Source organism: Nocardia sp. NPDC058640 (assembly GCF_042716995.1).
Classification (GTDB): Bacteria; Actinomycetota; Actinomycetes; order Mycobacteriales; family Mycobacteriaceae; genus Nocardia.
Genome location: NZ_JBHXRG010000002.1, coordinates 1 through 56810 on the forward strand (window position 1 = coordinate 1; position 56810 = coordinate 56810).

Genomic DNA, 56810 nt, shown 5'->3' on the forward strand with positions numbered 1-56810 from the left:
CGACAAGCCCACTCCGCCCGACGACAAGCCCACTCCGCCCGACGACAAGCCCACTCCGCCCGACGACAAGCCCACTCCGCCCGACGGCAAGCTGGCTCCGCCCGACGGCAAGCCGGCTCCGCCCGACGGCAAGCCGGCTCCGCCCGACGACAAGCCCGCTCCACCCGATCGGCCTACGGTCCAGAGCTCTGATGCCGCAGCCGACCGCAATCCACGCGGCCGGTCGTACTCAACAGGTCGGTCTCCGGTCGCTGGATCAGTGCTCGCGGGTGGTGGGTCCGATGCCGATGTCGCTGCCTTGTTGATCGCGTTGGCGCAGCCGGAGCGGTTGGCTCGGCGGCGGGGGAGTGGGTCGTCGACCTATCTCATGGCGGGTGGGACGGCGGTGACCTTGCCACCGGGGTCGGGGTTGGCTGCCGCGGAATGGCTCGCGGTGGCGATCGCCGATCGCGAACCCGGACGGGCCGAAGGGCGAATTCGGTTGGCGGCCATCGCCGATGAAGAACTGGCGCGGGAGGCCGCGCCGGGGTTGGTGGTGGTGGCCGACGAGGTGCGATGGGATGGCGGGGACGTGGTCGCGCGTCGCGTGGAGCGGCTGGGCGCGATCCTGCTGTCGGAGCAGGCGATCCGCAAGCCAGATCCGCAGCTGGTGGAAAAGGCTGTGCGGCAAGGACTTCAGTCGGAAGGCCTGGACCTGATGCGATGGAGCGACGATGCCCGCAGCCTGCGCCAACGCCTGGACTTCCTGCACCGCACCCTCGGTGCCCCATGGCCCGCCGTCGACGACGAGGCACTGCTGTCCGACCTCGAATCCTGGCTCACTCCAGAACTTTCCACCGCCCGCCGCCGCGCCGACCTGGCTCGCATCGACGCAGGACCCGCCCTGCGCCGCCTACTCCCGTGGCCCGCCGCCGCCCGCCTGGACGACCTGGCCCCCGAACGCCTCGAGGTTCCGTCCGGAAGCCGCGTCCGCGTCGACTATTCCGCCGACCAACCCGTCCTCGCGGTCAAAGTCCAGGAGATCTTCGGCTGGACCGACCCACCCACCCTCGCCGACGGCCGCGCCACCCTCCTGCTGCACCTGCTCTCCCCAGCCCAGCGCCCCGTAGCCGTCACCGCCGACCTGCCCTCCTTCTGGAAAACCGGCTGGCCCCAGGTCCGCGCCGACCTCCGCGGCCGCTACCCCAAACACGCCTGGCCCGAAGACCCCACCACCATCCCCGCCCACCGAGGTACCGCCCGCCGAGCCCCCCACCGCCCGACCTGAGCGCGGGTCGCACGCAGCTATCGCCCGCCGCGCCACCGCTCGGACCGGATCGACTGCCCTGGACAGTTGATCACCAGGCGATCGCGTAAACATCGCCCGAGAAGGAAAATCCCTGAGAGCCTGTTGATCTTGGTCTTCAGGTGAGCGGCGTGAGGCGGGCGGCGATCAGGGCCTCGGAGGCGACAGTCGTGCACGCGTAGCCGGCGGCGGCGAAGCGTTCGGTGAGTTGGTCGGTGCTCGGGGCGGGGCCCGGTGTGCCATAGCCGTAGCAGAGCCAGAATCGGCCGGTGGGGGCGAGGCATTCGCGCACTGTGGACCAGGCGGTGGTCGCGGGGCCGGTCCAGAACAGGTTGACGTTGACCGCGAAGATCAGGTCGAAGCGCGCACCGGAGTCGAGTTCGTCGAGCAACCGGGTGGCCCCGATATTGCCGATTTCGCCCTCGACCAGGCGAACCCGGCCATCAGCGATCTCGGTGGCACAGCGTTTGGCTGCCCGCGCGACCGCGGTGGCCGAGCGGTCGATCCCGACGATCCGCCCATCACCCAGCCTGGCCGCGATCCGTTGCAGCGAGGCACCGGAACCGGGACCCAGTTCGAGCACCCGCTCGCCCGCCCGCACCCCCGTGGTGTCGGCGAACCAGTCGAACCGCGCGTCGTCAGCCATCGGCCCGCGGATACCTGCGCATGGATCGATGATGGCATCGATCGGATCACACCGGCGTAATCGTACAAACGGGCGTCGAAAAATCAGTTTTCTGACTGAAAACGCGCGAAGTGGGCGATTACGCCGGTGTCGGCCACCCGTCGACGACTCCGGCGGGGTCGGTCGGCAGCCGAGCCGCGACCCATTCGTCGACGCGGGCGCCGCGCTGGATCCCACCCGAGCGGGCCACGCCCTCGAAGTGAAAGCCGTTGCGGCGCACGGCGGCAGCCGAAGGGACGTTGCCGACGATCGCCCGCCACATGATCCGATCCAGCGCGAGACCATCGGGGTCGAATCCGAAGTCGCAGACCAGGGCGATCGCACGCGACATCAGACCGCGGCCGCGCTGGGCGGGCGCGAGCCAGAATCCGATCTCGCAGGCGCCCGGCCCGCGCGCGTGCAGGCCGACCATCCCCTCGACCTGACCGTTCTCGGCGGTGCGGATCGCCCAGACCGGGGTGTTGTCCGCCCAGCCGGGCGCGACCACACGGTCAAGGAATTCCTCGGCATCGGACCGGTGATAGGGGACGGGGATCGTGGTCCAGCGCTGCACGTCGGGGTCCTGAACGCACTCGACGATCCGGTCGATATCGGCCCCGGTCGGGCGGGTGAGCCAGACCGTGCCGTCGGTGAGCGTGTGCTCGTACATCCGGCCATCCTGACAGGTCAGGGCCGAAATCTCGCTGGATTTTTCCCGGTGCCGGACACCTCGGTGTCGCTGTCGGCCACGAGACTTTCGAGGAACGGGCTGCAGCACTGCTGGCCAGCCGTGAACAGGCGGCAACCGCAGCCGCGGCAGGGAATGGTGCATTCGGATGCTTCGCGAATGCTCGGGCCAGTGACAGGGCCCGCCCCGGTGGCTCCGTAGGATCTGCACCGATGGTTTCCCCGTTTCTCGCCGACTTGTTCGAATCGCATCGAACGCACCTGCTTTCGGTCGCCTACCGGCTCACCGGAAGCGTCGGCGACGCCGAGGAGGCCGTGCAGGAGAGTTGGCTGCGGATGGCGGGCGTGCACCAGTCCGAGATCGACGATCTGCGCGCCTGGTTGTTGACCGAAGTCAGCCGAATTTGCCTGGACCACTTGCGAAGTGCGGCGGTGCGCCGACAGACGTATGTGGGGCAGTGGCTGCCGGAACCGATCGTCTCGGTGGGCAATTCCACGCGAGAGTTGGATGCGGTCGTGCGGGATCGGGACTGCGCGATGGCGGCGATGGTGGCGTTGGACGCGCTGACTGCGCAGCAGCGGGTCGCGCTGGTTCTGCATCGGGGGCAGTACATGTCGTTCGACGAGATCGCCGCGATTCTCGAGATTTCCGCCAGTGCCGCAAAGGAATTGGCGGTGCGGGTGCATCACACGCCGGATGTCGCCGCCGACGATGTACACGATCTGGCGGTGCGTAGGTTCCTTGCGGCGCTGGCCACCGACGATGTCGCCGCGGTGATCGCGACGCTGCACCCGGAGGCTACGTTCACCGCCGATGCGGGCGGCAAGACCGAAACAGCACTGAATATCGTTGCAGGACAAGAGAAGATCGCACGGTTGGCGCTGTTCCTATGGCGTGCGCACCAGTCCGAACAGGGCCTGGAAATGCGCGATGCCACGGTGAACGGGCAATCGGGGCTGATCATCACCGACCCGAACTCGCCGTTCGGGCGCCCCGTGCGCGTTCTGGGCTTCGCTGTGAAAGACGAAAAGATCTGGGCAGCATACGATTTCGCGAACCCAGCGAAGCTGTCCGGCGCGCGCCTGCCCTAGTCCTCTTCGCTGAACTTCTCAGCGAAGAGGACCTGCCCAGGGGTTAGGGGTAGGTGGAGCCCCAGTTGTGGTCGCCGGTCGACGAGCCGAGATTGTGGTCGCCGGTCGAGGAACCCATGTTGTTGTCCGGTGTGGCCGAGCCCGTGAACAAGTCCACGATCGGGCTGGCGGACAACTGGTCAGCGATGAACCGCAGGGCCGAACCGGCTACCTCCGACGCAGCCGGTTGCACGATGAAGTCGAGCAGAGGTGAGGCCATGACGCGCCCCTTTCGATATACCACTTCGATGTGGTGTGAGGTAGAACACGGCGAGGCTAGCTGAGGTTGGGCCATCGCACAATAGCGCAGGTCAAACCGGGAAAACGTTTGTGAAACATGCGTGTTCGCTATCGTTCGGCAACGTCGACGTGCGGTGGGCTACGCTGCGAAGATGTCGCCTGTGCCGCCCACCGTCGCCCGTTTGCGCCCGTTCGGATCGACCATCTTCGCCGAGATGACCGAGTTGGCCGTGCGGCACGACGCGGTGAATCTCGGGCAGGGTTTCCCCGATACCGACGGGCCCGCGCGCATGCTCGAGGTCGCCCGTGCGGCGATCGCCGACGGCCTGAATCAATACCCGCCCGGCCGTGGCATGCCGGTGCTGCGCCAGGCGATCGCCGATGATCGCGCCCGCCGGTACGGCACCGACTACGACCCGGCCACCGAGGTGTTGGTCACCGTCGGCGCGACCGAGGCGATCAGTGCCGCGGTGCTCGGACTGGTCGAGCCCGGTCAGGAGGTGGTGCTGATCGAACCGTTCTACGACTCCTACTCCGCGGCAACAGCTCTCGCTGGTGCGCAACGTCGAACTGCACGCCTGGTGTCCGACGGTGACCGATTCGTGCTCGACCTGGACAGCTTGCGCGCCGCGATCACCCCGAAAACCCGCATGGTGGTGGTGAATTCACCGCACAATCCCACCGGTGCAGTCCTCGACCGAGCCGACCTCACCGCCATCGCGGAGTTGGCCATCGAGCACGATCTGTTGGTGTTGGCCGACGAGGTCTACGAGCACTTGGTCTACGACGGTACCGAGCACATCAGCATCTCCACGCTGCCCGGTATGCGGGAGCGCACCATCGTGGTGTCCAGTGCGGCAAAGACTTTCAACGTCACCGGCTGGAAGATCGGCTGGGCGTGCGCGCCCGCACCCCTGCTGGATGCGGTGCTCACGGCCAAGCAGTTCCTCACCTTCGTCGGTGGGGGACCGTTCCAACCCGCTGTGGCGTATGCGATCAATGAGGAACTGGATTGGGTGCACGCGCAGCGTGACGGGCTCGCGGACAAGCGCACTCGACTGGCGGAAGCGTTGCGCGACACGGGGTTCGAAGTATCGGCCAGTAACGGCGGCTACTTCGTGTGCGCAGACACCCGGCCGCTGGGCACCGACGACGGGCTGTCGTTCTGCCGCGAACTTCCCGCGCGACTCGGTGTTGCGGCCGTGCCGGTCAGTGCCTTCGCCGATCACACCGATGACTGGAAACATCTGGTGCGCTTCACTTTCAGCAAGCGGGACGAGACCATCGATGAAGGGGTGCGCCGACTTCGGGCCGGCATCGCGGTGCGCTGAAGGTCAGTCGCGGGCGTGTCGGGCCAGCGGTGCGTGCCACTGGTAGTGGCGGGCCAGCAGGCGGAAACCCACCGCGCCGGCGGCGGCGAGCAGTCCGGTCCAGGACGCGTACAGGTCGAACGACAGCAACGCAGCCGTCGCGGCCGCGCCGAACAGAGCGGGGACCGCGTACAGGTCTTGGTCGGGTCGCAGCACGCTGGGCACTTCGCCGCTGAGAACGTCGCGGATGACACCGCCGCCGATGGCAGTGGTCATGCCGAGCAAGGCGGCGGTCGGTGCGCCGAGGCCCGCCGAATCGGCGATCACGGTGCCGGTCACGCAGAACAGTCCGAGGCCGATCGCGTCGGCGATCTCGAGTGGGCCCTTGGTCAGGCGGCGCGACGGGGCGATGAAATACAGCAGCAGGGCGGTCAGCATCGACGCGGACAGGTAGGTCAGGTCCGTGAAGGCGGCGGGGGGAGTTCGTCCGATCAGTAGATCGCGCACGATGCCGCCGCCCAGGGCTGTCGCGCAGGCGAGCACGATCATGCCGAACAGGTCGAGGCGTTTGCGGACGGCGACCAGGGCGCCTGATGCGGCGAAGGAGATTACGCCGAGTAGTTCGCCACCGTGATGGACCGCGTTCACTGCCGAATCCAGCTCGCTCACCGATGGGCCGGCTAACGCCGACACCAGTAACCCAACACTCACCACTACTCCTTCGGCCCCGACGTCCACAGCAGCGTGCATGGGTAGAGACGGTGACGCAAACTCCCACGCTGTGTTTTTGGAGCGCTGGCGCGCTCGAGCGGGCCCCAGGGGGCCCTGATCTTCCCTCCCTGCGGGTACTCCTTCGTCGCACCCTCCGGTCAGTCCAGATCAGGGCGGGGCCCTTTGGTAGAGACTTCCTGGTGATTTCCCGGACCGAAAGGGCGCTGTGTTTTTGGAGCGCTGGCGCGCTCGAGCGGGCCCCAAGGGGCCCTGATCTTCCCTCCCTCCGGGTGCTCCTTCGTCGCACCCTCCGGTCAGTCCAGATCAGGGCGGGCCCCTTTGGGTAGGGACTTCCTGGTGACTTCCCGGACCGAAAAGGCGCTGTGTTTTTGGGTGGGGCCTTGTGGGGGGGTACCCGGATCGAAAAGGTGGGGCGCTTTGGGTGGGGACTGCCTGGTGACTACCCGGACTGGAAAGGTGGGGTGGACTGGGACGTACGGGGATCGGTCAGGTCGGGGTGGGGCGGGCTTTGTCGGTGGCCAGGGTGAGGGCTATGGCGCCTAGGGCGGTGCCCATGAGGTAGCGCTGGGTGCGTAGCCAGAGGGGGTGGGTGGTGAGGAAGGTGGACAGGGTGGCGGCGGCTAGGACGATCAGGGCGTTGACGGTTAGGGCGATCGTGATCTGGATTGCGCCCAGGGACAGGCTTTGCAACCACAGGGCGCCGCGTGCGGGGTCGACGAACTGGGGGATCAGGGCCATGTACATGATCGCGATCTTCGGGTTCAGGAGGTTGGTGGTCAGGCCCATGGTGAACAGGCGGCGGGCGGGGTCGTGCGGTAGGTCGGTGGGGGTGAACACCGAGACGCCGCCGGGGCGGATCGCCTGCCAGGCCAGCCACAGCAGGTACGCGGCTCCGGCCAGCTTCACGGCCATGTATAGGCCGGGCACGACGGCGAACACCGCCGTGATCCCGGCCGTGGCCCCCGCCAGGTAGACCGCGAATCCCGCCGCGACCCCGGTGAGCGAGATCATCCCCGCCCGACGGCCCTGCGCGACCGTCCTCGACACCAGGTACATCATGTTCGGGCCGGGCGTCAGCACCATGCCGAGGGCTGCCGCGGCGACCCCGAGAACCGCCGTCGTCTGAAGCATGTGTTGAGTTTCGCCCGGTCAGGGGTCGTTGTCGCGGTCCAGTCAGCAATCGCTGGACCCCGAACGTTCGTAATCACCGGCGTCGTCTGTGCCGCTGCATCCAGGACGTCAGCCGGTAGACCTAGGTCTCCCCGCATCGTCGGCCCGGCCATTCTTCGCCCAGGTCGTGTCGGTCCCAGTCCGTACAATCGGCAAAGTCGCTGAACCGAAACGAGCAACGGCCGCGCACCGCGGATCCACGACAGCGCCCGCGAGCTTTCCGTCCTGGCCCTGTCGTACCTGGTCCGTACAATCGACAAAGCCCACCGAACGCCGCCCATCGGTTCAACCACCCCGCGCAACCCCCACGTTTGAGACCGCCCCGGTTCGAGGGGCGAGACGGACCGCCGAACGCGCAGTATCGCCCCTCGGATTCGGGGGTTACGAGGCCGAAAACCCTGCGGCACCAGCCGCCGAAAACCCCGCGGCACCAGCCGCCGAAAACCCCGCGGCACCAGCCGCCGAGAACACAGCGGCACCAGCCGCCGAGAACCCAGGAGCAACGTGTGACCGATGGTCCGCTGATCGTGCAAAGCGACAAGACCCTGCTGCTCGAGGTCGATCACGAGCTGGCGGGCAACGCGCGGCAGGCCATTGCCCCGTTCGCGGAGTTGGAGCGCGCGCCCGAACACATCCACACCTACCGGATCACCCCGCTCGCGCTGTGGAACGCCCGCGCGGCCGGTCACGATGCCGAGCAGGTCGTGGACGCGCTGGTGAACTTCTCCCGGTACGCCGTGCCGCAGCCGCTGCTGGTCGACATCGTCGACACGATGGGCCGTTACGGTCGACTGCAGCTGGTCAAGCACCCCGCGCACGGGTTGAGCCTGGTGAGCCTGGATCGTGCCGTGCTCGAAGAAGTGTTGCGGCACAAGAAGATCGCGCCGATGCTGGGCGCGCGCGTCGACGACGACACGGTGATCGTGCACCCGTCCGAGCGCGGTCACATCAAGCAGATGCTGTTGAAGATCGGTTGGCCCGCCGAGGATCTGGCGGGTTATGTCGACGGTGAGGCGCACGACATCGGCCTCGATTACAGCGAGGGCAAATGGCACCTGCGCGACTACCAGGAGATGGCCGCCGACTCGTTCTGGGCGGGCGGTTCCGGGGTGGTCGTGCTGCCGTGTGGCGCGGGTAAGACGATGGTCGGCGCGGCCGCGATGGCCAAGGCGAAGGCCACCACGCTGATCTTGGTCACCAACACCGTGGCGGGCAGGCAGTGGCGGCGCGAACTGCTGGCGCGCACCACGCTCACCGAGGACGAGATCGGCGAGTACTCCGGCGAACGCAAGGAGATCCGCCCGGTCACCATCGCCACCTACCAGGTCATCACCCGCAAATCCAAGGGTGAGTACAAGCACCTGGAACTGTTCGACAGCCGCGACTGGGGCCTGGTGATCTACGACGAGGTGCACCTGCTGCCCGCGCCGGTCTTCCGGATGACCGCCGACCTGCAGTCCCGCCGCAGGCTCGGCCTGACCGCGACACTGGTGCGCGAAGACGGCCGCGAGGGTGACGTGTTCTCGCTGATCGGCCCGAAACGCTACGACGCGCCGTGGAAGGACATCGAGGCGCAGGGCTGGATCGCGCCCGCGGACTGTGTCGAGGTGCGGGTCACGCTCACCGACGCCGAACGCATGGCCTACGCCACCGCCGAGCCGGAGGAGCGCTACAAGCTGTGTTCCACCGCGCGCACCAAGATCCCGGTGGTCGAGTCCATCCTGGCCCGGCACGAGGGCGCGCCGACGCTGGTGATCGGCGCGTATCTGGATCAGCTCGAAGAACTCGGCGTGGCACTGAATGCCCCTGTGATCACCGGCGCGACCAAGAACAAGGAGCGCGAGATCCTGTTCGACGCGTTCCGTTCCGGCGAGGTCCCGGTGCTGGTGGTGAGCAAGGTCGCCAACTTCTCCATCGACCTGCCCGAAGCGTCTGTGGCCGTGCAGGTTTCGGGCACATTCGGTTCCCGGCAGGAAGAAGCCCAGCGCCTCGGTCGATTGCTGCGACCGAAACAGGATGGGGGACAGGCGCATTTCTACTCGGTGGTCGCGCGCGACACCCTCGACGCCGAGTACGCCGCGCATCGTCAGCGTTTTCTCGCCGAGCAGGGGTACGCCTACCGCATCGTCGACGCCGACGACCTGCTCGGGCCGCCCATCGGGGACGGCGTGTAGCGCGGTTGACCAGGTCGTCGGGGGGTAGCGTGCGAAGTGCGAACCCCTCGGCAGATAAGTGGAGGCGATTGCTCCGCAACTTGTGCTAGGAAGGAAGGCGTGCGCCGCTTCGAATTCGTGGTCGACCGTGAACACGCTCACGCGGTCAACGAGACCTTCACCGGGTTGCGCAGGTTGCGCCTGATCGCCCTGCTGGCCGCTGGGTTGGCCGTCGCGGCCACCGCCGCCCTGTTGTGGACCGGGCAGGCGTGGGGATTCCTGCTCGCGGTGGTGTGCGTGCTCGCCGCGTGCATCGCCCTGTGGGTGGCGCTGTGGACACCGCACCGCTCCAGCATCGAAAAGCTGTACCACGACGGTGTTTTGGTGCCCGCCGTGGTCTGTGATGCCGAGCCGGGCGGGATCGTGCTGCTCGCGCTGGTCGACATCGCCGAACCTACTGCGCCGGTACGCAGTTGGGCGCTGATCACCCGCAAGGTGCGCGCGCTACCCGGCCACGCACCGCAGCCGGGCGAACGCGTGCCCGCCGTCGCGGTGCGCACCGATCGCGCGCCCCGGCAGGTCGGCGAACGCTGGCAGTTGGTCACCGCGATGCCGATCGCCTGGGGCACTCGCGACGACGCGGTGATCGAGCGGGCACGCGATGCCATCGGCGAGGTCGAATGGCGGCTGCTCGCGGACAATCTGCCGTTGGCCGAGCGGGTGAAACGCACGGCGACCAAACGCCTGCTGCTGGACCCGCAGCATCTGCCTCCCGATTTGGGCTAGGCGTACCGCCGTAGGCCTGTACGCACCGCGCCTGGCTTCGGCCTGTGCAGTTGAGGGGTGCCGGGCCCCGACCGGATTTACGGTGTTGGTCGACGTTCGCACGGAACGCCTGCGACGATGGTCGGGTTCGCGCGATCCGGTCGACGAAAGGTGTCTTCGGCATGCGATGGTCGGCTGGCTCTGTTGTGGGGGTGGCCCTGATGACTCTGGGAGTTGTTCCGGCAGCGGCGGATTCGACGTTGATCGGCGCCGCCGGCCTGGGCGATCCGTACTACCCGCTCGACGGAAACGGTGGCTACGACGTCACCCACTACGACGTATCGATCGACTACGAACCGGTAGCCCACCACCTGCGCGGCACCGCCCGCATCGACGGCCGCGTGACCCAGCCGCTGGCACAGTTCAACCTCGACTACAGCGGGCCGCCGGTGCTGATGGTGACCGTGAACGGTCAGCCCGCGGGTTTCGCGCGCGATGACGCCCACGAACTGGTGATCACGCCCCTGCTACCCCTGCCACCCGGCCTACCGATGCGAATCATCGTCGACTACGCGGGCACTGCCCCCGACACCGAAGGCAAAGGCTGGACCCACGCCCCCAGCGGTGGCGCGTTCGCCGTCGGCGAGCCGCACGGTGCGTCCACCTGGTATCCGCTCAACGACACCCCCACGGACAAAGCAACTTTCACGCTGCACGCGAATGTGCCCGCCGAGTGGGAAGTCATGTCGACCGGCGATCGCACCGAACACGTGGTGCGCGACGGGCGGCTGCACACCACCTGGGAAACCCGCCAGCCCACCATCGGCTACCTGACCACGGTAGCGGTGGATCACTTCACCTTCCTCGAGCAGCGGCGCGCGAACGGGACCGCGGTGCTGAGCGGGTTCGCACCGGAATCCGGCGAGAACCGCGCGGACGAACAACGCCTGCCCGAAATCCTCGACTTCCTCGAAAACCTGTACGGCCCCTACCCGTTCGACGTGGCAGGCGGCATCTACGTGGACACGAAACTGCCGTTCTCCCTCGAAACCCAGACCCGGCCGACCTACGCGCCATGGGCCGACCTGAACACCGTGGTGCACGAGCTGGCCCACCAGTGGTGGGGCGACACCATGTCGGTGCGCCAGTGGTCCGACATCTGCCTCAACGAATGCTTCGCCAGCTACACCGCCGACTACCTGTGGGCGGAGCGCATCGACCACGCCGACGTGGACACCGAATACCGTGAAACAGTCGCGACATTCCTGTGGGTGCCCACGTTCTGGGACGTCGCACTGGCTGCCCCCGGCGTCGGCGACGAGTTCACCTCCGTCTACTACCGTGGTCCACTGTTCCTGCACGCGTTGCGAAAACTGATCGGCGAGGACGTGTTCTTCACGGCCATAAAAGATTTCGTGAACGCCCACCGAGACGGCCACGCTTCGATGCCGGAGTTCCGCGCGTTCCTGCAGAGCCGAACCTCGATGCCACTGGGTGAGTTCCTGGCCGAATGGCTCGACGGGACGAGTCCGCCGCGCGACGCGTTTCTCTACCCCGGCACGTTGCGTCGGTGAATCCGCACGGAGGTCAGTCGTCGAGACGAGCGCGGGCGCGTTCGACCCAGCGCTGCATCCGATCGAATTGACTTCGCGCGGCGGTGAATTCGCTACGCGCGCGATGTTCGGCGGTCTGGGCGAAGTGACGCTGGTGTTCGGCGTGTTCGAGTTCGCTACGCAATTCGGCGATTCGGGTCTCGATCGCATCGAACTCTGACTTGGCTTGTGCGGCAGCAGCTTCGGCTGCGTCACGATCGGCACGGGCTGCCGCGAGTCCGGACTCCGCGTCGTCGAGTTCCTGCCGGGCCGCGACTTCACGCGAGGTGTCCTTCGAGCGTGGTTTCGCCTTTGCGGGCGTGGCCTTGCCGCCGGTGATCGCGACCAGCCCCGCCGGGCCGAACCCGTCATATGTGACAGTGGCCGGCAGCACCCCCGCCCGAACCAGATCGGCCACATCAGGATCGGCCAACGCGGCCGTCAATGTCTGCCCGACCTCCCGCAACACCTGCTCACCCGCGGGCCGATCGTGCTCGGCGGCCAACTCCGCAGCCCGCTTGGTCATCGCGTTCACCACCTGCTGCCGCTGCGCCCCCAACGCGCGCAGCTTCTCACCCGACAACTGTCGCTGCGCCGACCGCAGCGCGTCACCGAGATCCAGCAGCGCCGCGACCTCGTCCGGCGCGTGCCGGGCCAGCAGATTCACCGTCCACGCCGCCACCGTCGGCTTGCGCAACCCCGTGATGGCCTTGGCCAGATCCCGGTCGCCGTCGGCGCGGGCCTGCGCGGCCCGCTCGGTGCGCGTGGACACGAAGTCGCCGGGGTCGAGGGTGTAGAGCTCGCCGGCGACATCGTCGAGGGTCATGGGTTCGATGGTAGCCAGCGAGGGGGAGCGCGGACGGGGTGTCCTTGGGTATCGTCACCGGCGGTCCTTAACCGTTCGGTGAGTGAGGTTTTCAGTGAATTTCTCGACAAAGCGACTGTTGGCACGGGTTGTGCTCGCACCGATGGCGGCAGTTGCGCTGGTCGGCGCGGTGGTCTCGTGCTCGTCGGAGAAACCGGCGGCAGCTACGGCAGTGGCGGCGGGTTCGTGCGTCGAGGTCACCGACAACACCGCCGACGCGATGAAGGCGACCGTGGGCGACTGCTCCTCGGCCACGTCCAGCTACCGCATCGTGAAGGTCGGCGCGGACTGCGCGGCCGACAACGCCGTGTTCACCGGCACCGTCGGCGACGCGAAGAGCGCGCTGTGCCTGGCCCCCAACTTCGCCCAGGGCGCCTGCTACGCGGAGGCGGGCAAGCGTCCCGCCGAGGCCGTGGCGTGTACCGCGCCGGAGGTGTCGTTCAAGGTCATCCAGCGGATCGACGGCGAGACCGACGAAATGCTGTGCGGAACGGACGCGTCGCTGTACCGGACGGTTCCCGACCCGAAGACGACTTTCTGCATGGCCAAGCCTTAATCGAGCAGAGCCACCGACGCGATTCGGTGCAGGGTGAAGTGGCGGGTGGCGCCGCTGACCGGGTCGACGGCCTCCAACTGCCCGTTGCCTACGCGTAGCGGCTCCACCACCCGCTTGCTGGCCACACCCTGCGCGTCGACATAACCGATGTTCACCGGCCGGCCCACTCGCGCGGCCAACTGCAGCAGTGCGAGGGTGGCCGCGGTGCCGGTGCGGGAGCCGTCGGAGCGCACGGACTGGCCGGTGCGTGCGCCCGCGGCTCGTTCGCCTGCCCGCAGTTCGGTGACCAGCTGGGTGAGCTGGTCGTCGTTGGGCGGGGTGGGGCGGTAGGGCTTGCGGGCCAGCGGCCGCACGGAGATCCTGGCGCCGCGCGGACGCAGGTCCACGATCGTGCCGCCGGAATCCTCGCCCGCGGGGGCGAAGCCTGCCTTGCGAAGCTGGTCGAGCATTTCGGACAGCGGAGCCAGCGCGATCGCGACGGTGGGGGCGATCGCGCGCAACGCCAGGTCTTCGGCCACGGGGGCGGCCAGGACCTGTGCGAGCAGGGCGGGGTCGTCGCTGCGCAGGAACGACTGGGCCATGCCGACGCGGAGTTGGCCGTGCCTGCGGGCCACGTCGTCGATGAGGTAGGTCAGCGACTGCGGGACGGGGGTGCGGGAGTGGGTGGCGAACAGGGCGTGCAGTTCGGCCGCGGTGTTGCCCGCGTCCAGGGCGCGTCGCACGGTGGCATCGCTGACCCGGTAAACCGTTGCGGCACCGGCTGATTCGACATTGGCGACCATGGCGATCTTGCTCTGCAGTTCCGGCACGAGCGGACCGGGTGCGATCACCGTCAGATCCGCTTGCACCAGCACGTGATCGACCGGCTTCGGCAGTGCCGCAGCCATTTCCGATTCCGCGTCGGCGACCGAACCGTGCAGGAGAGCGCGGGCGGCGGAGTCGAGCGCGCCGCGACCGAGCAGGCCGACGACGGCAGCTTCGGACAAAGTCGCGGTGACGGCATCGAGTCGAAAGTGCCTGCGGCGACGCGGCATTCGCCACGCCAGAAGTTTGCCGATATCGCTGGGAGTCAACGCCGTGCCGGTCGGATACTCCGCGAGCAGACCGAGAATCGCCTGCCGGTCGCGCACCGCGTGTGGCACCCGCAACTCCGCCGACAGTGCCGCGATGGGCTTGTCGGCGGTGTCGCGCAGCCCGATCATCCACGGCATCCGGTCCAGTTCCAGCCAGGCCTGCGCCAGCGTCACCCACCGGGTGGCGGGCGAGGCGTCCAGCCAGGCGTCGGCGGCGGGCGTCGGTGCCCAGAAGTCGTCGGTGGAGTCCAGGTCGGGAGTTGGTTCGGGCAGGCCCTTTTCGACCAGTTTCGCCGCGGCGAGCAGTTCCAGCAGCAGGCCGGTGCGCTGTTCGTCGATGCTGGTCTGTTTGGCGAGCCTGCGCAGTTCACGCACGCCGAGTCCGCCCGCGCGCAGGGCCGGGGCAGGCGCCTTGCCGAGGGCTTCGATCAGGTCGGTGGCGTCGCGCAGCAGTTCGCCCACTTCGCCCGCGCCGACCGCATTCACTTCCGCGGCAGCGTTTTTGGTGAGAACCGGCTTGGGCGGGGCCAGCGCGTGCGGGTCGGTGACGGGTTCGCCGCGCAACATCTGACCGACCGTGACCGGCAACTCCACGGTCTCGTCGTCGATCCAGTGCAGCAGCCGGGCGGCCAGCAGACGCGGCACCGGGCGCTGCGGGTCGGTGCCGGGCGCGGCATCGCGGGTGCGACCTCGGGGACCGGTGGCGGCGAGTTTGTCCAGCAGCGCGCGTTCGGGCGGGCTCGCCTTGGCCAGCGCGGAGGCCACCTCCGGCTCGGTGAGCGCGTCGGGCAGCGCTGTCGTCGCGCCCAGCGGCCAGGGAAGGGCCTCTGCGGCACTGGGTGTCAGGTCCAGGGCGTCGCCGACCGGCCAGACCAGCGCGCGGTCGAGCAGGCGGGTCAGCGCGGCGTTGAACGCGGTCTTGGTGACCCGATCCTTGAGCTGTGCGTGCAGGGTGACGCGGGTGAGCTGGTCGACTTCGGTGCCCAATGTGCGAGCGTCCTCATTGGCGGTGAGCGCCTCGATGATCGCGAACTCGAGCGTGTCCAGATCGTCGGCCGCGCGCAACACCGACGCGCGCTGCTGAGCCCGCACCGCGAGCACCGACATCGACGCGGGCAGCGGCACCGCCAGGTCGGGCCGCAACTGCAGCAATTTCACCAGCTGGGCATCGGTGCGCGCACCGAGCCAATCGGCGAGAGAGTCTGTCGCGATCACCGATCGAGCCTACAGTTCTCGGGGCTAGCGGCAGCCACGCACGTATATGCCAGAATGATCGCGTGGTGAACAAATCGAAGAAACCCTACGTCGACAACGGCTGGCCCGCGGTGGCCGACGGCGAACATGCCGTGACCGAATTGTCGTCGACCCGCGCCGGTAATCTCTCGCCGTTCGGTGAGGACACCGAGTTTCCCGTCCCGGCAGCCTCGCTGCCGTATGTGCACCCCCAGACGACCATCAACCGGGTGTAATTCCGACGAGAAAGCAAAGAGCCCGCATCCTCGAAAGGATGCGGGCTCTTTTATGTCCGGAAGCGATCAGGAGGGCAGCAGACCCTTGTTCGCCTGGAAGAAGTCGATCACGGCCGGGTCCAGCGGAGCACCCTTGGCCGAGTTGACGAAGTCGAGAGCCTGCTGCGGCACGGCGATGCCCTGCTGCTGCACGACGGTGAGGGCGCGGTCCACGGCCGAGAACACTTCGGCACTCGGATCGGCCTGAACCTGCGGGATGTGGACCTCGGGGACCCAGCTGGGGGTCGAAGGGGCGACGCGATCGGTGGGTCCGCTGCTCAGTCCCAACTTGGACGAGCAAGACGGCCATGCGCCCCAACCCTGGGAAGCGAGAACCTTTTCGGCGACCACGATCTGCTGTTCGCGGCTGGCCTGGTTGGCGGAGGCGGCGTATTCGCCACCGCCGTGCGCGGCCCAGGTGGAGGGCGAGAACTGCAGCCCACCCTGGTAACCGTTGCCGGTGTTGATGCCCCAGTTGCCGCCGGCTTCACACTGTGCGAGGCGATCCCAGTCGGAGTCGGGGGCAGCGCTTGCGTTTCCTGCGAGGGCTGCGGCTGCGGTGCCGAAGATCGCGCCGGTGACGGCGACCTTGGCCGCGGTGCGCCCGGTGGAAGTCGGCTTGCGGTGGCGTCCACTCATATCGGGTTTCTTCCTCTCGTTCGCACCTGCATGTGGCCCGGACTGAGAGGCATCCCGGTCCGCCCTCACCCCTTGTTTCCAATCGGGGTCCGGTACCCGCGGGGTGAGGTTCGGTGCGGCGGGCCGGTGGTTCGGGGGTTACCCCGACTGAGTGAAACGGTACGACTGTCGGCGGCGAATGTCACTATTTGGTAACCGGCGGGTCGCAGCGGGTCTCGGGGTCGTCTCAGGGTGATCCCTGATGTGTCAGCGCAGGTAGTTGCCGTGGCGAATGTGCGCAACGGCTGTGCGCACACTTCGTGACCGCTCCGTTATGTGACCAGGATCACATGTTTAGCGGGATGACGTTGCGCGCGATATTCGGTTGATGCGTCAACGTGCCCGGCGGCCCGACCACAGCGCGAAAATCAGCGACAGCAGGAACCCGACCGGCGCCAGCATCGCCAGCCCGTACAGCCACAGTCCCGGCTTGCCGTCGGACACGATCGGCGTCACGAAGATCGCGATCACCGCCACCAGGCCGATCCCGAACAGGGCCAGGGCCACGTGCAGCAGGCGATCGCCGGAGCGGCGTGGTCCGGGTGCGGCCGGTTCCTCAGAGTTCGTCACCGGTGCACCGTAAAACTGGTGTGCTCGGGTAATAGGCACCGGGGTAGACTCTGAGCACATCGCGTCCCGCCTTGTTGGGGGGCGCGTTCTTTCGCGATTGAGCAAAATTGTGTAACCCGGGCCACAAGGGCGCGGGTGCCGAATGATGAACGGGTGAGCGCAGTGCCGACCGGCCGGGTGAAGTGGTACGACGTCGAGAAGGGCTTCGGCTTCCTGTCTCAGGACGAGGGCGAGGACGTCTATGTCCGTTCGTCCGCGCTACCCGAGGGTGTCGAGGGACTCAAGCCCGGACAGCGTGTCGAATTCGGCATGGCCGCGGGTCGCCGTGGTCCGCAGGCGCTGAGCGTGACGGTGCTCGAGGCGCCGCCGACCGTGGTTCGCGACCGCGACCGTGGCACCCCGCCCGCCCGCAAGGACGCCGGACCGCGCAAGACCCCCGACGAACTGCACGGGCTGGTCGAAGACATGATCACGCTGCTCGAGAGCACGGTCCAGCCGGATCTGCGACGGGGCAAGTACCCGGACCGCAAGATGTCGCAGCGGATCTCCGAGGTCGTGCGGGCCGTGGCTCGCGAACTCGATCACTGAGCAACTAAAGAAAATCGGCCCCGAACGAATTCGCTTCGTTCGGGGCCGATTTCGTGTCTAGGGAGCCTGTTCGAGTTCCGGCGTCACGATCGACCAGGCCGCATGCGGGATATAGGACTCGCGCCCGGTGGCGATATCGCGGGCCAGGATCGGCAGCTGGACCTCGATGCCGATCAGGCGCAGTTCCGGTTCCGGCTTCGATTCGATGGTCAACGCCCGGGAATTCGCGGGGTAGTCGGCGAAGCTGAGCACCTTGTCCAACTGTTCGCCGTCGGGACGCTGGTAGATCAACTGGATCAGCCACGGCGACTCGGCGACCTCCGACGGCAGCGACAGTTGCACCGGATAGCCCGAGACGACCTCGAGCGGCACGGTCTCGCCGTACTGGCAGTCCTCCATGCGCACCGAGCAGTACATGAACGGGTCGACCGTGACGGTCTTGCCGTTCGCGTACGCGGTGAGCTGCGGGCTGTGTGCGGGCGCCTTGGCCACCGCGATGGCGACCCACCCCGCGGTCACCACGACCACAGCCAACAACGCGGCCGCCACCAGCGCGACGATTGTTCGGGTGTCGATCTTGCTCACCACGTGGGGTCTCCTGTCCCTCTCGGATGGGTGTTGGGCACTTCCTGCTCCACGTGCTGGGGGCGATTGCCGCCCAGACCCGGCAGCAGCGAGTGCCCGGTATAGCTGACGAACGTTTGCAGCAGCCCGACGAGCAGGATCACGCTGATCAACGCGAAACCCTTCCAGTAGTCGGTGGGCATCAACACACCGGCCGCCCCGCCCACGACCCAGCTCAGTTGCAGCACGGTCTCCGAGCGGCCGAACCCGGATGCGATCGACTCCGGGGGCAGGTCGTCCTGGATGGCGGCGTCCAACGACACCTTCGCCAGCGCACTGGCCGCCGAGGCCACCAGCGCCGCCACCACCGCACCGAACAGGTTTCCGGTGAACGCGGCGAACAGCGCGACCGCCGCGCACGCACCGGTACAGCCCAGCACCACCGGCGACGGTCTGCCCAGTTGCAGTCGGGCGCCGGTGGCGTTGCCGCCGAAATTGCCCAGCGCCGCCGCCGCGCCGACCACGCCCAGCATCGCCGCCTGTTCGGTGGGACTGCCGCCGGAACCCTTGGCCACGAAGGCGATATAGAAGGTGAGAAAACCGGTGAGCACGCGGATGGAACTGTTGCCCCACAGCCCGGTGACCACGGCCCGGCCCAGCGGCTGCCGCCGTTTCCGGGCGGGGATCGACGATTGCATGCCGCGTTCGATGATCTCGGTGTTGGCGTCGGGGCCGTGATAGGTCAGCGTCGCGGGGACCTCGCCCTCGGTCACCTCGACCCAGCGCGGAATGCGCAGGCTCAGATACGCGCCCGCGATCGCGATGCCGGTGGCGAAGATCAGCGCACCGGTGGAATCGGCGATCAGGGCCGCCAACGCCGCCAACGCACCCGCGCCGATCGTGCCGCCGACCAGGCCGAACACGGTCAACCGGGAGTTGGTGCGAACCAGGTCGATATCGGGTGGCAGCACGCGCGGGGTCACCGCGCTCTTGAGGACGGCGAAGGATTTCGAGCCGACCATCATGCACAACGCCAGCGGGTACAGACCCCAGGTGTCGATGTTGAAGATCAACAGGACAGCGAAGCCCGCGCGCAGGGCGAAAGTGGTGGCCAGCGCGAGCCTGCGACCGCGTTGCAGACGGTCCAGCAGCGGACCGATCAGCGGGGCGATCAGCGCGAACGGGGCGATGGTGATCAGCAGATACAGGGCCACCTTGGTTTTGGACTCGGCGGTGGCGCTGGCGAAGAACAGGGTGTTGGCCAGCGACACCGCGATCGCGGCATCCAGCGCGAAGTTCGCCATGGTGGCGTAGGTCAGCGCGGTCAGGCCGGACTGGTCGGCGCCGTCGGCCTTGGCGGCACGCTGGAAGGTGGCGATGCCGCGCTCGGTGAGTTCGCGGCTGCGCATGGCGGCCACTCGGGTGACGGTGAGTTTGCGGGGGACACGCTGGTTGGCCGGGTCGTCGGCGGCTTCGTCGCGAGGAAACGCGCGGGTGCCGTCGGGGCCGTCGCCGACCGTAGGTTCCTCGCGAGGAGGGCTGCCCGGATGTTCCCCGCGAGGAGGGCCGGCCCGATGTTCCTCGCGAGCAGGTTCGGGCCGTGATTGCTCCTGCGCGCGCGGGAACTGCTGTTGACCCGCGTGCGGGACGGGAGTGGTCGGGGCGTCGACGGGATCGTGGCGGCGGAACATGCTTTTCGACCGGACCGTCGGCGGCTCGGTGGGCAGCGGCCGTTCGGGCCGGGGGAAGACCTTGCGCGGTGCGCGCGGCGGGTACTGCCCGTAACCGGGGTGCGGGTCGGCGGCGGTACCGTCCCGGCGACCACGGTCGGGACCGGATGGTTCGCGGGGCGTAGTCACAGGTCCAATTCTGTCGCACTCGCGCTGTGGATGTTCACTCGCGGCGCGGCAATGTCGGACACACCGGGTCAATCACCCACGAACCGGACTTCGAACATGCGCGGCCAGTACTTTCCGGTGAGCAGGAACCGGTCGGTGCCGGGCAGGTGCGCGATGCCGTTGAGTACGTCGGTGCCCTTCCGCTCGTCGGGGGTGAGCAGACCGCTCGCGTCGATCACGGCCAACACCGCGCCGGTCTGTGGATCGATGTGCAGTATTTCGTCGGTCGGGAAATTGTTGGCGTAGACCGTCCCGTCCTCGGCACAGTCCAACTCGTTCGGCTTCGCACCCTTGAAGCCCGACAGTTCCACCGAACCGATCTGCGCGAAGGTGACCGGATCGCGGAAGGTGAGCGTGCCGGTGCCGTCGCTCATCACCAAACGGTGTGGTTGTGCGCACAGTCCCCACCCCTCGCCCGCGTAGTCGGCGCGACCGGTTTCGGCCAGGGTGATCGGGTCGCGGGCGATCGCGAAACCGTCCTGCCAGGTCAACTGCCACACGATCGAACCCGCCCTGGTCATGCCCTCACCGAACAGTCGACCCGGCAGCGCGACCCGTGCGGTCTCGGCGCCCGTGCGCTGGTCGAAGGCCCGCGCGGTCGACACGCCCCACATCCCGGTGCTCTCGTAGCGCACCCCGTCGACCACTTCCAGACCCTGGGTGAAGGCCCGCGGATCGTGCGGTGACGAGCCGATCACCTCCACCCGCAAGCGCGGCGGACCGGCGTCTTCGGGTCCGCTACAAGCCCCCGCGCCGAGCACACCGACCAGCACTGCGACGGCCAACGAACTGCGATTGCACTTCATACGGCAAAATGTATGCCGTGAGCGCAGTATCTGTTTCGGAGTCCGGCATGCGTGGAGTTCTGGCCGACGCGGCCGAGGTCGCACGTCGTGCGCTCGTCGCGCTCGAACCCGACGGGGTAGGCGTCCATCTGGGGGTGACCGTCGAGGACGACACCGCGGCCACCCACCGGTTCGAGGCGACCCTGCCCGGCTACCGCGGCTGGCAGTGGGCCGTGGTCGTGGCCGCGCCCCCCGGCGCCGACTACGCCACCGTCAGCGAGTCGGCGCTGCTGCCTGCCATCGGCGCCCTGATCGCCCCCGACTTCATCCCGTGGGACCAGCGCGTGCGCCCCGGCGACCTCGGCCCCGGCGACCTGCTCGCCACCCCCGCCGACGACCCGCGCCTTGTCCCCGGCTACATCGCCACCGGCGACCCCGTCATCGACGACGTAGCCCGCGAGGTCGGCCTCGGCCGCGTCCAGGTACTCAGCGTCGAAGGCCGCGCCGACGCCGCCCAACGCTGGTTCGCCGAATTCGGCCCCGACACCGAAATGGCCAAGGCCGCACCGTCCACCTGCGGCATGTGCGGTTTCTACCTGCCACTGGCAGGCGCTCTACGCGAATCCTTCGGCGTGTGCGGCAACGCGATGGGTGCCGACGGGCACGTGGTCAACATCGCCTACGGGTGCGGTGCGCACTCCGACGTGATCGCGCCCAGTGGGAACGGTTCGCCGTTGTACGAGGCGTTCGATGACCATGCGGTGGATTTCGTCGAGATCGTGCGGCCGGTGGTCGAGGATGCGACATCGGTCGTGGAGACTGCCGACTCTGCAGTCGAGGTCGCGGAGGTCGCGACCGCTGACGTCGCGGCTGAGCAAGGTGCCGACCCTGTAGGCGAGGTCGTGGAGGTCGCGGCCGCTGACGTCGCGGCTGAGCAAGGTGCCGATTCTGTAGGCGAGGTCGTGGAGGTCGCGGCCGCTGACGTCGCGGCTGAGCAAGGTGCCGATTCTGTAGGCGAGGTCGTGGAGGTCGCGACCACTGACGTTGCGGCTGAGCAAGGTGCCGATGCGTTGACCGAGGTCGGCGAGGCTGCGGCCGAGCGGGCCGGCGACCGGCAGGAGACCGCGGAGGCCGAAGCCGTCGCCGCGGTGGAGGCTGAGCGTGCCGCGCTTGCGGAAGGCGCGAAGCCGGAGTCGGCCGACGAGGTCGTGACGGCGGAAGTCGCTGCTGATGCCGCAAGCGTGTCGGTCTCCGACGGTTCGGAGGCGAACGGCACCGAGGCAGCGCAGCTGCGTGTCGACGCGCCCTTGAACAGCGAGGGCATCGCAGCGGCCTCGGAAGACGAAGGCGCACAGGCTGATTCGATGGAGCACGGATCGTCGGTGTCGCGCTGAACGGTGCGGGGGATCCGTTCGGCACGGCGGATCTGCGGGCCGGAGTTCTTGCCGCGTGGCGGGATTCGCCCACGCGGCTGCGCGAGGACAGTGCCAGTGAGGCCGATCTGGTGGCCGCGGGCTACCGGGATCGGCTGCTCACCGAGCTCGCGCAGAATGCCGCCGACGCTGCCGCGAAGGCCGGTGTCGCGGGTGAGCTGACCGTGCGGGTGGTCGACGGACGCCTGCATGTCGCCAATACCGGTGCGCCACTGACTGTTTCCGGCGTGCACGCGCTCACCGCCCTGCGCGCGTCCGGAAAAACCGACACCGCCCAGGTCGGCCGCTTCGGCGTCGGCTTCACCGCGGTGCGATCGGTCGGCGACGAGATCGAAGTCCGCTCCACCACCGGATCCCTGCGCTTCTCCCGCGCGGCAACCCTGCAGGCCCTGCACGAAACCGGCATCGTCATCCCCGACGACCTGTCCGAGATCGCACCCCCCGTCCTACGCCTGGCCTGGCCCGTCCCCACCACCCCGCCGGCAGGCACCGACACCGAAATCGTCATCCACCTCCGCGCCGACATCGACCCCGAGCCCCTCCTCGACGCCATGCGCGCCGAAGCCCCGGACCTCCTGCTGGAACTGCCTGCCCTACAGCGCATCCGAATCGGCGACGACGAATTCGCCAGCGCGGTAACCGTTCTAGCTACAGCTACTCCGCTCAACGCGAACTCCGCCAACCTTGGCACCGAGGCTGGTGTTGGTGCTGACTCCGCCATCCTTGGCGCCGATGCCGATGCCGATGCCGATGCCGATGCCGATGCCGATGCCGATGCCGATGCCGCCGGGCGCGGTGGTGTCGCCGCTGCCGAGGTAGGGGCCCTCAGCCAGCTGACCATCACCCTCCCGTCCGGCGCACGTCGAACCTGGTGGCAGTACCGGACTACCAAGGCCCGCTGGCTGCTCCCACTGCGACAGGGCCGACCCACCGCCGCCGCCCCGGACGTCCTACGCGCCCCCACTCGCTCCGACGAGGAACTGTCCCTGCCCGCGATCCTGATCGCCGACATCCCCATGCAACCCGACCGCCGCCGCCTCCTGCCCGGCGCCCGCGTCAACGAATTGGCAACGGGATACGCGGATTTCGCCCGCGCCCTCCCGCCCCGCGACCGCCTGGTCATGGTCCCCACCCCCGGCTTCGCCCGCAGCGAGGCCGACGCCCTCCTCCGCGAAGCCGTCATCACCGAACTCCGCGCCAACCCCTGGCTCCCGATCTGCGCCACACGCACCACTGAACCCGCAGCTCACTGGGACCCGATGGAGCCTGCACCGCACGCCGGCGAGGTTTCCAGCTCGACCGCCGAATCAGCAGCGTCCGACAGCGCCGCCGCGGATCCCTTCGGCGCCGGTGAATCCGCACCGGCCGGCAAGATCCCAGACCTCATGGACTTGTTCGCCGCCGCTGACGAATCCGAATCGGCCGGAAGTGCCGGTTCGCGCTCCACGCTCGGACCGAGCGAACCGTCCTCGAGCAGCGACCCGTTCGCCTCGGGCAGCGACCCCTTTGCTTCGGACAGCGACTCCTTCGCGTCGGAGGGTGGCAGCGTCGCATTCGACGGCGATCCCTTCACATCGGATGCCGCACTCTCCTACGACCCATCCGACGCCAACGCGCCGTGCACTACCCCGCCCCGCGCGAGCGTATTCCCCGACCTCACACCAGAATTGGCCGAAATCCTGGCCGACATCACCGGCCCCCTGGTGATCCCAGAGCTATCCGGCCGCGCCGCCCAGGACAAACTCTCAGTCCTCGACGTCCACCGCCTCGGCCCGGCCGCTGTAGCCGACCTCTCGAGTGGCCTGAACCGCGAACCCCGCTGGTGGCGAAGGTTTTACACCGCCCTCGAACCCTTCGTCGTCGACAACAGAACAGCCGAGGAGTTCGGCGCACTGGCAGTCCCACTGGCAGACGGCCGCCTGGTCAGCGGCCCACGCACAGTGGTCCTCGACGACCAACTCACCGTCGCAGTCTCCGTTCACTGGGCCCGCCTGGCCCACCCGGACGCCACCCACCCCCTCCTGGCCCGCCTGGGTGCCCGCAGCGCCAGCGCCGACGACCTACTCACCGACCCCGCCCTCCGCGACCTGCTCGAGCAAGATCCGGCAGACGCCGACACCGTCGCCGCGGTACTGCAGCTGACCCCCTTCGCCTCCGTCGATTCGCTACCGGATTGGCTGGGCCTGCTCGAATTACCCGACAGCACAGGCGAACTACGCCCAGCCGACGAGCTACTCCTGCCCGGCGCCCCCCTCGCCGCCATCCTGGCCGACGACGCACCCTTCACCACCATCGCCGACACCACCGTCGCCGAGTTCGGCGAACAAGCCCTGCGCGCGATCGGCGTCGGCTGGGGTTTCGCCGTAGTCCACGACCCGGAACCCATCGGCCCCGACCACGACCTCGACGACGAACAGTCCTGGTGGAACACCCTGTCCGAGGACCCCCGCGAACTCACCGCGGTACGCGACCTCGACCTGGTCGACGAAGACCGCTGGCCGGAAGCCCTGCGCCACTTGCTGTCCGAGCCGCGCACCCGCGCCCTGCTCGCCGACCGCAACAGCTACACCACCTGGTGGCTGCACCACCACGCCCACATCGACGGCATCCAACTGGGCAGACTCCGCCACCCCGACGACACCGAATTCGCAGGCCTACTCACAGCTTTCGCGGTACCGGGCATCGACGGAAAAGACCTCGACGCCCTGCGCCCCGCCCTGGTCCGCGCAGAGGTGATGTCAGCCGGTCTGGCCGAAGAACTCCTCGACGCACTGGCCGACCCCTCGAAAACCCCTGCGCCGGAAGTCATTGCCCGCACCAACGCCCGCCTGGCCGCCGCGGTGGCGACCGGCGCTTTGGACCCCCGCGAACTGGACCTGCCGGATCAGGTCCGCGCCCTGTCCGGCGCCGTCGTGGACGCGAGCGCCGCGATGGTCCTCGACCAGCCCTGCTTCGGCCTGGTCGTCCCGTCGGAAAGACTGATAGTCGGCGATATCGACAACGCCGAAGCCCTGGCCGCCCTGCTCGACCTTCCGCTGGTCTCGGAGCAGGTCAGCGCCGAGGTGCTGGGAACCGGCCGCCGAAGCACCTGGGCCGCAGAACCTTTGGGTGTCGTCCTACGTCAACTGTGGTCGCCCCCGGACACCACCGGCGACCTCGTCCTGCACGAAACCCTCGAAGTGCACCTGCGCGGCGCGATCACCGGCACCGTGCACGTCCCCTGGTGGCGCGAAGGCGACGACACCCACATCCAGGTCCCGCGAACCTAACTCGCGTGCGCGGTGATCATCTCGGCGAGCAGATCGAGCTGCACCTGCACCGACTCGCTGTCGTCATCGACCAACCAGCGCAGCACGATCCCGTCGATCACATTGAGAATGAACCGGCTCAACGCCGTCACCGGGGTGTTCCACTGGGTCTGCGTCGCCTCACGGCAATGGTCGATGACATCGGCGACGGTGTTGTCGTTGAATCCGTACTGTTCGCGCGCGATCGCCAGCTTGGCCGGGGTCGATTCCCCTTCGCGCAGTGCGTAGGTGGTGGTCTCGTAGGTGAGCAGCTGACGTTCGGGGGTGGCTTCGATGTTGCGCCACATCAGTTCCAGGCCGCGCCGCACCAATTTCCGCAGCGCTTCTTTTCCTGTTCCCGCGTCGTCCCATACTGTTTCGTCGGCATCGACGGAATCTCGCAGTTCCATCGACAGCGCTTTGACCAGCTCGGTCATCAGCGCGTCCTTGTTTTCGAAACAGTAATGCACCACACCTAGCGACACGCCTGCCGCTTGGGCGACGTCGCGCGTGGTCACGCCCGCCACGCCCTTTTTCTCGGCAAGACCGATGGCTGCCTCGATCAGGTGGGCCCGGCGCTCTTCGACACTCAATCGGGTGGACACTGTGCGAGTTAAGCGCTCGCGCCACGAACAGTCAATTCGCCGTTCCGCCGAAAATCTCTGGACATTCGACCAGTTGGCGACGAATTCGATGTGACCTAAACCCTATTCAGTATCCAGACCCACCTGAGCGCCCTTGTCTCCGCGTCGCGCGGACCGCCGCTGCGCGAGGAAGATCGACGACCCGAGCACTCCGACGACCAACCCCATCAGGCACACCGGGCGAGCATCGGCCCAGCTCACGTTCACCCACACGGCGATCGTCGCGATGGCCCACAAGGCGAAACCGCCGAGCACGACCGGACGTGGGTCGACCAGGATTCGAGGCAGTTGCGGTATCTCGGGACTGACGTGTCCGGCATCCATACCCAAACAGTAGCGGCGTGAAACCCGTCAGCACAGCCGGACTTACCGTAGAGTTCTGCACTGTGACAACGCCATCGGACGTCCGCGCCCTGGCCGGTGACCTTTCACTGGCCGTCGTGCGGCTCACGAGACACCTGCGCGGACGCCGTTCCGATGCGCAGATCTCGCTTACTCAGCTGTCGGCTCTGGCGACGCTGGCTCGTGATGGCGCGATGACGCCCGGCGCGCTGGCAGGCAAAGAGCGCGTGCAACCACCGTCGATGACCAGGGTCATCGCCTCGCTGTCGGATCTGGATCTGGTGCAACGCCGCCCGCACCCGACCGACGGCCGCCAGATCATCGTCTCGCTGTCGCCTGCCGGTCGCGCGCTGATCGCCGACGAGACCAACGCTCGCGAAGTGTGGATGACCGGACGCCTGGCCGAACTGCGCCCCGAACAGATCGCGGTGCTCGACGAAGCCGTCGGCATCATGAATCAGATCGTCGCCGAGTCCGAGTGAGCTGAGTCGGAGTAATTCAGCGGGCCTGCTCGGTCGGTACCACCTCGTGGCCCAGCGGGAACAGCGACAGCGGCACCAGCTTGAGATTGGCCCAGGCGAACGGCAGTCCGATGATCGTGATCGCCAACGCGATGCTGGTGAACACGTGGCCCAACGCCAACCACCAGCCCGCGAACACGAACCAGATCACATTGCCGACCAGCGAGCCCGCGCCCGCGGTCGGCTTGTCGACCACCGTGCGGCCGAACGGCCACAGCACGTAGCCGGCCAGCCGCAGCGACGCGATGCCGAACGGGATCGTGATGATCAGGATGAAACAGATCACCGCCGCGAGCAGGTACCCCATGGCCATCCAGAACCCGCACAGCACCACCCACAGGATGTTCAAGATCAACTGGACTAGCTTCATGCCTCCAGCATGCCAGGATTAGTCGGTGGCCGACGTTATCGATATCGACGATCCCGCAGACCCGCGCGTCGACGACTTCCGCGACCTGTCCAATGCCGACCGCAGGCCGGACCTACCGGGGCGCAAAGGCCTGGTGATCGCCGAGGGTGTGGTGGTCGTGCAGCGGATGCTGGATTCGCGATTCACGCCGAACGCGCTGCTCGGGGTCGGAAAGCGGTACGAGACCCTCGAAGACGATCTCGCCGATCGCGGCCTGCCGTACTACCGCGCCAGCGCCGAGGTGATGGCGGAGGTAGTCGGTTTCCATCTCAATCGCGGGGTACTCGCCGTCGCGCCACGTCCAGCGGACTTGACGGTCGACGAGGTGCTCGACGGTGCGCGCACGGTGGCGGTGCTGGAAGGCGTCAACGATCACGAGAACCTGGGATCGATGTTCCGCAATGCGGCGGGGCTCGGCGCGGACGCGGTGCTGTTCGGAGATCGATGCGCCGACCCGCTGTATCGACGGGCCGTTCGGGTGTCGATGGGGCATGTCCTTCGCGTGCCGTTCGCGCAACTACCGCAGTGGCCCGAGAGTCTGGATATATTGCGGGACAAAGGGTTTCAGGTCATCGCCTTGACGCCGAACCCGGCCGCGCAGAACCTGGCGACGGCGATGACGGGGGAGAAGGTGGCATTGCTGTTGGGTGCCGAGGGGCCCGGTCTGACGGAAGAAGCCATGCGCGCCACCGATATTCGGGCACGGATCCCGATGTCGCCCGGCACCGATTCGCTCAATGTCGCGACCGCCGCGGCGATGGCGTTCTACGAACGAGTGCGCACGTCATGAGTCAGGAATGCGAGGGGCCGTATCGGGCGCACTCGGACTCGGTGCCGTGGGCCGCGGGCGGGACGGTGGCGGTGCTGGTCGCGTTGCTGGGCGCGACGGCGGTCTACGCGTTCGGCTGCGCGCTGGCCGCGGTGCATCCGCTGCTGGCGGTCGCGGTGAACGTGGTGGCCGTGGTCGGGGTGGTGCCCACGGCGTGGCGGTGGCGGTTCACACCGGTGGTGCGGTGGGTGCTGGCCGGTGCGTCCGCGGCGGTGGTGCTGGGCTGGATCGCCGCCATCGTCTACGTCATCAGCTGACGGTCACAGCACCCGATCGCTGCCGCGCAACCACCCGAACAGCCCCCGCTTGCGTCGCGTGGCCGCACCCGGACGCCCCGCCTGATTACGTTCGGGCGCCTGCCCTTTCGGATACAGCGTGAACCCGCAAACCGCCAGGTCACCAGGGGAGAGCCGCCCGGAAGTCAGATAGCCGAAGCCGAGCCATTCGTGATTGGCGGCATCGGCGAAGTGCGGCGGATCGAACGGCAGCGAGTGCGGTTCCCGACGTTCCTCGCCGTGCCACGGCACCGGATGCTCGCCCGCCCAGAACGTGCGCTCCCACACCATCGGCAGCCCCTCGTCCTCGAGGATGTCCACCCTGGTGGAACTGAACGACCGCCGGAACTCACCCCGCTCCCAATGCGCGAACGCACCCCAGTGCAGGTTCGCGTCATAGGACACCAGATAGGTGTGCTCGGAAGCCAGCGGCCGCACAAGCAGTTCCGGCAGCTTCGTCGGGTGCACCAGCGCGGCCTCGGCGGTACACACGACGGTCAGTCCGGGATAGCAACCGATGTAGACCTCGTCGCGGTCAGGCGCGGCACAACCGGCGAGAGTCCCGACCATGTGCGGCCGAACATCGTGCTCGCTGTACAACTGCCCGGCGAGTGCCTCCGCCGCAAGCGGATCCGGCTCGAGCCCATCGATCGCGACGGGATCAGCCGTGTCGACGTACCAAAGCGTGGAAGCCGCCGTCACAGCAGTTTCTAATTGCCGGAGCTGCGTACGCCGAGCAGGACGTCTTCCCAGGAGGGCATGGGTGCCTTGCCCCGCTTGGTGCGTGCGGCGGGCTTGGGTGCGGGCTTCTCCGGCTCCTCGACGGCAGGCGGTTCCTGGTGCGCCGCAGGCTGACTCGGCGCGGCCGGAACCGGTGCGGCAGGGATCGGCGCAGCGGGCTTGGGCGCGGCAGGCTTGGGCGCGGCCGGGATCGGCGCGGCGGGCGCAGCCGGAATCGGCACCCCGCCACCGGCCGCGACCTGGCGCTGCTCGTAGTACTCGTCCATGGTGGGCGCCGGCCGACTCTGCGGACGCGCGGCCGGTGCGGCCAGCGGCTCACGCGGACGCGGCTCCACCGGGATCGGCGGTTCGATCACCGGTGCGGCCGCGGCGGGTGTGGGCAGGATTGTCGCCAGCCCGCGCAGTGCCCGGCCGAAGTCGGGATCGATCAGGTCGGTGGCCGGATCGTCGAGCGGGGCGACCGAGCCGCCGTGCGCGTCGGGCTGGTAGCGCCAGTGCGCGGCGATCTCGGAGTGACCGTGCCGCCACTGCAATTGCGCGACCCAGAAACCCTTTTCGTCTTTCCAGGCATCCCATTCGGCCTGTTCGATGGTGTGGCCGCGCTCGGCGAACGACGCGGTGACGATCTCGTGCAGCGTTTCCACCGCGGGACCGTCGGGGCGCACCGGATGCGCCTTCTGCGCCAGTTCCGCGGCGCGAGCGCGCTCGAGCAGGACCGGGTAGGCGAAACGTTCGACTTTGGATTCCGGCATTCCGGACTCCGCGGTGACCTGCTCGACAGACGCTCCAGCACGAATACGGGCCTGAATATCGCGAGGACGCATAGTCGCCTCCGTTTCGATTTCGATCTGGCCGAATCGTGCGAGGTCCCCGCGCGCCGCCGCGCGCAGCTTGTCATCGGCGGGCAGCCGGAACTTGGTGCCGGACTCGGTGTCACTGCACACGATGGCCGTGGAGTCGGGCGTCACCCCGATCACTCGAAGTTCCCGCACCATTACCTCCCGATCGCGTCGGCTCCGTCTGCTAGGACACCGCCCACTTTCCATGACAGTAATGCACACTACTTGGCCACCGCAGCAGACACGCACACTTAAATCGCGCGCCGGGACTGCCCAGGGGGCTAATCTGATCGGCTCCCCGCACGAATTCCGCTTGTGTACAGGGGTTTTGGTGATGGATCAACATCAAATATCGGGACCGAGATCTGTCGAAAACGCCGCGAATATTGCGAATGTGTGCTGTGTCGGTTCACGACGTCCGACAAAAAGGCCGGTGCCCGACAACCGAAAGAGGTTGCCGGGCACCGGCCCGATGTCGGTGTTATCTCAGAGCTGGCCGACAACCCAGTCGATCGAACGGGTCAGCTGCGAAACATCTTCCGGATCGATCGCCGGGAACATGCCCACGCGCAGCTGGTTACGGCCCAGCTTGCGGTACGGCTCGGTGTCGACGACGCCGTTGGCGCGCAGGATCTTGGCGACCTGAGCGGCGTCGACCGCGTCGTCGAAGTCGATGGTGCCCACGACCTGCGAGCGGTGCGCGGGGTTGGTCACGTACGGCGTCGCGAACGAGCTCGACTCGGCCCACGAGTACAGGCGCGAGGACGAATCCAGGGTGCGCTTGGTGGTCCAGTCCAGGCCGCCGTTGGTGTTCATCCACTCGATCTGATCGGCGAACAGCAGCAGGGTGGCCAGCGCCGGGGTGTTGTAGGTCTGGTCCTTGGAGGAGTTGTCGACCGCGATCGGCAGCGACAGGAACTCCGGGGTCCAGCGACCCGACTCCTTGATCTCGGCAACCCGTGCCAGCGCGGCCGGGCTCATGATCGCGATCCACAGGCCACCGTCGGCGGCGAAGCACTTCTGCGGGGCGAAGTAGTAGACATCGGAATCGGCGATGTTCACCGGCAGACCGCCCGCGCCCGAGGTGGCGTCGATGGCGATCAGGGCGTTCTCGGAACCGACCGGACGCGACACCGGGATCGAGACACCGGTGGAGGTCTCGTTGTGGGCCCAGCCGATGAGGTCGACGCTGGGGTCCGACACGGGCTCGGGCGCGCTGCCCGGCTCGGCCTTGACCACGATCGGGTCGCCGATGAACGGGTTGCCCTTGGCCACCGAGGCGAACTTCGAGGAGAACTCGCCGTTGGTCAGGTGCAGCGAACGCTCGCGGATCAGGCCGAACGCGGCCGCATCCCAGAACGCGGTGGTGCCACCGTTGCCGAGCACGACCTCGTAACCGTCGGGCAGGGAGAACAGCTCACGCAGGCCGTTGCGAACGCGAGCGACCACGTCCTTGACCGGCTTCTGGCGATGCGAGGTGCCGAACACCGAGGCGCCGACAGTCACCAGGGACTGCAGCTGCTCCGGGCGCACCTTGGACGGGCCGCAACCGAACCGTCCGTCGGCGGGCAAGAGGTCGGCGGGAATGGTCGGGAACGCACTGGTCATGGGGGCGAGTTTAGTGGTGCGGGAATCCGGGATCGCGGGGTGGGTGGCGGTGACCGGGAGTGCGGGGAATTTGCCCTTACCGACAGACCATCGGCACTACTCTCCAGCTATGAGCCTTGTTGCGGTCGATTCCGGGCGGAGCCTGTTCGACCGGTGGGTGTGGGTGTTCGGTCGACGGCCGGGGTTGCTGTCCGAAGGCGCTCGGCGGGAGTTGCTGATCAGGGGGTTGGCGGCGCAGGCCAGTGTGCTGTCGGTGCGCAGTCGACGCGGGGAAGGGGGATACCGGTTCAGCGTGCGGGTTTCGGTGCCGGGGGAGTTGGCCTACGACGCGCGGGTTCGGCAGCGGGTTCGTAGCCAGGACCTGGAGTGGATGCAGCCCGGCGACGTCGTCGGCTGCCGGGTGGACCCGGGCGACCGGGAACGGGTGGTGCTGTTCGTCCCCGAGCTCCCCGAGTCGGGCCGCAAGGCCGCAGCCAAAATCCTGGCCAACGGCCGCCGAGCCGAAGCGACCGTGCTCGCGGTCGCCCCGATCGCCGCCGACTACACCGGGCGCGACGACCCGGTCCTGCGCCTGGACCTGGAAATGCGCGCCTGGGACGAACCGTTGCCCTGGCGGGTGCGGTTGATCGCGCCGGTCCCGTTGAGCGCCATCGGACAGATCGAACTCGGAACCCGTTTGGAGGCAGCGTTTTTCACGGTCGACCGTGGGGCGTCGGTCGCGATCGACTTCAGCGCGCTCTGACTTTCGCCGATCAAGTCGACGGGCCCACATATGAGGCCTACAGGTGGACGAAGGTGAAGCCTGCTGCGCGTAAGGCCGGGATAGCGGCCGCCATGCCTGCCGCGGTGCCGGAATTCGGGCGGTGCATGTGGGCCAGGGCGATTCCGCCCGGTGTGGCCGCGCTCATCGCACGCTGAACCTGTGCTGCCGACGCGGTGGCGCCGAAGTCGGCGTTGACGGTGAAACCCAGTGGGGTCTCGCCCAATTCATGACAGATCGCGACCGCGACCTCGTCATAGTGGGCGGTACCGGCCCGGAAGAACCGCGGCGCGCGCCCGGTGAGCTGCGTGATCCGCTCATGGTTGTCCCACACCTCATACGCGGCCTCGTCGGCCGAGCCCGTCCCCGCGATCCCATACGCGGCCCGCCCCGACACCGACAGCGGCTTGTGCGCCCCACCGTGATTAGCCAGCTCGAACAGTGGATTCGCAGCCAGCCGCTGCACGCGAGCCGGGTCCGCATCGACCCACCGCTTGTTGAGGAACAGGGTGGCGGGAACCTGCTCAACGGTCAGAAAATCGATCAGCGCCTGATCGATATCGCTGTTGCCGTGTCCGCCGCACGCGTCGAGCGTGAGCGCGAACTGTTTACCGACCGAGGGAAAGCTACTGGTGATTCCGGGCAGGTCAACGCCCCATTGGTGCGGGGCCGTTCCCGCGTATCGAGCAGCTACTTGCGCGGGGGAGAAGGCCGGCGCCGCCTCCGCAGTGGCGACAGGATGCGCGCTGACCGGCACGACAGGCTTCGCCGACGTACTGCGCGTGCCACCGGACACCGCCGAATCGCCCTGCGCCACAGTGCATCCCGTAGCAAACCCGGCCGTGAGGGCAGCGCACACACCGAGCATTCGACGCCGAGACAAACCATTGCTGTACACAACCCACTCCTCACGAGAACGCCCACCGGCCGCACGTTCGCTGGAATGTTATCGCCGAGCCGATCCACACGCGATTCGAACACGTTCGCGCAGGTAAATCGGTTAGATATGGCAAGTAGCTGACAATGAACCCCCCGCTGATATCGGCATGATGTCAGGCATTCGCGTATCATGTCAGACATGACCGAGCCATTGTCAGACACGATGATCACCATTCGTGAGCTGCAGCGCAACGCTGCCGACGTGTTCGACCGAGCCCGTCGCGGACAGCACTTCACCGTCACCCGCCACGGCGAGACTGTCGGGCGAATTCTCCCGCCGGACCCGGCCGAGGAAGCGATCGAGCAGGCCATCGCCAATGGGATCTTGGACCCCGCGATTCTCGACCAACTCCCCACGGGTCACGACACCGCCGCGATTCCGCGAGAACCGTCCCCGCCAGGGACCAGGCTGGGCAGCGAAGCGATCATCGCCCTGCGTGACGAGCACACGCGGTGAAGTTCCTGTACCTGGATAGTTGTGCGGCCATCAAGTTGTTCAAAGACGAGGTCGAGTCCGAAGCGTTGGAGGAGTGGCTGGTCGAACAATCGCCGGACAGGCAGATCACCAGCCAGCTATCGCGCACCGAAGTCCGCCGAGGATTGCACGCATGCGGTGCGCGTCCTGACGCGCACCTGCGCGCCGACCAGTGGCTGCAGCGCTGCTCGCACGTAACCCTGACCAGCGCGGTCTACGACAAAGCAGGCCAGCTCGCTCCAGGGACCACCCTGCGTTCACTGGACGCCATCCATGTAGCAGCCGCGCTCGAACTAGGTTCAGCCCTCGCGCATTTCGTCACCTACGACAAGCGGCTGGCCGCCTTCGCCGAGCAGTGCGGTCTGCCCGTCGTGTCACCGTCGTGATCGGCTGGAGAAGCTCGACCACGAGGACCGGCAACTCGGACGAACTTCGCCGCCGAATCTGTTGCTGGGCAATGTGATTCGACGGCGAGGCGCAATCAGGCAGGCTGAATGGTCGACCAGCCCGGAACCTCTTCCGGGGTGCGCGGTGCGGGCCCGGTGTAGATGGCGGCGGGGCGGACCAGCTTGCCCAGTTGCTTCTGTTCGAGGATGTGCGCGCACCAGCCGGCGGTGCGGCCGCAGGTGAACATCGCGGGCATCATGTGGGCGGGGACCTCGGCGAAGTCGAGGATGACCGCGGCCCAGAATTCGACGTTGGTTTCGATGGCGCGGTCGGGGCGGCGTTCGCGCAGTTCGGCCAGGGCGGCCTGCTCGAGGGCCGCGGCTACCTCGTAGCGGGGGGCGTCGAGGCGCTTGGCGGTGGCGCGGAGCACGCGGGCGCGGGGGTCTTCGGCGCGGTAGACACGGTGGCCGAAGCCCATCAGCTTCTCTTTGCGGTCGAGGATGCCCTTGACCAAAGCCCTTGCGTCGCCGGACTTTTCGACCGATTCGATCATCGGGAGCACGCGGGCGGGGGCACCGCCGTGCAGCGGGCCCGACATGGCGCCGATCGCGCCGGACAGCGAAGCCGCCACATCGGCGCCGGTGGAGGCGATGACGCGGGCGGTGAAGGTGGAGGCGTTCATGCCGTGCTCGGCCGCGGATACCCAGTAGGCGTCGATGGCCTCGGTGTGGCGCGGGTCGGGGTCGCCCTTCCAGCGGGTCATGAAACGTTCTGTGACAGTGTCACATTCGTCGATCTTGCGCTGCGGGACGGCGGGCTGGTAGATGCCGCGCGCGGACTGGGCCACGTAGGAAAGAGCCATCACCGAGGCGCGGGCGAGGTTGTCGCGGGCGGTCTCGTCGTCGATGTCCAGCAGCGGCTCGTAGCCCCAGATCGGGGCGAGCATGGCCAGGCCGGCCTGCACATCCACGCGCACATCACCGGTATGCACGGGCAGCGGGAACGGTTCGGCGGGCGGGAGGCCACGGCCGAATTCGCCGTCGACCAGCAACGCCCACACGTCGCCGAAAGTCACCCGGTCGGCAACCAGATCCTGGATGTCGACGCCGCGATATCGCAGGGCGCCACCGTCCTTGTCCGGCTCGGCGATATCGGTGGTGAAGGCGACTACGCCTTCCAGTCCGCTGACGAAATCCTCGGGTACCGAGCTGGTCATGGCGACTCTCCTTGCAGGGGCATGGCGATACTTGTGCACCATAGACCTGAACAGGCCTGCGGGTAGTGTCGGCCCTATGCGTGACCTGGACCCCCTCGCCGCCGCTGCGCCCGACCTCGCCGCGATGCGCGTGGACTACGGCAACCCGCTCGTCGCCCCCGCCGACGAACCCGATCTCGACCCGAAGTGGGTAGCGGACGGTTGGGAACCGTTGTTACGCAATTGGATCGAACAAGCCAGACGACTCGGTGTGGCCGAACCCAACGCGATGGTCCTGGCCACGGTCTCCCTGACCGGCCCCGCCCCCCGACCGGTAGCCCGCACGGTCCTGTGCAAAGGCCTCTCACCCGAGGGTGTCACCTTCTATACGAACTACGACTCGGCCAAAGGCACCCAACTCGCCGCCGACCCGTACGCAGCGGCCAGCTTCGTCTGGCCCGCCCTGGCCCGACAGGTCCACGTGCGCGGAGTAACCGAACGCGTCCCCGCCGACGTCACCGCGGCCTACTGGGCGCAACGACCCCGGGAATCCCGCCTCGGCGCCTGGGCATCCCAGCAATCCCGCCCCATCGCCTCCCGCACCGACCTCGACCGCACGCTGGCCGAAACAACCGCACGATTCGCCGAGGTAGACGACATCCCCGTCCCACCATTCTGGGGCGGTTATCTACTACGCCCCGACGAGGTGGAGTTCTGGCAGGGCAGACACGGTCGTCTACACAACCGGATCGTCGTACGGATCGACGGGGCAGGCACTCGCGTCGAACGCCTCCAGCCCTGAGCGCGCGTCTATTCGTCCGAATGGTTGCGGTGTTTGCCGGGGATATGACGATTTGCCCGATTCGAACTGTTGTTCGATAACTGATAGCCTTCGCGTATGATCAGCTCATCGCATGAGGCGATGCACGGGATCTTCACGTACAACGCCGCAGCTGTCGGGCACGCGTTTCGAGTGCTGGACTTACCTTTCCCTGATCCCATTGCAGTGGAACAGATTTCGGTCGATCTGACCGAGACGGCGCCGGTCGAACGGCGGGCCGACACCATCTTGCGGGTAACTACCGCGTTGGACGAGTTCCTGCTCATCGTGGAGGCGCAATCGAGCAAGGATGCCTCGAGGGTTGCCGCGTGGTCGTACTACGTGACCTACCTGCACAACAAATACGGCTTGCCGGTAGTGCTGGTGGTGGTCTGCCACGACAAGGAGACCGCCACCTGGGCGAGCAAGCCGTTGACGCTCACGTATCGAGGCTGGACGTGCTTCACGCTCCAACCCATCGTGCTCGGTCCGCACAACGTGCCCGTCATCACCGAACCCGCAGACGTTCTCGCCGACCTGCCGCTGGCCGCACTCTCTGCGATTACGCATGCCCGAGAGCCCGAGATCGGTGCGATACTGGAGGCGATCATCGTTGCTTTCCGTAGACACGGGCTAGATGACGAGACCGAGTTCTACGCCGAACTCATCGAGCAGGGAATTTCACACACCGACGCGGCTCAGCTTTGGAGGGACAAAATGGAGACGGATCTTTCCTTCTTCCGTTCGGAATCCGCTCAGCGACTGCGTGAGCAAGGTCGTGAGCAAGGTCGCGAGGAGGCGCGTGAGGAGGGGCGTGAGAAGCTTCGTGCCGAAGCTGCGCATGCCGTCCTCACCGTGCTTACCGGCCGAGGGATCGAGCTCTCCGCCGCCCAACGAGTAGTGCTCGCCGAGTGCGCTGACCTCGATCAGCTCCGTGCATGGCTGCCGCAGGCGGTGACCGCGACCAGCGCGGACGAGCTTTTCGGCTGAGCTATCGACGCAGCGGGGCGGGCCGGTTCCGATCGAACCTCTGTGGGCTGGCCCCCGGCAACGCAGTGCTGCTGTTATCTCACAATGATTAGTGGGCGGCTGATTGCCGAGAATTCTGAGTACGCCGAGTACAGCGTGAAAGTTCCGGGCGTATTCCCTGACGACGCACCAAGGATAGTGCGCGTTCCAGAGGAAGGCCCTGCCGGGTATTCCTTCGATGACGCTGAATATGAATACACCGGCAAACGAGCGGCGATGGTTATTTGGAAGCGGCGGATGGAGGCTGGTGGGCAGTGGCCGGAGACATTCTTCTTTGCGAGTGGATAGTGGAAAACGGCTGGTCATGGTGATCGCGCGGCGCGTAGTGCAGTTGGAGACGGTGGTTGATCCGGATTGGGTTCCCGTGTTGACCACCGCTCCGTTGGAATTGGTGTTGGTGGAGCCCATGCCCGATGTGTGTAGCGAGCATGGGCTGCCTGCGGTTTCGCGGCGTTCGTTTGTTGTGAATTCGTGCGGACCAGGTTCGGAGCGGCCGACGATCAGGGAGTTCTTTCGGTATGTGCCGTTGCCGTGGCGGGATCCGGTGGCGTTCGTGCCGGAAGCGCGGTTGCGGTTCGAGTGTCCGGCGTGTGTGTATTGCGCGTATGAGGTCCGGCGGTTTCGGCGGATTGCCTTGTCGGCGTTGGTGATCGTGGTGTTGGGGTTCGTGGCCCTCGCGGTCGCGATCGTCGCGCGGGTCGAGTGGTTGTACATCCCGCTGGGCTTCTTGGCCGTGCCCGGGTGTTTTCCCATCGCGATGATCGCGGGGATGCTGGCGTGGTCGAAGTCCGGCTTCTTCGCGGATGTGTGGCTCAACGATTCCACGACACACCTGGTGGTGTCGGCGCACCCGGACTTCGTCGCGAACGTCGCCGTCGGCGAGCGGGATTCGGGTGGGCAATCTCACTGAGTAAATCGTGGGATGTTTTGGGTGACAGTGGCTAACGTGCGGTGAGTGAAGTTGCTCGCCGACACGGAACCCCTGCGTAATCGCGATTTTCGCAGGCTGTGGACCACCAACATCGTCACCATGGTCGGGGCGCAGCTGTCGGTGGTCGCGGTGCCGCAGCAGATTTTTCAGATCACCGGCAGTTCGGGGTATGTGGGGCTGGCGGGGCTGTTCGGGCTGGTTCCGCTGGTGGTGTTCGGGCTGTGGGGTGGGGCGCTGGCGGATGTGATGGATCGGCGGACGCTGCTCGTCATCACCACAGCGGGTACGGGTCTGACGGCGGTCGCGTTCTGGGTGCAGGCCGCGCTCGGGGTCGACAATGTGTGGCTCGTGCTCGGGCTGTTCGCCACTCAGCAGGCGTTCTTCGCGGTGAACCAGCCGGCTCGCAGCGCGCTGATCGCCCGGCTGTTGCCGCCGGAGCAGATGGCCTCGGCCAGTTCGCTGAGCATGACCGTGGCGAACGTCGGGATGATCGCGGGGCCGGTGTTGGCGGGGCTGCTGATTCCGGTGATCGGGCTGGCGACGCTGTATCTGATCGACTCGATCGCGCTGCTGGCGACGCTGTGGGCGGTGTGGCGGCTGCCCGCGTTCCCGCCGACGGGAGAGCAGCGGCGGGCGGGCTTGCGCACCGTGCTCGACGGGTTCCGCTATCTGGCCGGACAACGAATCCTGCTCGCCTCCTTCGTGATCGACCTCATCGCGATGGTGTTCGGGATGGCCCGCGCGCTGTTCCCGGAGATCGCGCACGAGACCTTCCACGACCCGGTCGAAGGCGGCTTGGCGTTGGGTCTGCTGTTCGGGGCGTTCGCGGTGGGGTCGGTGCTGGGCGGGGTGTTCTCCGGGTGGATACCGCGGGTGCGCAGGCAGGGTCTCGCGGTGGTGGTGTCGGTGGCGGTCTGGGGCCTGATGATGGTCGGGTTCGGGCTGTCGGTCGGGTTGGCCGGGCGGTGGTTCGGGCTCGGAGTATGGCTGTGGATAGCGCTGGCGTTCCTGGCGTTGGGCGGTGCGGCGGACATGGTGTCGGCGGCCTTCCGCACGGCCATGCTGCTGACCGTGTCTTCCGACGAGATGCGCGGCCGCCTGCAGGGCGTGTTCATCGTGGTCGTGGCAGGTGGGCCGCGCGTCGGTGATGTTGCCCACGGTTTCGCGGCGGCCAGTATGGGTACTGCTGTGGCTGCTGCCGGTGGTGGCGTGCTGGTGGTGATCGGGGTGGTTGTGGCCGCGCTGGCCTTCCCCGCCTTCGTGCGCTACCGCGTAGCTCGCGCACATGCCGACGTGGTGGTGAAATAGGCCGGTCGACCTCACCGCCGAAAGCCGCCGGTGTGAGAACCGGACAGGGCAACCCTGATTGCTCGTCTCCACGCGACAACAGCTAGCGTTAGGCGCAAGCGCACCTGTGCCGACCGCACAGGTGCCTACGGTTCTAGCCTGAGAGGGATCCTTCCGTGCCCGCTGAGAACATCACCAACGTCACCGAAGACGCCAAGGCGGTACTGCAGTACCCCGGTGGCGAGTTTCCTGTCTCGGTCACCCAGGCCGCGGAAGGCAACAACGGGCTCGACTTGGGCAAGCTGCTTGCCAGTACCGGCTACGTCACCTATGACCCCGGTTTCATGAACACCGCGTCGACCAAGTCGGCGATCACCTACATCGACGGTGAAGCGGGCATCCTGCGCTACCGCGGTTACCCGATCGACCAGCTGGCGGGCCGCTCGACCTTCATCGAGGTCAGCTACCTGCTCATCTATGGCGAGCTGCCCACGCAGGCCCAGCTCGACGATTTCACCGATCGCATCCGTCGCCACACGCTGCTGCACGAGGACCTCAAGCGGTTCTTCGACGGCTTCCCGCGCAACGCGCACCCCATGCCGGTGCTGTCGTCCGCGGTCAACGCGCTGTCGGCGTACTACCAGGACTCGCTGGATCCGCGCGATCCCGAGCAGGTCGAACTGTCGACCATCCGCCTGCTGGCGAAGCTGCCGACCATCGCGGCCTACTCGTACAAGAAGTCGGTCGGTCAGCCGTTCCTCTACCCCGACAACTCGCTGTCGCTGGTGGAGAACTTCCTGCGGATGACCTTCGGGTTCCCGGCCGAGCCGTACGAGGTCGACCCCGAGGTCGCCGCGGCCCTGGACATGCTGCTGATCCTGCACGCCGATCACGAGCAGAACTGCTCCACCTCGACCGTGCGCCTGGTCGGCTCGTCCGACGCCAACCTGTTCACCTCGGTGTCCGGTGGCATCAACGCGCTGTGGGGCCCGCTGCACGGCGGCGCCAACCAGGCCGTGCTCGAGATGCTCGACGAGATCAAGGCCAACGGCGGCGACGTCAAGGAATTCATCCGCAAGGTCAAGAACAAGGAAGACGGCGTGAAGCTCATGGGCTTCGGGCACCGCGTCTACCGCAACTATGACCCGCGCGCGACCCTGGTCAAGCAGGCCGCGGACAAGATCCTGTCGAAGATCGGCGGCGACGACCAGCTGCTGGACATCGCCAAGCAGCTCGAAGAGGCCGCGCTGACCGACGACTACTTCGTGTCGCGTCGCCTGTACCCCAACGTCGACTTCTACACCGGCGTGATCTACCGCGCGATGGGCTTCCCGACCCGCATGTTCACCGTGCTGTTCGCAATGGGTCGCCTGCCGGGCTGGATCGCGCACTGGCGTGAAATGCACTCCGAGCCGCTGAAGATCGGACGCCCGCGTCAGATCTACACCGGTTACGGTGAGCGTGATTACTATGAAATCGGGAATCGCTGACCGGCAGTTTCTGCCACCAGCATTCACCCCGCAACTGCGGGGATGAGCCACTATCGAAGGGGATAGCCGCATGACCAAGCCGGAGATCGAATTCCAGGAGGGCCCCGCGCCCACCGAGCTCGTCATTACCGACCTCATCGAGGGCGAAGGCAAAGAAGCGGTGCCCGGTGGCACGGTCGAGGTGCACTACGTCGGCGTCGAGTTCGACAACGGCGAGCAGTTCGACTCCTCGTGGGACCGTGGCGAATCCATCACCTTCCCGCTGCGCGGCCTGATCCAGGGCTGGCAGGAAGGCATTCCGGGCATGAAGGTCGGCGGCCGTCGTCAGCTGGTCATCCCGCCGGAGCTGGCCTACGGCCCCGCCGGTGCGGGCCACGCGCTGTCGGGCAAGACCCTGGTCTTCGTGATCGACCTGCTCAACGCCAGCTAGTACCGCGGCTTTTCGGCCCGTGTCTCCGGTGGGAGGCACGGGCCGTTGCTGTTTCAGGGGGCAGGGGATCGGGTTGTCGGAGCCCCCGGGTACTGTGCCCGGTGTCGGAGCTGCTGTGCGCTCCCGTGTGATTCGGTGTCAAACGCGTTGTCCATGACAGTGACTTTGTTCGATTCGCCCGGGGCCGGGTTCTTCGGGAGTGTCGGGAGGGAGATTCTCGATCATGTTCCACCACAAGCTTTTTCGCCGTGCGTTGGCGGTGACGCTGCCCGTCGCGGTGGCGGTGAGCCTGGCCGGTACCGCCGCGGCGGACGTCGACCAGCAGGCCCAGTTCGCGGCCGGGCTGTCCAGTACGGGTGAGGGGTTCCGCACCACCGTCGCCCCGGATCTGAAGACCGTGTCCGCGACGGTCGACGAAGGCCGGTTCGTGCTGGCCCCCGACGCGAGCGTGATCGTGGAGTCCGCGACCGGCGCCCCGCTCGGCCACATTCCCACCTCGTTCCACACGGTCGGCGGCAACACCATCGTGCTCGCCGCCGAGATCGCGGCCGACGGTCGTAGCGTGCGGGTTTCGCCGCAGCTGACCACCGCCGCGACAACGGAACTGAAGGCCATCGCGACCGCGCCCACCGCCCAGTTCCCCGACCCGGTGCACAACGCCGCCGCCATCGGTGCGGGCATCGGCGCGATCGTGGCCGCTGTGGTGTGTATCCCGATGATCACCACGATGATCCTGTACCTGCCGTGCGTCGGCCTGGTGGGTCTGCCGAACGCGTTGATCGGTGCGTTGATCGGCGCGGTGGTCGGGTTGGCCGCCCCGGATGTCATCCCGCAGGTCCTGCCCTGAGTGTGAAAACCCTTGCGGCCCAGTCTCATTCGACCGGGCCGTGCTAGTTCACTCGCGCACGACCTCCACCGGGTCGGTCAGTGCCAACGCCAGCGCGGACTGCTGGGACTGGCCGCGTGGGGGCAGCGATTCCAGGGCCTTGGCGGTCTGGGTGTTGAGGTTGCCGACGATGTTCTGCAGGGCGCCGACACCGCCGGTGAGTTGTTCGACGGCGGAAAGGAGTTGGGCGCCACCCTGTTCGGCCAGGGTCGGCAGGCCCTTCGCCAGTTCGGCGCCCTGGGTGAGTTGGTCGCGGGCGCTGTTGAGGCGGGCTACGACGGTGCGCAGGAGGGTGCCCAGGTCGGTGTTGGGATCTACTGCGGCGCCGGTCAATTCGCTCAGGCCGTCTAGTTGAGTGCCTGCCTGGGTCGAAACTCCGCGCAGGGCTTCGAGTTTGGTGATCACATCGGCGAGTTGGGGGTCGCCGGCGAAGGGCAGCGACTTCATCAGCGGCAGGATCTGGTCCAGGCCAGAGCCCAAGGCGGCGGCGCTGCTCTGGACGCCGGCGATGGTGACGCCGGTGGCGCTGAGGGCGTCGGCCAGTTGGGTGGCCTGTTTCGCGGCGCCGTCGACGGTCTGGTTCAGCAGTTCGATGGCCGAAGTGAGTTCTCCCGCACCCTGTTTCGCGAAGTCGAGGAAGCCGAGCATCTCCTGGGCGCCGCCGCTGAACTGGCTCGCGCCGTCGGCCGCGGCGTTCACACCCGCGCTCAGTAGCTGGCCGGTGAACTGGACCGAGGTCATCTGGTTGCGGGCCTGGGCGACTGCGGCCAGTGCCGCGTCGACACCGGACGCACCGATGCGGTGCGTGACCACGTCGACCGCGCCGTTCACGGTGTTCGCGTCGGCGCTGTCATGGCTGGTCACGGTGATCTTCGCGCGCTTGGGCTCGGGGGTGGCCAGGGTTGCCATCGAAGAGGTGAGGTCGGCGGGCAGGGTGATCACCGCGGCGTAGTCGCCGGGATCGATCTCGCCGGGCTTCGCCACGGTCCATTCGTAGCCGCCCGCGTCCTGCACGGCCTTGGCCACACGCTCGCCGGTCGGGCCGGAATCGGCGTTGACCAGGGCGATGCCGGTCGGCGCGGAGTCCTGGCTCGAGCAGGCGGCACCGCCTGCCAGCACGAGTACGGCGGCGAGGCAAAGTACGGCGGTGCGTTTGTCGATCACAGCGGCGACGGTAACCGCCGACCTCGGTCCCGCAGGTGGGAGAGCTCTGAGAGTTCGTTGAGGAACGGGTTCCGCCCTGAACGTCGCTTCAGTCGCCAGACGTTAACTGTGCGGTATTCTCGCGAGTGTCTTCACCCGCGCCGGTCAGGCGCGGAACTCACGAGAGTGGAGGTTCGATGTCCCACGATGACAAGGCCACCGGCAAGATCAAGTCCGAGGCCGAGAAGATCGAAGCGGAAGCGAAGAAGGCAGCTAGTGACGTCAAGGACGCCGCCGAGCGCGCCGCCGACAAGGTAAAGGGCGCGTTCAAGAGCGACGACAAGAAGTAAGCGCAAGCTCTCAGCCCCGTATCCGCGGATCAACGCGGGTGCGGGGCTTTTGCGTGGTCGGGCAGGTCGATGACCAGGCGCGCGCCGCCCAGCGGGCTGTCTTCGAAGTAGGCGACGCCGCCGTGTAGCTGAGCTTGCTGGGCGACCAGGGCCAGGCCCAGACCCGAACCGCCCTTGGTGGCGTTGCTGCCGCGAACGAACCGGGCGAAGACCGCCTCGCGTTCGGCGGGGGCCAGACCGGAGCCGTTGTCGTCCACGGCGATCACGATGCGGCCCTGCGCAGTGCGATGCGCCGACACCACGGCGTCGGTGGCGCCGCCGTGCTTCACCGAGTTGGTCAGGGCGTTGTCCACGGCAAGGCGCAGGCCCGCGGGCAGACCGCGCGTGACCAGTTCGGTGTCGGTGTCGATGCGCACCGACAGGCCGGGGTTGTGGCGCATGGCGTCGTGGGCGGCCTGATCGCACAGATCGGCCACATCGGTGGGCACGTGATCGGTTTCGGCGGTGAGGTCGCCGCGAGCCAGGCGTTCCAGCGCGGTCAGGGTGGTTTCCACGCGGGTTTCGTTGCGGGCCAGGTCGTCGAGGATCTCGCGGCGCTGCTCGTCGGTGAGATCCAGGGTGCGCAGGACCTCGAGGTCGGTGCGGATGGCGGTGAGCGGGGTGCGCAGTTCGTGCGCGGACACCGCGGCGAAGTCGCGGGCCGTTTCCAGGGCCGCGGCGGTGTCGGCTTGGGCCTGGTCGACGCGGGCCAGCATGGTGTTGACCGCGTCGGCCAGCTTTACCGCCTCGTCGACGCCGGACCCGTCGACCTGTTGCACGGGCCGGTCCGGCGCGCCGACCTCCGACACCTGCTTGGTGAGCTTCACGATCGGCCCGACGGCGCGCCCGGCCAGCAACCAGCCCAGCGCCGCCGCGGCCGCCACCGCGATCGCGGCACCCGCGAGCACCCACCGCTGCTGGTCGGCGGTGGCCTTGGCCGCCTCGGTGGTCGGGATCGCCAGCGAGACGGTGCGGCCCTGCGGCTGATTCTCGGTGGTGGTGAGCACCCGATACGGCTGCTTGTGCAGTTGCACGGTCTGCGAGCCCGGCGGCAGATCCGGTAGCTGGGTGGAACTGGACGCGGTGACCTGCCCGTTGTCGCGCACGGTGAGCGCCATGGTGTTCTGCAGACCGGTCAGGTTCACGAACCCGGTGGCAAGGACCGGCTCGATCAGCACGATGCGCGACGCGATTTCCAGTTGCTGATCGGTTTGGGTGACGTTATTGCGTTCGATGGCCTGAAAACCGACGAATGCCGCGATCGTCACGATGATGACCGCCCCCGCCGCGGCCGCCCCCGCAACGCGCATTCGCAGCGAAAACGATTGTCTGCGACGATGTTTCAGTGCGGGGGTGGAGATCATTTCGATTCCCGGAGGACGAATCCCACCCCACGAATCGTGTGCAAAATCCTTGGGGTGTCATCTATTTCGAGTTTCCGGCGCAGGTATCCGACGAACACATCGACCACATTCGTATCGGCTATGAAATCGTAACCCCACACCAATTCCAGCAGCCGTTCACGCGTCAACACCACACCCGCATTGCGGGCCAGGGTGGACAACAATTCGAATTCCCTTTTGGTGAGCTCGATTTCGCGTCCGTGCAGCAGCGCGCGATAGCCCGCGACGTCGATCATCAACGGGCCCAGCGTCAGCGCGCCGGGTGCCACGGGGTCGGGCGTGTCGGTGCGGCGGCGCAGCAGCGCCTTGATCCTGGCCACCAGCTCGGCCAGCTCGAACGGCTTCACCAGGTAGTCGTCCGCGCCCGACTCCAGACCCGCGATCCGGTCGTCCACCGACGCGCGGGCGCTGAGCACACAGATGGGCACGTCGTTGCCGATCGCGCGCAGGGCGGTGACCACGCCCGCACCGTCGAGCACGGGCATGTTCATGTCGAGCACGACCGCGTCGGGCGCGTGTTCGGCCACCGCACGCAGCGCGGCACCGCCGTCGCGCGCGACCAGCACCCGGAACCCGGACAGGCGCAGGCCGCGTTCGACCGAGGCGAGGACATCCTCGTCGTCATCGACGACCAGGACGGTAGATGTGGTCACGTGGTGATCTTAGGGTGCCGGGGAAACCGGGTCGTTGTTCTGCTCGGGGGTCACGACCGGGGTCTGGTAGCCCAGCGGGGGGTTGGCCAGGATCCGGTCGGCCAGGGCGGTGAGCACGTTCGGGTCCTCGATGGTCGCGGGCGTTTCCACCTGTTCACCGGCGGTGAGCTGACGGATCGTCTTGCGCAGGATCTTGCCCGAGCGGGTCTTCGGCAGGCCGGACACCACGATCGCGTCGTGCAGGGTCGCGATCGCGCCGATCTGGTCGCGCACCCGCTGCGCGAGTTCGGCGCGCAACTGCTCGGGCTCGATGTCCACACCCTGCTTGAGCACCACATAGGCCAGCGGCAGGCTGCCCTTGAGCTCGTCGGGCATGCCGATCACCGCGCATTCGGCGATCGCGGCGTGCCCGGCGATCGCGGCCTCGATACTGCCCGCCGACAGGCGATGACCAGCGATGTTGATCACGTCGTCGCTGCGGCCGAGCACGTAGAGGTACCCGTCCTCGTCGAAGTATCCGGAGTCGCCGGTGAGGTAGTGGCCGGGGAAGGCCGACAGGTACGAGCGGATGAAGCGTTCCCGGTCGCGCCACAGACCGGTCAGACAGCCGGGCGGAAGGGGTAATCCGATGACGATGTTGCCCTCGGTGCCCGCGGGGACCGCGTTGCCGTTCGCGTCGAGCACGCGCAGCCGGTAACCGGGCACCGGCACACTCGACGAACCGGCTTTGACCGGCAGTTCCTGGATGCCGAGCGGGTCGGCGCAGATCGGCCAGCCGGTCTCGGTCTGCCACCAGTGATCGACCACGGGAGTGTCGGGATGGCCTGCGAGCAGGGTGTCCGACGCCCATTCGAAGGTGGCCGGATCCAGGCGCTCGCCCGCGCAGAACAGCGCGCGCAGCCGGGACAGGTCGTAGCGGTGCGCGGCGGTGGCGTCGGGGTCGGCGCGGCGGATCGCGCGCAGGGCCGTCGGCGCGGTGAACAGCACCCGCACGTTGTGTTCGTCGATGATCTTCCAGAACACGCCCGCGTCGGGTGTGCCCACCGGTTTGCCCTCGTAGAGCAGCGTCGTGGCGCCCACGAGCAGGGGCGCGTAGACGATGTAGGAGTGGCCGACTACCCAGCCCACATCCGAGGCGGCCCAGAACACCTGACCTGGGCCGATGTCGTAGATATTGCGCATCGACCAGGACAGCGCGACCGCGTGACCACCGTTGTCGCGCACCACGCCTTTGGGCTTTCCGGTCGTGCCGGAGGTGTAGAGGATGTACAGCGGATCGGTCGCCGCGACCGAGACCGGATCGGCGGGCGCGCTGCCGGGCACGGTGGCATCCCAGTCGACCCAGCGGGCGGCCACGGTCTGCTCCGAGGACGGCAGGGCGCCCGACGCGGGTAGCGCCACACCGAAATCGATGGTCGGGAACTGCGGACGCTGCTTGACCAGCACCGTGCGCACCGACGCGGTCTCGGCCAGGTCGAGCGCGTCCAGCACGATCGGCGGGTAGTCGATGCGGCGGTTGGGCTCGAGCCCGCCCGACGCGGTGACGATCAACACAGGTTCGGCGTCGTCGATGCGCGCGGCCAACTCGGGCGCGGCGAACCCGCCGAACACCACCGAGTGCACCGCGCCGATGCGCGCGCACGCCAGCATCGCGATCACCGCTTCGGGGATCATCGGCAGATAGATCACCACCCGGTCACCGGGCAACACGCCCAGATCCCGCATGGCTCCGGCGAACTCGGCGACTTCGTCCAGTAATTCGGCGTAGGTATAGGTCGTGGTGGTGTCCGTCATAGCGGAGGCAAATATGAGAGCGGGCTGATCGGCGTGTCCACCCTGCTCGACAGTGCCCGCCCGAACATGACGGTCCAGCGCGTTCACACAGGTATTGAGACGGGCGTCGGGAAACCAGCGCGCCGACCGCTTGTCCGCGGCATCCACGATCTGCTCGGGTTGTACATCCCATTCGATGCTCTGAGCTGCGGCGGACCAGAACTCGGCTGGATCGATCAGGCTGGTCTGATAGACCGGCCTGTACTCGTGTTCGGTGTCCAACCCGGTGACTCCCTAGCCTCGCTTCGATGCCCGCTCGATAGATCCAGATGATTGTGGCAGACTTCACGCGACACCCGAGGGGGTGCCGCGACCTTTGGTTTTGCCTACAACAGGCTGGTCATCGAGCGGACCTGCACCGGGAGTCACCCAAGAAGTTATTGATCCGTTAGAATCCGATGTCACTTATTCGGGCAGTCGTAGACGCAATTTCTCGGCCAGCCGTAGTTCTCGGCCAGCATCCGCTGGCGGGCACCCACGCGCCTGTGGTGGTTCGCTGCAGGTGCACGGTACGAGGCCAGTTTGGAAAGTGAGTGGGAGATGCGTGACGCCGCTAGGTCCGGCAGTAAACGCTGGGCCCTGGGCAACTGGGACCTGCGCTGGAAGGTTACGGCCGTGCTGGCCGTGCCCCTCGCGGTCGCGGTCGGGCTCGGCGTGTCGAGAATTACCTCCGAGTTCTCGGAGGCGAATCGGCTCTCCAGTATCAACGAGCAGGTCGACACGATCCCGGTCGTCAGCCAGCTGAGTGCGGTCACGGCCCAGGTCGCCGGTAGCCAGATGGTGCCCAACGGCATGGGCGCCTCGATGGTGACCGACCAGGACCTCAAAGACCTCGACGACGTGATCGGCAGGGCCGAGGCGTCACTTCCCAGCTTGTCCGGGCGGCCCGAGGTGTACGGCACCTTCGAGCGGATGCTCCAGCAGGCCAAGCAGGTGCGGGGGCAGGGCTCGGGGGTGACCACGAACTTCGCACCGTCGCTCGCCATCGTCTCGCAGTTGAACAACGACAGCATCCGGATCGTGGAAGCCACGCTCGCCGACGCCAGCAGCCCGGCGATGGACGCGAACAAGATCCGTCTGGTCGACTTGCGTAACACCAGTACGGTGCTCGTCGACGAGCTGGCCGGCATCGCGCAGATGCTGCAGGGCGACGAGAAGGGTGTGCAGACCTACCTCACCGGTGTCGCCGTCGAAAAGCACCGGGTCGAAGCGTTGGCCAACCGCTATCCCGCCGGTGATCCGCTGATCGGCAAACTCATGGCCGAGGTCCAGGTCAGGGCCGGCCTGCGCGACAGCCCCGCGTTCGCGGCGGGCCAGCTGCCTGTCACCCAGCTCAAAACCTCGCTCTACACCAGCATCGAGGCCTACGAAGGCGCGGTGGACGAGTCGACCAGGGCGATCGATGTCGCGATGGAAGACCTCGCCAGCTCGGCCGCCACCGGCGCCTGGACCTACACCGTGGTCGTGATCGCCACGATCCTGGCCGCGCTGCTGCTCGCGGTGTTCGTGGCCCGCTCGATGATCGTGCCGCTGCACCGCCTGCGCCTTGCCGCCCTGCGCGTGGCCGAATCCGATCTGCCGCACGAAGTCGCCCAGCTGCGAAACGGTGCCGCCCCCGAGGACGTGCCGCTCGAGCCGATGCCGGTGCGCTCCGACGAGGAGATCGGTCAGCTGGCTCGCGCCGTCGACGATATCCACGGTCAGGCGCTGCGCCTGGCCAGCGATCAGGCGCAGATGCGTTCGCAGGTCAACGACATGTTCGAGACCCTGGCTCGCCGCTCGAAGTCCCTCGTCGACCATCAGCTCACGCTCATCGAGGCGATGGAGTACGACGAGAAGGACCCGCGCCTGCTCGAGAACTTGTTCCGCCTGGACCACCTCGCGGCGCGTATGCGTCGTAACGGTGACAACCTGCTGATTCTGGCCGGTACCAAGCAGCGTCGCACCAAGTCCGCCCCGGTCGAGATCGCCGACGTGCTGCGCGCCGCGATCTCCGAGGTCGAGGACTACGAGCGGGTCAAGCTCGGCGCCACGCCGCGCGGCTCGCTGGTCGAACCGGCCGCCTCCGATATGGCGCACCTGTTCGCCGAGTTGCTGGACAACGCGCTGCGGGCCTCCCCGCCCGAGACCGACGTGAAGTTCACCTTCGCGCAGGCGCACGACCAGGGTCTGCTGATCGAGGTCGCCGACCGCGGTATCGGTATGCCGCCCGCGGAGATGTCGGAGATCAACCACCGGCTCGAGCAGACCGCCGAGCCCGGTCCCGACACCGCCCGTCACATGGGTCTGTTCGTGGTCGGCCGCCTGGCCGAGCGCCACGGGCTGACCGTGCGACTGCGTCCCACCTTCGACACCGCGCGCGATCCCGGCGTCACGGTCACCGTGCACGTGCCGGTCGGCCTGATCGTGTCCGGCGCCGGTGGCACCGTGGTTCCGCCGCATCAGCTGCAGAAGCAGCAGCAGGCCCCCGCGCCCGAGCAGCAGCGGCCCACCCCGCAGCAGCAGCCCAGCACCATGCAGACCCGCGCGATCACCCGGACCCCGGGTGGCAACGTGATGGTCACTGTGGATCCCGGCGTCAGCGCGCCCACCCCGGCCGGTGGCGGGTTGCCGCAGCGTTCGCCGGGCAACTCGATGGCCGCGGGCGCGGCCCAGGACGCGACCGAGCAGTCGTCGCCGTCGCTGCGACCGCCCGCACCGGGTCAGACCAACGTGCCGCAGCGCGGCAAGCTGGCCGCGGCCAACCTGCCCAAGCGCAATCTGGCACCGGGTGGACCGCCGCGTCCGCCGCAGGGTCAGGGGCTCGGGCCGCAGGGCCAGAGCGAGCAGCAGCAGCCGAGTGGGCTTTCACAGTCCGGTGGGTTGCCGCAGCGTCAGCCGGGTGCCAACGGTGCGCCGTCGCGCGAATCCGGGCAGCCCGCGCAGTCCGCGCAGCCTGCCCAGCCGCAGCGGGGGAGTACCCCCGGTGGTCTGCCGCAGCGTTCGCCGGGCTCCAACGGTGCGCCGCAGCGCGACCCGTCGGTCGGTCTGCCGCAGCGTGATCAGCGACTACCGCAGCGTGATCAGACGGGCGGCCTGCCGCAACGTGATCCGTCGACCGGACTTCCGCAGCGTGACCCGGCAACGGGTCTGCCGCAGCGTGACGCCGCGAGCGCCTCGGCGCAGTCGACCGGGTTGCCGCAGCGTGGCCAGGAAAACGCCGCACCGCAGCGTGATTCCGGTGCGATCCAGCGTGATTCGTCGTCGGGTCTGCCGCAGCGGGGCACCGCCACCGGTGGTCTGCCGCAGCGTGAGCCCACGCCGCGCCTGCCGCATCGCGAGCAGTCCGGCGGCCTGCCGCGACTGGATCCGTCGTCGGGCCTGCCGCAGCGTGATCAGACGGGCGGCCTGCCGCAACGTGATCCGCTGACCGGTCTGCCGAAGCGCGACCAGTCCGGTGGCCTGCCGCGTCTGGATCCGTCGTCGGGTCTGCCGCAACGCGATCCGGCCAGCGGGCTCCCGCCGCGCGCCCAGCCCGCCGGTCAGCACCGCCCGGCCAACGGCCTGCCGCAACGCGCAGCACCTGCGCCGCAGCAGGATTCGACCCCCAACGGCCTGCCCCAGCGGGCCCCGGCCGCGGACGCGTCGCAGTCCAACGCGCCCCAACGCCCGGCTGCGCCGATTGGCCTGCCTCGGCGCGATCCCGGGGCTAGTGTGGTACCGCAGGCGACCGCCGGGCCAGGAGTGGCTCTGCCGCAACGGGATCGGGACCCTGCGGGGCCGGATAACGCTGCGTCGGCAGGGCGTGATCCGGGTCGACACAGTTTCCGGGCAAGTCCGGAGAAGGCTGCGTCGTTCTTCCAGACCAGGTTGCAGCCGGCACCCGAGGGTGATTCCGTCATGGGTGGAACGCCGATCTTCGCCGAGATGATGTCGGCGTGGCTCACGGATGAGAACTCCGACCGGAACCAGATGGCCGCCGCCTTCGAATCACCCGGTGACGAAGGATGGCAGGCTGCGCGGGCGGCCAGCGAGGCTCAGGCCGAGGTGCGTACCGCCGCCGGTTTGCCTCAGCGCAGTCCGGGCGGCAGGCTCGTGCCCGGTGGTGTGAACGGCGCCGCCGATCGCACCAAGCAGCAGCAACGCGATCCCGCCACGATCCGGAACAGCCTGAGTCGTCATCAGCAGGGCGTTCGGGATGGCCGCGCAATGAAGGCAATGAACCTAACCGGAGATAAAGGAGACCGATGAACCCCGATCTAGGTGGTACTAACCGTCAGCTGGATTGGCTGGTTTCGAACTTCGCCAACGAGGTTCCTGGCGTAGCCCATGCCGTTCTGGTCTCAGCTGACGGCCTGTTGATGGCCGCGAGCGCTCAGCTCCCGGTCGACCGTGCCGAACAGCTCTCCGCCGTCACCGCCGGGCTTGCCAGCCTGTCCGTCGGTGTGTCGAATCTGTTCGAAGGCGGTACGGTACTGCAGTCCGTCGTCGAGATGGAGCACGGTTACCTGCTGCTCATGGCAGTCGGCGACGGCTCGTATCTCGCGGTCCTGACCAACACCTCGTGTGACATCGGTCAGGTCGGCTACGAAATGGCACTTCTGGTCGAGCGCGTTGGCCAGACCGTCCAGGCCACACCTCGCGTCACGATGGGTTCCTGATGGTGGGATGGACATAGACGATCACCGCATGGGGAGCGCCGAGCCCAGTCTCGTTCGCCCGTACTCCTTGACTGCCGGTCGAACCAGGCCGGCGGTCGAGTTGGCGTTGGAGGCGCTGGTCGCCTCGCAAGCGGTCGCCATCGAGCGGCAGTACGAACTGAACAACCTCGAAACGTCCATCGTGGAGTTGTGCAGGCAATCGCCGTCCGTTGCCGAGATAGCTGCCCAGCTGTACATCCCGATCGGGGTGGCCCGGGTACTGGTAGCCGATCTGATCGAGGCCGGCCATGTGCGGGTTTCGGCAACATTGAAAGACGATTCCAGCGACGATGAACGTCGCGAGCTGATCGAAAGGGTTCTCAGTGGACTCCGGCGTATTTGATTCGACGGCGCAGGTCGACACCCGCACGGCTAAGCCGACATCGGCGAAGATCGTTGTCGCCGGTGGCTTCGGCGTGGGTAAGACCACGATGGTCGGCGCGGTGTCGGAGATCGTTCCGCTGCGCACCGAGGCGTTGGTCACCAACGCCAGTACCGGAATCGACAACCTGACCGGTATTCCGCAGAAATCGACCACCACGGTCGCGATGGACTTCGGTCGCATCAGCCTCGCCGACGACCTGGTCCTGTACCTGTTCGGTACGCCGGGCCAGTACCGGTTCTGGTTCATGTGGGACGACCTGATCCGCGGCGCCATCGGTGCCGTGGTGCTGGTCGACACCCGCAGGCTCGAAGACAGCTTCGCCGCTGTCGACTACTTCGAGGCCCGCGGGCTGCCGTTCCTGGTCGCGCTCAACGAGTTCGACGACGCGCCCAAGTACCCGCTCGAGGACATCCGCCAGGCTCTTGCGGTGCCCGCCGACGTGCCGATCATGTCGATCGACGCCCGTCGCCGTGACCCCGCCAAGCAGGCCCTGGTCGCCTTGACCGAGTACGCCCTTCGCAAGGTCATGCAGGGTTACTGAGCAGGTTTTTCCCGAACAGGACGGGGCTGCCGCGATGAAGGCCGCAGCCCCGCTCCTCGTTTAGGCTCACCGCGTGCGCATGTCGGCGGATGACCTGATCGGGCAGTTGCTGGATCCCGACTCCTTCGTGAGTTGGGACCGGCCGCCGATCGAACCCGTTGTGTCCGCGCGCTATCGCCAGGAGCTGCTCGCCGCGGCCGACCGGTCGGGTGCCGACGAGTCGGTATTGACCGGCGAAGGTCTGTTGCGTGGTCGCCGGGTCGCGGTGATCGCCTGTGAATTCGCGTTTCTGGCCGGGTCGATCGGTGTGGCCGCGGCCGAGCGGATCGTGCGCGCTGTCGAACGCGCCACCGAACGCGGTTTGCCGCTGATCGCGTCGCCGACGTCGGGTGGCACTCGAATGCAAGAGGGCACAGTCGCTTTCGTGCAGATGGTGAAGATCGCGGGTGCGGTCGCTGTGCACAAATCGGCGGGGTACCCGTATCTGGTGTACCTGCGTGATCCGACGATGGGCGGGGTGTTCGCCTCGTGGGGTTCGCTGGGGCACATCACCTTCGCCGAGCCCGGCGCGATGATCGGCTTCCTGGGCCCGCGCGTGTACGAAGCGTTGTACGACAAGCCTTTTCCGCCCGGAGTGCAGACCGCCGAGAACCTGTATCGCAACGGCGTGATCGACGGCGTGGTGACGGTGAAGGTGTTCCGGCGGATCGCGCATCGGGCGATGAGTGTGGCCAGCGGTGTGGTTGTTCCGGTGAAGACGAAGCCGGGTTGGGCCGCGCCCGTGCTCAATCCGGCGACCGTCGCGAATCCGACTGCCAGCGCCTGGGATTCGGTGCTCAGTTCGCGTAGACCCGGCCGACCGGGGATTCGCGATCTGCTTCGCCATGTGACACAACGGGTTCCGCTCAGCGGCACCGGTCGCGGCGACGCCGATCGCACGGTGCTGTTGGCGCTGGCCCGTTTCGCCAGGCAGCCGTGTGTGGTGTTCGGGCACGACCGATCCGGTCAGGACGGCGAGCACACGATGGGCCCGGCCGCGCTGCGGGAAGCGCGGCGCGCGATGGTCTTGGCGAAGGAACTGCGGCTGCCGCTGGTGCTGGTCATCGACACGGTCGGCGCGGCGCTGTCGAAGGAAGCCGAAGAGCGCGGACTCGCCCCCGAAATCGCCCGCTGCCTGGCCGATCTCGTCACTCTCGACACCCCGACGGTGTCCGTGCTGCTCGGCCAGGGCACCGGCGGTGGCGCGCTGGCCCTGCTGCCCGCCGACCGGGTGCTCGCGGCCAGAAACGGCTGGCTCGCCCCGCTGCCACCCGAAGGTGCCAGCGCGATTGTTTTCCGCGATACCGAACATGCACCGGAAATGGCTGCGGCACAGGGGATTCGAGCGACTGATCTGCTCGAAGACGGTGTGGTGGACCGGATCGTCGAGGAGTACCCCGACGCCGCCGACGAACCGGTCGCCTTCGCTCGCCGCACGGTCCTGGCGATCGCCGCCGAACTGGCCGCACTGCACGCACGAGACCCCGCGGATCTGCGCATCACGCGCCAGGCCAGATACCGACGAATCGGACTACCCGGAGCCGTGTTCTGATCCCGGCCGCAGTCTCCTGACCGGCGCCCCGCTTCGAGGCAGGGGGAAACACGCGACGCGCCGTCGTTGACGCCACACCGAACCACTTCTACCTTCGAGAGGGTGACCTTCCGTAGCGAGAGCAGCCCTGTCCCCACGATCGTGCTCAATGACGGGAACGTGATCCCACAGCTCGGCTTCGGTGTGTTCCAGGTCCCGGCCGACGATGTCACCGGGGTGGTCGCCGAAGCGTTGAAGGTCGGCTACCGCAGTATCGACACCGCCACGGTCTACGGGAACGAGGAAGGCGTCGGCCGCGCGATCGCCGAATCGGGCATTGCTCGCGACGAACTGTTCATCACCACCAAGCTGTGGAACTCCGACCAGGGCTACGACAGCACCCTGCGCGCCTTCGACAAGAGCATGAAGCTACTGGGCTTGGACTATCTGGACCTGTACCTGATCCACTGGCCGGTGCCCTCCGCTGGCCGCTATGTCGACACGTTCCGCGCGTTCCAGGCGTTGAAGTCGCAGGGCCGGATCGGTTCGATCGGGGTGTCCAACTTCCGGGTGATCGACCTGGAGACCCTGATCGCCGAGACGGGCGAGGTCCCCGCGGTCAATCAGATCGAATTACATCCCACGCTGTCGCAGCGTGACCTGCGCCGATACGACGACAATCACGCGATCGCCACCGAGGCCTGGAGCCCGCTGGGCCAGGGCACCCTGCTGGACAACCCGACGATCGTCGGTATCGCCGAGGAGCTGGACCGCACCCCGGCGCAGGTCATCATCCGCTGGCACCTGCAGCTGGGCAATATCGTCATCCCGAAGTCGGTCACGCCCTCGCGCATCGCCGAGAACTTCGACGTGTTCACCTTCGAACTCGACGCCGCGGCGATGGAAGCGATCAACCGCCTCGAGTCCGGCACCAGGATCGGCCCCGACCCGGCCACGCTCAGCGCCGGGCTGGACTGATCCCGAGGTAGTCGGTCAGTTCGCGAGCCGCGGCCCGACCGGCCCGGTTGGCGCCGATCGTGCTGGCCGACGGCCCGTAGCCGATCAGATGAATGCGCGGGTCGACGGCGACCTGGGTGGCCAGGCGTCCGGTCATGGTGATCCCGCCGCCGGGTCCGCGCAGCCGCAGCGGTGCCAAATGATCCAGTGAGCTGCGGAAACCGGTCGCCCACAGGATGACGTCGGCGGCTTGGAAGCGGCCGTCGGACCACCGCATCCCGGCGGGCTCGATCCGTTCGAACATCGGGAGTCGGTCGAGCACGCCCCGCTCGCGTGCGGCTTGTAAACGCTGGTCCAGCGGAAGGCCCGTCAGCGAGACCACCGATCCCGGCGGCAAACCGCGGCGCACCCGGTCCTCCACCAGGGCCACCGCGTCACGTCCGTCCTGTTCGGAAAACGGCGTCTCCCGCCAGCGCGGGGCCGATCTGGTGACCCATGTGGTGGACGTCACCTGCGAGATTTCGTCGAGCAACTGCACCGCGGAAATGCCCCCGCCCACGATCACCACATGCTTGCCCGCGAACTCGTCGGGTGTGCGGTAGTCGCGGGTGTGCAGTTGGCGTCCGGCGAAGGTGTCCGCGCCGGGATAGCGGGGGACGAACGGGTGTTCCCAGGTGCCGGTGCCGTTGATCAGCCCGCGTGCGCGCAGCGTGCCCGCGCCCTCGGTTTCGACGTGCAGTACCTCGCCTCGGCCCGCGCAGCTGTTGCCGTCGGCGGTGCGATCGCACACCACTTTCACCGTCACCTGCCGTTGAACGCGCAGGTCGAACCGCTTTTCGTAGAGCTCGTAATAGTGCGGCACGGCGGTGGCGGCGGGCGCGGATTC

General features: G+C 67.5%; 55 protein-coding genes and 1 pseudogene (1 of these 56 running past the window's edge). 31 read left to right on the top strand and 25 right to left on the bottom strand.

The window, feature by feature from the left end; genetic code table 11:
• Nucleotides 1-1267 (top strand): ATP-dependent helicase C-terminal domain-containing protein (locus ACFWU5_RS04915; protein WP_379266226.1); only part of this gene is annotated, 1267 nt, incomplete at its 5' end.
• A 136-nt stretch (nucleotides 1268-1403) separates the two neighbouring features.
• On the opposite strand, the gene ACFWU5_RS04920 is transcribed toward ACFWU5_RS04915, so the two are convergent.
• Both ACFWU5_RS04920 and ACFWU5_RS04925 read right to left on the bottom strand, forming a co-directional pair.
• A complete protein-coding gene (locus ACFWU5_RS04920; RefSeq protein ID WP_379266227.1) occupies nucleotides 1404-1931 on the bottom strand; it encodes a class I SAM-dependent methyltransferase in 528 nt (175 codons plus the stop codon).
• Nucleotides 1932-2049: 118 nt separating this feature from the next.
• Nucleotides 2050-2619, bottom strand: a complete 570-nt coding sequence (locus tag ACFWU5_RS04925) for a GNAT family N-acetyltransferase (RefSeq protein ID WP_379266228.1) — start codon at nucleotides 2617-2619, stop codon at nucleotides 2050-2052.
• 230 nt (nucleotides 2620-2849) lie between these two features.
• Between ACFWU5_RS04925 and sigJ the strand changes: the two genes are divergently transcribed.
• Nucleotides 2850-3728, top strand: a complete 879-nt coding sequence (gene sigJ, locus ACFWU5_RS04930) for an RNA polymerase sigma factor SigJ (protein ID WP_379266229.1) — start codon at nucleotides 2850-2852, stop codon at nucleotides 3726-3728.
• A gap of 43 nt (nucleotides 3729-3771) precedes the next feature.
• On the opposite strand, the gene ACFWU5_RS04935 is transcribed toward sigJ, so the two are convergent.
• Nucleotides 3772-3987 carry a hypothetical protein gene (locus ACFWU5_RS04935; RefSeq protein WP_379241274.1) on the bottom strand — a complete coding sequence of 72 codons (216 nt, stop codon included), beginning with the start codon at nucleotides 3985-3987 and terminating at the stop codon, nucleotides 3772-3774.
• Nucleotides 3988-4159: 172 nt separating this feature from the next.
• Between ACFWU5_RS04935 and ACFWU5_RS04940 the strand changes: the two genes are divergently transcribed.
• Nucleotides 4160-5338, top strand: a complete 1179-nt coding sequence (locus ACFWU5_RS04940) for a pyridoxal phosphate-dependent aminotransferase (protein WP_379266230.1) — start codon at nucleotides 4160-4162, stop codon at nucleotides 5336-5338.
• 3 nt (nucleotides 5339-5341) lie between these two features.
• Here ACFWU5_RS04940 and ACFWU5_RS04945 read toward each other — a convergent pair whose 3' ends face one another.
• Both ACFWU5_RS04945 and ACFWU5_RS04950 read right to left on the bottom strand, forming a co-directional pair.
• Entirely contained in the window at nucleotides 5342-6067 is a 726-nt protein-coding gene (locus ACFWU5_RS04945; protein ID WP_379266231.1) for a trimeric intracellular cation channel family protein, read from the bottom strand.
• A gap of 468 nt (nucleotides 6068-6535) precedes the next feature.
• Complete coding sequence (locus ACFWU5_RS04950) at nucleotides 6536-7180, bottom strand: LysE family translocator (protein WP_379266232.1); 645 nt, start codon at nucleotides 7178-7180, stop codon at nucleotides 6536-6538.
• Nucleotides 7181-7725: 545 nt separating this feature from the next.
• Here ACFWU5_RS04950 and ACFWU5_RS04955 point away from each other — a divergent pair.
• From ACFWU5_RS04955 to ACFWU5_RS04965, 3 genes are all read left to right on the top strand, one after another.
• Nucleotides 7726-9393, top strand: a complete 1668-nt coding sequence (locus tag ACFWU5_RS04955; protein WP_379241278.1) for a DNA repair helicase XPB — start codon at nucleotides 7726-7728, stop codon at nucleotides 9391-9393.
• A 99-nt stretch (nucleotides 9394-9492) separates the two neighbouring features.
• A complete protein-coding gene (locus ACFWU5_RS04960) occupies nucleotides 9493-10158 on the top strand; it encodes a DUF3239 domain-containing protein (RefSeq protein WP_379266233.1) in 666 nt (221 codons plus the stop codon).
• Between the two features lie 200 nt (nucleotides 10159-10358).
• Complete coding sequence (locus ACFWU5_RS04965) at nucleotides 10359-11711, top strand: M1 family metallopeptidase (RefSeq protein WP_379266234.1); 1353 nt, start codon at nucleotides 10359-10361, stop codon at nucleotides 11709-11711.
• Nucleotides 11712-11724: 13 nt separating this feature from the next.
• On the opposite strand, the gene ACFWU5_RS04970 is transcribed toward ACFWU5_RS04965, so the two are convergent.
• Nucleotides 11725-12555: a hypothetical protein gene (locus ACFWU5_RS04970; RefSeq protein ID WP_379266235.1), complete on the bottom strand. Its 831-nt coding sequence runs from the start codon at nucleotides 12553-12555 to the stop codon at nucleotides 11725-11727.
• 142 nt (nucleotides 12556-12697) lie between these two features.
• On the opposite strand from ACFWU5_RS04970, the gene ACFWU5_RS04975 reads away from it, so the two are divergent.
• The gene (locus ACFWU5_RS04975) at nucleotides 12698-13150 is read left to right on the top strand and encodes a hypothetical protein (RefSeq protein ID WP_379266236.1); all 453 of its coding nucleotides are present in this window, start codon (nucleotides 12698-12700) and stop codon (nucleotides 13148-13150) included.
• Here ACFWU5_RS04975 and ACFWU5_RS04980 read toward each other — a convergent pair.
• Nucleotides 13147-15438 (bottom strand): helicase-associated domain-containing protein, encoded by a 2292-nt coding sequence (locus tag ACFWU5_RS04980; protein ID WP_379266237.1) that lies wholly within the window; start codon nucleotides 15436-15438, stop codon nucleotides 13147-13149. The two genes, ACFWU5_RS04975 and ACFWU5_RS04980, sit on opposite strands and share 4 nt — an antisense overlap.
• Nucleotides 15439-15500: 62 nt before the next feature.
• Here ACFWU5_RS04980 and ACFWU5_RS04985 point away from each other — a divergent pair, with 62 nt between their 5' ends.
• The gene (locus ACFWU5_RS04985; RefSeq protein WP_357364320.1) at nucleotides 15501-15692 is read left to right on the top strand and encodes a hypothetical protein; all 192 of its coding nucleotides are present in this window, start codon (nucleotides 15501-15503) and stop codon (nucleotides 15690-15692) included.
• 66 nt (nucleotides 15693-15758) lie between these two features.
• On the opposite strand, the gene ACFWU5_RS04990 is transcribed toward ACFWU5_RS04985, so the two are convergent.
• Nucleotides 15759-16370 (bottom strand): transglycosylase family protein, encoded by a 612-nt coding sequence (locus tag ACFWU5_RS04990; RefSeq protein WP_379241284.1) that lies wholly within the window; start codon nucleotides 16368-16370, stop codon nucleotides 15759-15761.
• A gap of 372 nt (nucleotides 16371-16742) precedes the next feature.
• A complete protein-coding gene (locus tag ACFWU5_RS04995; RefSeq protein WP_379266238.1) occupies nucleotides 16743-16979 on the bottom strand; it encodes a hypothetical protein in 237 nt (78 codons plus the stop codon).
• A 162-nt stretch (nucleotides 16980-17141) separates the two neighbouring features.
• Between ACFWU5_RS04995 and ACFWU5_RS05000 the strand changes: the two genes are divergently transcribed.
• Complete coding sequence (locus ACFWU5_RS05000; RefSeq protein WP_379241555.1) at nucleotides 17142-17567, top strand: cold-shock protein; 426 nt, start codon at nucleotides 17142-17144, stop codon at nucleotides 17565-17567.
• Nucleotides 17568-17624: 57 nt separating this feature from the next.
• Here ACFWU5_RS05000 and ACFWU5_RS05005 read toward each other — a convergent pair whose 3' ends face one another.
• The 3 genes from ACFWU5_RS05005 to ACFWU5_RS05015 form a co-directional block, all read right to left on the bottom strand.
• Complete coding sequence (locus ACFWU5_RS05005; protein ID WP_379266239.1) at nucleotides 17625-18155, bottom strand: DUF2771 domain-containing protein; 531 nt, start codon at nucleotides 18153-18155, stop codon at nucleotides 17625-17627.
• Complete coding sequence (locus tag ACFWU5_RS05010) at nucleotides 18149-19990, bottom strand: MFS transporter (RefSeq protein ID WP_379266240.1); 1842 nt, start codon at nucleotides 19988-19990, stop codon at nucleotides 18149-18151. Before ACFWU5_RS05010 ends, ACFWU5_RS05005 begins: the two co-directional genes overlap by 7 nt.
• A 68-nt stretch (nucleotides 19991-20058) precedes the next feature.
• Nucleotides 20059-20835, bottom strand: coding sequence for a glutaminyl-peptide cyclotransferase (locus ACFWU5_RS05015; protein WP_379266241.1), 777 nt, complete (start codon nucleotides 20833-20835; stop codon nucleotides 20059-20061).
• An 8-nt stretch (nucleotides 20836-20843) separates the two neighbouring features.
• Here ACFWU5_RS05015 and ACFWU5_RS05020 point away from each other — a divergent pair.
• Together ACFWU5_RS05020 and ACFWU5_RS05025 are read left to right on the top strand one after the other, a co-directional pair.
• Nucleotides 20844-21686 (top strand): annotated as a pseudogene (locus ACFWU5_RS05020) (DUF3027 domain-containing protein); the annotation flags it as partial.
• A gap of 518 nt (nucleotides 21687-22204) precedes the next feature.
• Nucleotides 22205-25516, top strand: coding sequence for a sacsin N-terminal ATP-binding-like domain-containing protein (locus ACFWU5_RS05025; protein WP_379266333.1), 3312 nt, complete (start codon nucleotides 22205-22207; stop codon nucleotides 25514-25516).
• Here ACFWU5_RS05025 and ACFWU5_RS05030 read toward each other — a convergent pair.
• Both ACFWU5_RS05030 and ACFWU5_RS05035 read right to left on the bottom strand, forming a co-directional pair.
• Nucleotides 25513-26139, bottom strand: a complete 627-nt coding sequence (locus tag ACFWU5_RS05030) for a TetR/AcrR family transcriptional regulator (protein ID WP_379241289.1) — start codon at nucleotides 26137-26139, stop codon at nucleotides 25513-25515. The two genes, ACFWU5_RS05025 and ACFWU5_RS05030, sit on opposite strands and share 4 nt — an antisense overlap.
• A 102-nt stretch (nucleotides 26140-26241) precedes the next feature.
• A complete protein-coding gene (locus ACFWU5_RS05035; protein WP_379241290.1) occupies nucleotides 26242-26502 on the bottom strand; it encodes a DUF2530 domain-containing protein in 261 nt (86 codons plus the stop codon).
• A gap of 62 nt (nucleotides 26503-26564) precedes the next feature.
• On the opposite strand from ACFWU5_RS05035, the gene ACFWU5_RS05040 reads away from it, so the two are divergent.
• Nucleotides 26565-27002, top strand: a complete 438-nt coding sequence (locus ACFWU5_RS05040) for a MarR family winged helix-turn-helix transcriptional regulator (protein ID WP_379241291.1) — start codon at nucleotides 26565-26567, stop codon at nucleotides 27000-27002.
• Nucleotides 27003-27018: 16 nt separating this feature from the next.
• Here ACFWU5_RS05040 and ACFWU5_RS05045 read toward each other — a convergent pair whose 3' ends face one another.
• A complete protein-coding gene (locus ACFWU5_RS05045) occupies nucleotides 27019-27411 on the bottom strand; it encodes a YccF domain-containing protein (protein ID WP_379266242.1) in 393 nt (130 codons plus the stop codon).
• Between the two features lie 25 nt (nucleotides 27412-27436).
• Here ACFWU5_RS05045 and ACFWU5_RS05050 point away from each other — a divergent pair, with 25 nt between their 5' ends.
• Together ACFWU5_RS05050 and ACFWU5_RS05055 are read left to right on the top strand one after the other, a co-directional pair.
• A complete protein-coding gene (locus tag ACFWU5_RS05050; RefSeq protein ID WP_379266243.1) occupies nucleotides 27437-28240 on the top strand; it encodes a TrmH family RNA methyltransferase in 804 nt (267 codons plus the stop codon).
• A complete protein-coding gene (locus tag ACFWU5_RS05055; RefSeq protein ID WP_379266244.1) occupies nucleotides 28237-28536 on the top strand; it encodes a DUF2537 domain-containing protein in 300 nt (99 codons plus the stop codon). Before ACFWU5_RS05050 ends, ACFWU5_RS05055 begins: the two co-directional genes overlap by 4 nt.
• A 3-nt stretch (nucleotides 28537-28539) precedes the next feature.
• Here ACFWU5_RS05055 and ACFWU5_RS05060 read toward each other — a convergent pair whose 3' ends face one another.
• The 3 genes from ACFWU5_RS05060 to serC form a co-directional block, all read right to left on the bottom strand.
• A complete protein-coding gene (locus ACFWU5_RS05060; RefSeq protein WP_379241295.1) occupies nucleotides 28540-29256 on the bottom strand; it encodes a DUF6928 family protein in 717 nt (238 codons plus the stop codon).
• 8 nt (nucleotides 29257-29264) lie between these two features.
• A complete protein-coding gene (gene sepH / locus ACFWU5_RS05065; protein ID WP_379266245.1) occupies nucleotides 29265-30287 on the bottom strand; it encodes a septation protein SepH in 1023 nt (340 codons plus the stop codon).
• A 333-nt stretch (nucleotides 30288-30620) separates the two neighbouring features.
• Entirely contained in the window at nucleotides 30621-31742 is a 1122-nt protein-coding gene (gene serC / locus ACFWU5_RS05070; RefSeq protein ID WP_379266246.1) for a phosphoserine transaminase, read from the bottom strand.
• A 109-nt stretch (nucleotides 31743-31851) separates the two neighbouring features.
• On the opposite strand from serC, the gene ACFWU5_RS05075 reads away from it, so the two are divergent.
• Nucleotides 31852-32484 carry a hypothetical protein gene (locus tag ACFWU5_RS05075; RefSeq protein WP_379241298.1) on the top strand — a complete coding sequence of 211 codons (633 nt, stop codon included), beginning with the start codon at nucleotides 31852-31854 and terminating at the stop codon, nucleotides 32482-32484.
• A 37-nt stretch (nucleotides 32485-32521) separates the two neighbouring features.
• Here the strand turns inward: ACFWU5_RS05075 and ACFWU5_RS05080 are convergent, their stop codons facing one another.
• Entirely contained in the window at nucleotides 32522-33319 is a 798-nt protein-coding gene (locus ACFWU5_RS05080; RefSeq protein ID WP_379266247.1) for a polysaccharide deacetylase family protein, read from the bottom strand.
• Between the two features lie 261 nt (nucleotides 33320-33580).
• On the opposite strand from ACFWU5_RS05080, the gene ACFWU5_RS05085 reads away from it, so the two are divergent.
• Nucleotides 33581-33898 (top strand): type II toxin-antitoxin system Phd/YefM family antitoxin, encoded by a 318-nt coding sequence (locus ACFWU5_RS05085; protein WP_379241300.1) that lies wholly within the window; start codon nucleotides 33581-33583, stop codon nucleotides 33896-33898.
• Nucleotides 33895-34302, top strand: coding sequence for a type II toxin-antitoxin system VapC family toxin (locus tag ACFWU5_RS05090; RefSeq protein ID WP_379241301.1), 408 nt, complete (start codon nucleotides 33895-33897; stop codon nucleotides 34300-34302). Before ACFWU5_RS05085 ends, ACFWU5_RS05090 begins: the two co-directional genes overlap by 4 nt.
• A 95-nt stretch (nucleotides 34303-34397) precedes the next feature.
• Here the strand turns inward: ACFWU5_RS05090 and ACFWU5_RS05095 are convergent, their stop codons facing one another.
• The gene (locus ACFWU5_RS05095; protein WP_379266248.1) at nucleotides 34398-35519 is read right to left on the bottom strand and encodes a citrate synthase 2; all 1122 of its coding nucleotides are present in this window, start codon (nucleotides 35517-35519) and stop codon (nucleotides 34398-34400) included.
• A 76-nt stretch (nucleotides 35520-35595) separates the two neighbouring features.
• Here ACFWU5_RS05095 and pdxH point away from each other — a divergent pair, with 76 nt between their 5' ends.
• The 7 genes from pdxH to ACFWU5_RS05130 all read left to right on the top strand — a co-directional run bounded on the left by pdxH (nucleotide 35596) and on the right by ACFWU5_RS05130 (nucleotide 42332).
• Nucleotides 35596-36300 (top strand): pyridoxamine 5'-phosphate oxidase, encoded by a 705-nt coding sequence (gene pdxH, locus ACFWU5_RS05100; protein ID WP_379266249.1) that lies wholly within the window; start codon nucleotides 35596-35598, stop codon nucleotides 36298-36300.
• Between the two features lie 96 nt (nucleotides 36301-36396).
• On the top strand, nucleotides 36397-37308 hold the full coding sequence (locus ACFWU5_RS05105; RefSeq protein WP_379266250.1) for a hypothetical protein: 912 nt from the start codon (nucleotides 36397-36399) through the stop codon (nucleotides 37306-37308).
• Between the two features lie 319 nt (nucleotides 37309-37627).
• Nucleotides 37628-38257: a hypothetical protein gene (locus ACFWU5_RS05110; RefSeq protein ID WP_379266251.1), complete on the top strand. Its 630-nt coding sequence runs from the start codon at nucleotides 37628-37630 to the stop codon at nucleotides 38255-38257.
• Between the two features lie 45 nt (nucleotides 38258-38302).
• The gene (locus tag ACFWU5_RS05115) at nucleotides 38303-39586 is read left to right on the top strand and encodes an MFS transporter (protein ID WP_379266252.1); all 1284 of its coding nucleotides are present in this window, start codon (nucleotides 38303-38305) and stop codon (nucleotides 39584-39586) included.
• A 155-nt stretch (nucleotides 39587-39741) separates the two neighbouring features.
• Entirely contained in the window at nucleotides 39742-41055 is a 1314-nt protein-coding gene (locus tag ACFWU5_RS05120; protein ID WP_379241307.1) for a citrate synthase, read from the top strand.
• A 70-nt stretch (nucleotides 41056-41125) separates the two neighbouring features.
• Entirely contained in the window at nucleotides 41126-41485 is a 360-nt protein-coding gene (locus ACFWU5_RS05125; RefSeq protein ID WP_379241308.1) for an FKBP-type peptidyl-prolyl cis-trans isomerase, read from the top strand.
• Between the two features lie 223 nt (nucleotides 41486-41708).
• Complete coding sequence (locus ACFWU5_RS05130) at nucleotides 41709-42332, top strand: hypothetical protein (RefSeq protein WP_379266253.1); 624 nt, start codon at nucleotides 41709-41711, stop codon at nucleotides 42330-42332.
• Between the two features lie 48 nt (nucleotides 42333-42380).
• Here ACFWU5_RS05130 and ACFWU5_RS05135 read toward each other — a convergent pair whose 3' ends face one another.
• Nucleotides 42381-43535, bottom strand: a complete 1155-nt coding sequence (locus tag ACFWU5_RS05135; protein WP_379266254.1) for a hypothetical protein — start codon at nucleotides 43533-43535, stop codon at nucleotides 42381-42383.
• Nucleotides 43536-43711: 176 nt separating this feature from the next.
• Here ACFWU5_RS05135 and ACFWU5_RS05140 point away from each other — a divergent pair, with 176 nt between their 5' ends.
• Nucleotides 43712-43864, top strand: coding sequence for a hypothetical protein (locus ACFWU5_RS05140; RefSeq protein WP_379241311.1), 153 nt, complete (start codon nucleotides 43712-43714; stop codon nucleotides 43862-43864).
• A 29-nt stretch (nucleotides 43865-43893) separates the two neighbouring features.
• Here the strand turns inward: ACFWU5_RS05140 and ACFWU5_RS05145 are convergent, their stop codons facing one another.
• From ACFWU5_RS05145 to ACFWU5_RS05155, 3 genes are read right to left on the bottom strand one after another with little or no spacing between them, the layout of a single operon-like run.
• Entirely contained in the window at nucleotides 43894-45267 is a 1374-nt protein-coding gene (locus tag ACFWU5_RS05145; RefSeq protein WP_379241312.1) for a sensor histidine kinase, read from the bottom strand.
• A complete protein-coding gene (locus tag ACFWU5_RS05150; RefSeq protein ID WP_379241313.1) occupies nucleotides 45264-45959 on the bottom strand; it encodes a response regulator transcription factor in 696 nt (231 codons plus the stop codon). Before ACFWU5_RS05150 ends, ACFWU5_RS05145 begins: the two co-directional genes overlap by 4 nt.
• A gap of 9 nt (nucleotides 45960-45968) precedes the next feature.
• Entirely contained in the window at nucleotides 45969-48014 is a 2046-nt protein-coding gene (locus ACFWU5_RS05155; RefSeq protein ID WP_379241314.1) for an AMP-binding protein, read from the bottom strand.
• A 318-nt stretch (nucleotides 48015-48332) separates the two neighbouring features.
• Here ACFWU5_RS05155 and ACFWU5_RS05160 point away from each other — a divergent pair, with 318 nt between their 5' ends.
• The 6 genes from ACFWU5_RS05160 (at nucleotide 48333) to ACFWU5_RS05185 (ending at nucleotide 55945) form a co-directional block, all read left to right on the top strand.
• On the top strand, nucleotides 48333-52022 hold the full coding sequence (locus ACFWU5_RS05160) for an ATP-binding protein (RefSeq protein ID WP_379266255.1): 3690 nt from the start codon (nucleotides 48333-48335) through the stop codon (nucleotides 52020-52022).
• Nucleotides 52019-52432, top strand: coding sequence for a roadblock/LC7 domain-containing protein (locus ACFWU5_RS05165; RefSeq protein ID WP_011207200.1), 414 nt, complete (start codon nucleotides 52019-52021; stop codon nucleotides 52430-52432). The genes ACFWU5_RS05160 and ACFWU5_RS05165 overlap by 4 nt, the downstream gene beginning before the upstream one ends.
• Nucleotides 52433-52439: 7 nt before the next feature.
• Nucleotides 52440-52814, top strand: coding sequence for a DUF742 domain-containing protein (locus ACFWU5_RS05170; protein ID WP_379241316.1), 375 nt, complete (start codon nucleotides 52440-52442; stop codon nucleotides 52812-52814).
• Nucleotides 52795-53397, top strand: coding sequence for an ATP/GTP-binding protein (locus tag ACFWU5_RS05175; protein WP_379241317.1), 603 nt, complete (start codon nucleotides 52795-52797; stop codon nucleotides 53395-53397). Before ACFWU5_RS05170 ends, ACFWU5_RS05175 begins: the two co-directional genes overlap by 20 nt.
• 79 nt (nucleotides 53398-53476) lie before the next feature.
• Entirely contained in the window at nucleotides 53477-54988 is a 1512-nt protein-coding gene (locus tag ACFWU5_RS05180) for a carboxyl transferase domain-containing protein (RefSeq protein WP_379266334.1), read from the top strand.
• A 102-nt stretch (nucleotides 54989-55090) separates the two neighbouring features.
• Entirely contained in the window at nucleotides 55091-55945 is an 855-nt protein-coding gene (locus ACFWU5_RS05185) for an aldo/keto reductase (protein ID WP_379266256.1), read from the top strand.
• Here the strand turns inward: ACFWU5_RS05185 and ACFWU5_RS05190 are convergent.
• Nucleotides 55926-56810: the 3' portion of an NAD(P)-binding domain-containing protein gene (locus ACFWU5_RS05190; RefSeq protein ID WP_379266257.1), read on the bottom strand. It continues 237 nt past the right edge of the window; only the last 885 of its 1122 coding nucleotides appear in the window; its start codon lies off the right edge, out of view; it ends in the stop codon at nucleotides 55926-55928. The genes ACFWU5_RS05185 and ACFWU5_RS05190 overlap by 20 nt on opposite strands.

Bases quoted from the DNA above. Each gene is read 5' to 3' on its own strand.
- ACFWU5_RS04920 (WP_379266227.1), bottom strand. From the start codon at position 1,931: ATGGCTGACGACGCGCGGTTCGACTGGTTCGCCGACACCACGGGGGTG.
- ACFWU5_RS04925 (WP_379266228.1), bottom strand. From the start codon at position 2,619: ATGTACGAGCACACGCTCACCGACGGCACGGTCTGGCTCACCCGCCCG.
- sigJ (WP_379266229.1), top strand. From the start codon at position 2,850: ATGGTTTCCCCGTTTCTCGCCGACTTGTTCGAATCGCATCGAACGCAC.
- ACFWU5_RS04935 (WP_379241274.1), bottom strand. From the start codon at position 3,987: ATGGCCTCACCTCTGCTCGACTTCATCGTGCAACCGGCTGCGTCGGAG.
- ACFWU5_RS04940 (WP_379266230.1), top strand. From the start codon at position 4,160: ATGTCGCCTGTGCCGCCCACCGTCGCCCGTTTGCGCCCGTTCGGATCG.
- ACFWU5_RS04945 (WP_379266231.1), bottom strand. From the start codon at position 6,067: ATGCACGCTGCTGTGGACGTCGGGGCCGAAGGAGTAGTGGTGAGTGTT.
- ACFWU5_RS04950 (WP_379266232.1), bottom strand. From the start codon at position 7,180: ATGCTTCAGACGACGGCGGTTCTCGGGGTCGCCGCGGCAGCCCTCGGC.
- ACFWU5_RS04965 (WP_379266234.1), top strand. From the start codon at position 10,359: ATGACTCTGGGAGTTGTTCCGGCAGCGGCGGATTCGACGTTGATCGGC.
- ACFWU5_RS04970 (WP_379266235.1), bottom strand. From the start codon at position 12,555: ATGACCCTCGACGATGTCGCCGGCGAGCTCTACACCCTCGACCCCGGC.
- ACFWU5_RS04975 (WP_379266236.1), top strand. From the start codon at position 12,698: ATGGCGGCAGTTGCGCTGGTCGGCGCGGTGGTCTCGTGCTCGTCGGAG.
- ACFWU5_RS04990 (WP_379241284.1), bottom strand. From the start codon at position 16,370: ATGAGTGGACGCCACCGCAAGCCGACTTCCACCGGGCGCACCGCGGCC.
- ACFWU5_RS05015 (WP_379266241.1), bottom strand. From the start codon at position 20,835: ATGAAGTGCAATCGCAGTTCGTTGGCCGTCGCAGTGCTGGTCGGTGTG.
- ACFWU5_RS05035 (WP_379241290.1), bottom strand. From the start codon at position 26,502: ATGGATGCCGGACACGTCAGTCCCGAGATACCGCAACTGCCTCGAATC.
- ACFWU5_RS05045 (WP_379266242.1), bottom strand. From the start codon at position 27,411: ATGAAGCTAGTCCAGTTGATCTTGAACATCCTGTGGGTGGTGCTGTGC.
- ACFWU5_RS05055 (WP_379266244.1), top strand. From the start codon at position 28,237: ATGAGTCAGGAATGCGAGGGGCCGTATCGGGCGCACTCGGACTCGGTG.
- serC (WP_379266246.1), bottom strand. From the start codon at position 31,742: ATGACCAGTGCGTTCCCGACCATTCCCGCCGACCTCTTGCCCGCCGAC.
- ACFWU5_RS05075 (WP_379241298.1), top strand. From the start codon at position 31,852: ATGAGCCTTGTTGCGGTCGATTCCGGGCGGAGCCTGTTCGACCGGTGG.
- ACFWU5_RS05085 (WP_379241300.1), top strand. From the start codon at position 33,581: ATGACCGAGCCATTGTCAGACACGATGATCACCATTCGTGAGCTGCAG.
- ACFWU5_RS05095 (WP_379266248.1), bottom strand. From the start codon at position 35,519: ATGACCAGCTCGGTACCCGAGGATTTCGTCAGCGGACTGGAAGGCGTA.
- pdxH (WP_379266249.1), top strand. From the start codon at position 35,596: ATGCGTGACCTGGACCCCCTCGCCGCCGCTGCGCCCGACCTCGCCGCG.
- ACFWU5_RS05105 (WP_379266250.1), top strand. From the start codon at position 36,397: ATGATCAGCTCATCGCATGAGGCGATGCACGGGATCTTCACGTACAAC.
- ACFWU5_RS05125 (WP_379241308.1), top strand. From the start codon at position 41,126: ATGACCAAGCCGGAGATCGAATTCCAGGAGGGCCCCGCGCCCACCGAG.
- ACFWU5_RS05130 (WP_379266253.1), top strand. From the start codon at position 41,709: ATGTTCCACCACAAGCTTTTTCGCCGTGCGTTGGCGGTGACGCTGCCC.
- ACFWU5_RS05140 (WP_379241311.1), top strand. From the start codon at position 43,712: ATGTCCCACGATGACAAGGCCACCGGCAAGATCAAGTCCGAGGCCGAG.
- ACFWU5_RS05145 (WP_379241312.1), bottom strand. From the start codon at position 45,267: ATGATCTCCACCCCCGCACTGAAACATCGTCGCAGACAATCGTTTTCG.
- ACFWU5_RS05160 (WP_379266255.1), top strand. From the start codon at position 48,333: ATGCGTGACGCCGCTAGGTCCGGCAGTAAACGCTGGGCCCTGGGCAAC.
- ACFWU5_RS05165 (WP_011207200.1), top strand. From the start codon at position 52,019: ATGAACCCCGATCTAGGTGGTACTAACCGTCAGCTGGATTGGCTGGTT.
- ACFWU5_RS05170 (WP_379241316.1), top strand. From the start codon at position 52,440: ATGGACATAGACGATCACCGCATGGGGAGCGCCGAGCCCAGTCTCGTT.
- ACFWU5_RS05180 (WP_379266334.1), top strand. From the start codon at position 53,477: ATGTCGGCGGATGACCTGATCGGGCAGTTGCTGGATCCCGACTCCTTC.